This window comes from Mesorhizobium sp. LSJC269B00, assembly GCF_000502815.1.
GTDB lineage: Bacteria > Pseudomonadota > Alphaproteobacteria > Rhizobiales > Rhizobiaceae > Mesorhizobium.
The window spans coordinates 502,855-557,976 of the sequence record NZ_AYVN01000003.1; the positions used below are offsets into that span (position 1 = coordinate 502,855).

General features: G+C 63.6%; 58 protein-coding genes (2 of these 58 cut by a window edge). 37 read left to right on the forward strand and 21 right to left on the reverse strand.

What is annotated here, in order from left to right; translation table 11 throughout:
- A protein-coding gene (acnA, locus tag X771_RS154405) for an aconitate hydratase AcnA (protein ID WP_023687676.1) crosses the window boundary here: on the reverse strand, positions 1-2,647 show its 5' portion. 44 nt of this gene lie to the left of the window's left edge; 2,647 of the gene's 2,691 nt are visible here — the first part of the coding sequence; its start codon is at positions 2,645-2,647; the stop codon falls past the left edge of the window.
- Between the two features lie 285 nt (positions 2,648-2,932).
- Here acnA and ccmA point away from each other — a divergent pair, with 285 nt between their 5' ends.
- The 4 genes from ccmA (at position 2,933) to X771_RS154385 (ending at position 5,328) form a co-directional block, all read left to right on the forward strand.
- A complete protein-coding gene (gene ccmA / locus X771_RS154400) occupies positions 2,933-3,541 on the forward strand; it encodes a heme ABC exporter ATP-binding protein CcmA (RefSeq protein WP_023687677.1) in 609 nt (202 codons plus the stop codon).
- A 229-nt stretch (positions 3,542-3,770) separates the two neighbouring features.
- Positions 3,771-4,436, forward strand: coding sequence for a heme exporter protein CcmB (gene ccmB, locus X771_RS154395; protein ID WP_023687678.1), 666 nt, complete (start codon positions 3,771-3,773; stop codon positions 4,434-4,436).
- 122 nt (positions 4,437-4,558) lie between these two features.
- Positions 4,559-4,750 (forward strand): heme exporter protein CcmD, encoded by a 192-nt coding sequence (gene ccmD, locus X771_RS154390; RefSeq protein ID WP_023671735.1) that lies wholly within the window; start codon positions 4,559-4,561, stop codon positions 4,748-4,750.
- The gene (locus tag X771_RS154385) at positions 4,747-5,328 is read left to right on the forward strand and encodes a DsbE family thiol:disulfide interchange protein (protein WP_023687679.1); all 582 of its coding nucleotides are present in this window, start codon (positions 4,747-4,749) and stop codon (positions 5,326-5,328) included. Before ccmD ends, X771_RS154385 begins: the two co-directional genes overlap by 4 nt.
- A 186-nt stretch (positions 5,329-5,514) precedes the next feature.
- On the opposite strand, the gene X771_RS1000000168765 is transcribed toward X771_RS154385, so the two are convergent.
- Positions 5,515-5,682, reverse strand: a complete 168-nt coding sequence (locus tag X771_RS1000000168765; protein ID WP_023687680.1) for a hypothetical protein — start codon at positions 5,680-5,682, stop codon at positions 5,515-5,517.
- Positions 5,683-5,968: 286 nt separating this feature from the next.
- Here X771_RS1000000168765 and X771_RS154380 point away from each other — a divergent pair, with 286 nt between their 5' ends.
- Complete coding sequence (locus X771_RS154380; protein WP_023671738.1) at positions 5,969-6,889, forward strand: SMP-30/gluconolactonase/LRE family protein; 921 nt, start codon at positions 5,969-5,971, stop codon at positions 6,887-6,889.
- Positions 6,890-7,049: 160 nt separating this feature from the next.
- Positions 7,050-7,256 carry a 4-oxalocrotonate tautomerase family protein gene (locus tag X771_RS1000000169865; protein ID WP_023683852.1) on the forward strand — a complete coding sequence of 69 codons (207 nt, stop codon included), beginning with the start codon at positions 7,050-7,052 and terminating at the stop codon, positions 7,254-7,256.
- An 83-nt stretch (positions 7,257-7,339) separates the two neighbouring features.
- Here X771_RS1000000169865 and X771_RS154370 read toward each other — a convergent pair whose 3' ends face one another.
- From X771_RS154370 to X771_RS154340, 8 genes are all read right to left on the reverse strand, one after another.
- Positions 7,340-7,888, reverse strand: coding sequence for an NADPH-dependent FMN reductase (locus X771_RS154370; RefSeq protein WP_023687681.1), 549 nt, complete (start codon positions 7,886-7,888; stop codon positions 7,340-7,342).
- 59 nt (positions 7,889-7,947) lie between these two features.
- A complete protein-coding gene (locus X771_RS154365; RefSeq protein ID WP_023687682.1) occupies positions 7,948-8,568 on the reverse strand; it encodes a pyridoxamine 5'-phosphate oxidase family protein in 621 nt (206 codons plus the stop codon).
- 67 nt (positions 8,569-8,635) lie between these two features.
- Positions 8,636-9,307, reverse strand: a complete 672-nt coding sequence (locus X771_RS154360) for a septation protein A (RefSeq protein ID WP_023687683.1) — start codon at positions 9,305-9,307, stop codon at positions 8,636-8,638.
- A gap of 61 nt (positions 9,308-9,368) precedes the next feature.
- Positions 9,369-11,066 (reverse strand): signal recognition particle-docking protein FtsY, encoded by a 1,698-nt coding sequence (gene ftsY / locus X771_RS1000000169155; RefSeq protein ID WP_050588923.1) that lies wholly within the window; start codon positions 11,064-11,066, stop codon positions 9,369-9,371.
- Positions 11,067-11,454: 388 nt separating this feature from the next.
- Complete coding sequence (gene mtaB, locus X771_RS154355; protein WP_031202550.1) at positions 11,455-12,774, reverse strand: tRNA (N(6)-L-threonylcarbamoyladenosine(37)-C(2))-methylthiotransferase MtaB; 1,320 nt, start codon at positions 12,772-12,774, stop codon at positions 11,455-11,457.
- Positions 12,774-13,658: a diaminopimelate epimerase gene (gene dapF, locus X771_RS154350; protein ID WP_023687687.1), complete on the reverse strand. Its 885-nt coding sequence runs from the start codon at positions 13,656-13,658 to the stop codon at positions 12,774-12,776. The genes mtaB and dapF overlap by 1 nt, the downstream gene beginning before the upstream one ends.
- Before the next feature lie 73 nt (positions 13,659-13,731).
- Positions 13,732-13,893, reverse strand: coding sequence for a DUF1328 family protein (locus tag X771_RS1000000166625; RefSeq protein WP_023683859.1), 162 nt, complete (start codon positions 13,891-13,893; stop codon positions 13,732-13,734).
- A gap of 98 nt (positions 13,894-13,991) precedes the next feature.
- Positions 13,992-14,615 carry a hypothetical protein gene (locus tag X771_RS154340; RefSeq protein ID WP_245262542.1) on the reverse strand — a complete coding sequence of 208 codons (624 nt, stop codon included), beginning with the start codon at positions 14,613-14,615 and terminating at the stop codon, positions 13,992-13,994.
- A 376-nt stretch (positions 14,616-14,991) separates the two neighbouring features.
- Here X771_RS154340 and X771_RS154335 point away from each other — a divergent pair, with 376 nt between their 5' ends.
- Positions 14,992-15,531, forward strand: coding sequence for a protease inhibitor Inh/omp19 family protein (locus X771_RS154335; RefSeq protein WP_023687689.1), 540 nt, complete (start codon positions 14,992-14,994; stop codon positions 15,529-15,531).
- A 30-nt stretch (positions 15,532-15,561) separates the two neighbouring features.
- Positions 15,562-16,746 (forward strand): cell division protein ZapE, encoded by a 1,185-nt coding sequence (gene zapE / locus X771_RS154330; RefSeq protein WP_023687690.1) that lies wholly within the window; start codon positions 15,562-15,564, stop codon positions 16,744-16,746.
- Positions 16,747-16,955: 209 nt separating this feature from the next.
- Here zapE and X771_RS154325 read toward each other — a convergent pair whose 3' ends face one another.
- Entirely contained in the window at positions 16,956-17,384 is a 429-nt protein-coding gene (locus X771_RS154325; RefSeq protein WP_023687691.1) for a GNAT family N-acetyltransferase, read from the reverse strand.
- Between the two features lie 233 nt (positions 17,385-17,617).
- On the opposite strand from X771_RS154325, the gene mdh reads away from it, so the two are divergent.
- The 11 genes from mdh to lpdA all read left to right on the forward strand — a co-directional run bounded on the left by mdh (position 17,618) and on the right by lpdA (position 29,592).
- Entirely contained in the window at positions 17,618-18,586 is a 969-nt protein-coding gene (gene mdh / locus X771_RS154320; protein WP_023670541.1) for a malate dehydrogenase, read from the forward strand.
- Between the two features lie 33 nt (positions 18,587-18,619).
- The gene (sucC, locus tag X771_RS154315; RefSeq protein ID WP_023687692.1) at positions 18,620-19,813 is read left to right on the forward strand and encodes an ADP-forming succinate--CoA ligase subunit beta; all 1,194 of its coding nucleotides are present in this window, start codon (positions 18,620-18,622) and stop codon (positions 19,811-19,813) included.
- A gap of 6 nt (positions 19,814-19,819) precedes the next feature.
- Positions 19,820-20,191, forward strand: a complete 372-nt coding sequence (locus tag X771_RS154310; protein ID WP_023687693.1) for a cupin domain-containing protein — start codon at positions 19,820-19,822, stop codon at positions 20,189-20,191.
- Positions 20,192-20,193: 2 nt separating this feature from the next.
- Positions 20,194-20,685 (forward strand): DUF1579 family protein, encoded by a 492-nt coding sequence (locus X771_RS154305; RefSeq protein WP_023687694.1) that lies wholly within the window; start codon positions 20,194-20,196, stop codon positions 20,683-20,685.
- Between the two features lie 12 nt (positions 20,686-20,697).
- Positions 20,698-21,603 carry a succinate--CoA ligase subunit alpha gene (sucD, locus tag X771_RS154300; RefSeq protein WP_023687695.1) on the forward strand — a complete coding sequence of 302 codons (906 nt, stop codon included), beginning with the start codon at positions 20,698-20,700 and terminating at the stop codon, positions 21,601-21,603.
- Positions 21,604-21,827: 224 nt separating this feature from the next.
- Entirely contained in the window at positions 21,828-24,815 is a 2,988-nt protein-coding gene (locus tag X771_RS154295) for a 2-oxoglutarate dehydrogenase E1 component (protein WP_023670536.1), read from the forward strand.
- 48 nt (positions 24,816-24,863) lie between these two features.
- Positions 24,864-26,156: a 2-oxoglutarate dehydrogenase complex dihydrolipoyllysine-residue succinyltransferase gene (gene odhB, locus X771_RS154290; protein ID WP_023670535.1), complete on the forward strand. Its 1,293-nt coding sequence runs from the start codon at positions 24,864-24,866 to the stop codon at positions 26,154-26,156.
- 16 nt (positions 26,157-26,172) lie between these two features.
- Entirely contained in the window at positions 26,173-26,910 is a 738-nt protein-coding gene (locus tag X771_RS154285; protein WP_031202553.1) for a DUF4241 domain-containing protein, read from the forward strand.
- Complete coding sequence (locus X771_RS154280) at positions 26,907-27,410, forward strand: hypothetical protein (RefSeq protein ID WP_023687697.1); 504 nt, start codon at positions 26,907-26,909, stop codon at positions 27,408-27,410. Before X771_RS154285 ends, X771_RS154280 begins: the two co-directional genes overlap by 4 nt.
- Positions 27,407-28,162 carry an SDR family oxidoreductase gene (locus X771_RS154275; protein WP_023687698.1) on the forward strand — a complete coding sequence of 252 codons (756 nt, stop codon included), beginning with the start codon at positions 27,407-27,409 and terminating at the stop codon, positions 28,160-28,162. Before X771_RS154280 ends, X771_RS154275 begins: the two co-directional genes overlap by 4 nt.
- A 23-nt stretch (positions 28,163-28,185) precedes the next feature.
- A complete protein-coding gene (gene lpdA / locus X771_RS154270) occupies positions 28,186-29,592 on the forward strand; it encodes a dihydrolipoyl dehydrogenase (protein ID WP_023687699.1) in 1,407 nt (468 codons plus the stop codon).
- 819 nt (positions 29,593-30,411) lie between these two features.
- Here the strand turns inward: lpdA and X771_RS154265 are convergent.
- Together X771_RS154265 and X771_RS154260 are read right to left on the reverse strand one after the other, a co-directional pair.
- A complete protein-coding gene (locus X771_RS154265; RefSeq protein WP_023687700.1) occupies positions 30,412-31,476 on the reverse strand; it encodes a TraB/GumN family protein in 1,065 nt (354 codons plus the stop codon).
- 73 nt (positions 31,477-31,549) lie between these two features.
- Entirely contained in the window at positions 31,550-32,488 is a 939-nt protein-coding gene (locus tag X771_RS154260) for a tyrosine recombinase XerC (RefSeq protein ID WP_023687701.1), read from the reverse strand.
- A gap of 118 nt (positions 32,489-32,606) precedes the next feature.
- On the opposite strand from X771_RS154260, the gene rimM reads away from it, so the two are divergent.
- Both rimM and trmD read left to right on the forward strand, forming a co-directional pair.
- Entirely contained in the window at positions 32,607-33,206 is a 600-nt protein-coding gene (gene rimM / locus X771_RS154255) for a ribosome maturation factor RimM (RefSeq protein WP_023687702.1), read from the forward strand.
- Positions 33,203-33,901 carry a tRNA (guanosine(37)-N1)-methyltransferase TrmD gene (gene trmD, locus X771_RS154250; RefSeq protein WP_023687703.1) on the forward strand — a complete coding sequence of 233 codons (699 nt, stop codon included), beginning with the start codon at positions 33,203-33,205 and terminating at the stop codon, positions 33,899-33,901. The genes rimM and trmD overlap by 4 nt, the downstream gene beginning before the upstream one ends.
- On the opposite strand, the gene X771_RS154245 is transcribed toward trmD, so the two are convergent.
- Entirely contained in the window at positions 33,883-34,635 is a 753-nt protein-coding gene (locus tag X771_RS154245) for a sulfite exporter TauE/SafE family protein (protein WP_023683874.1), read from the reverse strand. The two genes, trmD and X771_RS154245, sit on opposite strands and share 19 nt — an antisense overlap.
- A gap of 325 nt (positions 34,636-34,960) precedes the next feature.
- Here X771_RS154245 and rplS point away from each other — a divergent pair, with 325 nt between their 5' ends.
- The 7 genes from rplS to leuC all read left to right on the forward strand — a co-directional run bounded on the left by rplS (position 34,961) and on the right by leuC (position 41,066).
- The gene (rplS, locus tag X771_RS154240; RefSeq protein WP_023687704.1) at positions 34,961-35,521 is read left to right on the forward strand and encodes a 50S ribosomal protein L19; all 561 of its coding nucleotides are present in this window, start codon (positions 34,961-34,963) and stop codon (positions 35,519-35,521) included.
- A 153-nt stretch (positions 35,522-35,674) separates the two neighbouring features.
- The gene (locus X771_RS154235) at positions 35,675-36,103 is read left to right on the forward strand and encodes an organic hydroperoxide resistance protein (RefSeq protein WP_023670524.1); all 429 of its coding nucleotides are present in this window, start codon (positions 35,675-35,677) and stop codon (positions 36,101-36,103) included.
- Positions 36,100-36,597 (forward strand): MarR family transcriptional regulator, encoded by a 498-nt coding sequence (locus X771_RS154230; RefSeq protein ID WP_023683877.1) that lies wholly within the window; start codon positions 36,100-36,102, stop codon positions 36,595-36,597. Before X771_RS154235 ends, X771_RS154230 begins: the two co-directional genes overlap by 4 nt.
- A gap of 237 nt (positions 36,598-36,834) precedes the next feature.
- Complete coding sequence (locus tag X771_RS154225; RefSeq protein ID WP_023687705.1) at positions 36,835-37,635, forward strand: transporter substrate-binding domain-containing protein; 801 nt, start codon at positions 36,835-36,837, stop codon at positions 37,633-37,635.
- 242 nt (positions 37,636-37,877) lie between these two features.
- Positions 37,878-38,684 (forward strand): amino acid ABC transporter permease, encoded by an 807-nt coding sequence (locus X771_RS154220; protein WP_023683878.1) that lies wholly within the window; start codon positions 37,878-37,880, stop codon positions 38,682-38,684.
- 58 nt (positions 38,685-38,742) lie between these two features.
- Complete coding sequence (locus X771_RS154215; protein WP_023687706.1) at positions 38,743-39,378, forward strand: class I SAM-dependent methyltransferase; 636 nt, start codon at positions 38,743-38,745, stop codon at positions 39,376-39,378.
- A gap of 278 nt (positions 39,379-39,656) precedes the next feature.
- Positions 39,657-41,066, forward strand: coding sequence for a 3-isopropylmalate dehydratase large subunit (gene leuC, locus X771_RS154210; RefSeq protein WP_023687707.1), 1,410 nt, complete (start codon positions 39,657-39,659; stop codon positions 41,064-41,066).
- A 107-nt stretch (positions 41,067-41,173) separates the two neighbouring features.
- Here the strand turns inward: leuC and X771_RS154205 are convergent, their stop codons facing one another.
- Positions 41,174-41,485: a hypothetical protein gene (locus tag X771_RS154205; protein WP_023670517.1), complete on the reverse strand. Its 312-nt coding sequence runs from the start codon at positions 41,483-41,485 to the stop codon at positions 41,174-41,176.
- Between the two features lie 163 nt (positions 41,486-41,648).
- Between X771_RS154205 and X771_RS154200 the strand changes: the two genes are divergently transcribed.
- The gene (locus X771_RS154200) at positions 41,649-42,845 is read left to right on the forward strand and encodes a GGDEF domain-containing protein (RefSeq protein ID WP_023687708.1); all 1,197 of its coding nucleotides are present in this window, start codon (positions 41,649-41,651) and stop codon (positions 42,843-42,845) included.
- Positions 42,846-42,882: 37 nt separating this feature from the next.
- Here X771_RS154200 and X771_RS154195 read toward each other — a convergent pair whose 3' ends face one another.
- Positions 42,883-43,254: a hypothetical protein gene (locus X771_RS154195; protein ID WP_023687709.1), complete on the reverse strand. Its 372-nt coding sequence runs from the start codon at positions 43,252-43,254 to the stop codon at positions 42,883-42,885.
- A 253-nt stretch (positions 43,255-43,507) separates the two neighbouring features.
- Here X771_RS154195 and X771_RS154190 point away from each other — a divergent pair, with 253 nt between their 5' ends.
- From X771_RS154190 to X771_RS154165, 6 genes are all read left to right on the forward strand, one after another.
- Complete coding sequence (locus tag X771_RS154190) at positions 43,508-43,978, forward strand: hypothetical protein (protein WP_023687710.1); 471 nt, start codon at positions 43,508-43,510, stop codon at positions 43,976-43,978.
- A 240-nt stretch (positions 43,979-44,218) separates the two neighbouring features.
- Positions 44,219-44,638, forward strand: a complete 420-nt coding sequence (gene sdhC / locus X771_RS154185) for a succinate dehydrogenase, cytochrome b556 subunit (protein ID WP_023683884.1) — start codon at positions 44,219-44,221, stop codon at positions 44,636-44,638.
- Positions 44,638-45,036, forward strand: a complete 399-nt coding sequence (gene sdhD, locus X771_RS154180; protein ID WP_023683885.1) for a succinate dehydrogenase, hydrophobic membrane anchor protein — start codon at positions 44,638-44,640, stop codon at positions 45,034-45,036. The genes sdhC and sdhD overlap by 1 nt, the downstream gene beginning before the upstream one ends.
- Position 45,037: 1 nt before the next feature.
- On the forward strand, positions 45,038-46,867 hold the full coding sequence (sdhA, locus tag X771_RS154175; RefSeq protein ID WP_023687711.1) for a succinate dehydrogenase flavoprotein subunit: 1,830 nt from the start codon (positions 45,038-45,040) through the stop codon (positions 46,865-46,867).
- Positions 46,868-46,907: 40 nt separating this feature from the next.
- A complete protein-coding gene (locus tag X771_RS154170) occupies positions 46,908-47,687 on the forward strand; it encodes a succinate dehydrogenase iron-sulfur subunit (RefSeq protein ID WP_023670510.1) in 780 nt (259 codons plus the stop codon).
- A 242-nt stretch (positions 47,688-47,929) separates the two neighbouring features.
- Entirely contained in the window at positions 47,930-48,559 is a 630-nt protein-coding gene (locus tag X771_RS154165) for a DUF480 domain-containing protein (RefSeq protein WP_023687712.1), read from the forward strand.
- Positions 48,560-48,768: 209 nt separating this feature from the next.
- Here the strand turns inward: X771_RS154165 and X771_RS154160 are convergent, their stop codons facing one another.
- Entirely contained in the window at positions 48,769-49,194 is a 426-nt protein-coding gene (locus X771_RS154160) for an OsmC family protein (protein WP_023687713.1), read from the reverse strand.
- A gap of 219 nt (positions 49,195-49,413) precedes the next feature.
- Between X771_RS154160 and X771_RS154155 the strand changes: the two genes are divergently transcribed.
- Positions 49,414-49,629, forward strand: coding sequence for a hypothetical protein (locus X771_RS154155; RefSeq protein ID WP_023687714.1), 216 nt, complete (start codon positions 49,414-49,416; stop codon positions 49,627-49,629).
- A complete protein-coding gene (locus X771_RS154150; RefSeq protein WP_023687715.1) occupies positions 49,626-49,982 on the forward strand; it encodes a YciI family protein in 357 nt (118 codons plus the stop codon). The genes X771_RS154155 and X771_RS154150 overlap by 4 nt, the downstream gene beginning before the upstream one ends.
- 16 nt (positions 49,983-49,998) lie before the next feature.
- Here the strand turns inward: X771_RS154150 and X771_RS154145 are convergent, their stop codons facing one another.
- The 4 genes in view from X771_RS154145 to X771_RS154130 are tightly spaced (each overlapping or abutting the next) and all read right to left on the reverse strand, a layout consistent with a single transcriptional unit that may run on beyond the window.
- The gene (locus X771_RS154145) at positions 49,999-51,606 is read right to left on the reverse strand and encodes a GMC family oxidoreductase N-terminal domain-containing protein (protein ID WP_023687716.1); all 1,608 of its coding nucleotides are present in this window, start codon (positions 51,604-51,606) and stop codon (positions 49,999-50,001) included.
- Complete coding sequence (locus X771_RS154140; RefSeq protein WP_023687717.1) at positions 51,603-53,141, reverse strand: FGGY-family carbohydrate kinase; 1,539 nt, start codon at positions 53,139-53,141, stop codon at positions 51,603-51,605. The genes X771_RS154145 and X771_RS154140 overlap by 4 nt, the downstream gene beginning before the upstream one ends.
- Positions 53,134-53,976, reverse strand: a complete 843-nt coding sequence (locus X771_RS154135) for a class I fructose-bisphosphate aldolase (RefSeq protein ID WP_023687718.1) — start codon at positions 53,974-53,976, stop codon at positions 53,134-53,136. Before X771_RS154135 ends, X771_RS154140 begins: the two co-directional genes overlap by 8 nt.
- Positions 53,888-55,122, reverse strand: partial view of a glycerol-3-phosphate dehydrogenase/oxidase gene (locus X771_RS154130; protein ID WP_023687719.1) — the 3' portion only. It continues 574 nt past the right edge of the window; 1,235 of the gene's 1,809 nt are visible here — the last part of the coding sequence; its start codon lies off the right edge, out of view; its stop codon occupies positions 53,888-53,890. The genes X771_RS154135 and X771_RS154130 overlap by 89 nt, the downstream gene beginning before the upstream one ends.

Here is a 55,122-nt window from a genome sequence, read left to right on the forward strand (position 1 = left end):
TCTTGAAGTAGTCGAGTTCGTCCAGCGTATCGATGCGGCAGATGATCGGCACGTTCTTCACGGTGCCGTCGCCATAGGTCACCTTGGCGATCATCGTCTGGCGTGGCTTGATGGTGCTTATGCCGTCGATCTCGACCAGCTCGTCACCCTTGAGGTTGAGCGAGGCCCATGAGGTGCCTTCCTCGAAGACGAAGGGGATGACGCCCATGCCGACCAGGTTGGAGCGATGGATGCGCTCGAAGGACTGGGCGATGACGGCACGGACACCGAGGAGATTCGTTCCTTTAGCTGCCCAGTCGCGGGAGGAGCCGTTGCCGTATTCGACGCCGGCGAAGATGACCAGCGGCACGCCTTCCTTTTTGTACCTCATCGCCGCGTCGTAGATCGATTCCTCTTCCTTCGACGGGTAGTGGATGGTGTAGCCGCCCTCGCGGCCGTTCTCGCCCAGCATATGGTTGCGGATGCGGATGTTGGCGAAGGTGCCGCGCATCATCACCTCATGGTTGCCGCGCCTTGTGCCGTACTGGTTGAAGTCGGCAACGCCGACGCCATGGTCGGTGAGGTATTTGCCGGCCGGGGAAGCGGCCTTGATCGAACCCGCCGGTGAGATGTGATCGGTGGTGATCTTGTCGCCGAACAGGCCGAGCACGCGCGCGCCCTTGATGTCGCCGATCTTGCCGAAACCGGAGGTCATGCCGGCGAAATAGGGCGGGTTCTGCACATAGGTCGAGTTGTCGTCCCAGGCATAGGTCTGGCCTTCCGGCGCCTTGACGTTCTGCCAGTATTCGTCGCCCTTGAAGACGTCGGCATATTTGCGGGCGAACAGCTCACGTGTGACGTTCTTCTCGATGAACTCCTGGATCTCGGCCGAACTCGGCCAGATATCCCTGAGATAGACCGGCTTGCCGTCACGGCCTTCGCCGAGTGGCTCGGTGGTCAGGTCCTTGGTGACGGTGCCGGCCAAAGCATGGGCTACCACCAGCGGCGGCGACGCCAGATAGTTCGCCTGCACGTCAGGCGAAACGCGGCCTTCGAAATTGCGGTTGCCGGAGAGCACCGCGGCGGCGATCAGGCCCTTATCGTTGATGGTCTTGGAGATCGGCGCTGGCAACGGGCCCGAATTGCCGATGCAGGTGGTGCAGCCGAAACCAACCAGGTTGAAGCCGATCTGGTCGAGCTCCTTCTGCAGGCCGGACTTTTCCAGATATTCGGCGACCACCTGGCTGCCCGGCGCCAGCGAGGTCTTCACCCACGGCTTCTGCTTGAGGCCGAGCCGGTTGGCGTTGCGCGCCAAGAGGCCGGCGCCGATCAGCACGCTCGGGTTGGAGGTGTTGGTGCAGGACGTGATGGCGGCAATGACGACATCGCCATGACCGAGATCATGGTCGGTGCCTTCGACGGCATAGCGCTTGTGGATTTCGGCAGCCTTCTTGTACTCGGTTTCCATCGCCTTTGCGAAGCCGGCCGGAATGCCTTCGAGCGGAACGCGGCCTTCGGGGCGCTTGGGACCTGCCATCGACGGCACGACGCTGTCGAGCTCGAGTTCGAGCAGGTCAGTGAAGACAGGGTCGGCCGAGCCGGCGTCACGCCACATGCCTTGCGCCTTGGAATAGGCCTCGACCAGGGCGATGCGGCTTTCCTCGCGGCCCGACATTGTGAGGTAGCGGATGGTCTCGCCGTCGACCGGGAAGAAGCCGCAGGTGGCGCCATATTCGGGCGCCATGTTGCCGATCGTGGCGCGGTCGGCCAGCGTCATGTTGGACAGGCCCGGGCCGAAGAACTCGACGAACTTGCCGACGACGCCCTTCTTGCGCAGCATCTGGGTGACGGTCAGCACCAGGTCAGTGGCGGTGATGCCTTCCCTGAGTTTGCCGGTAAGGCGGAAGCCGATGACTTCGGGCAACAGCATGGAAACCGGCTGGCCGAGCATCGCCGCCTCGGCCTCGATACCGCCGACGCCCCAGCCGAGCACGCCAAGGCCATTGATCATGGTGGTGTGCGAATCGGTGCCGACGCAGGTGTCGGGATAGGCGGTCGTTTCGCCGTCTTCCGTGTTGGTCCAGACGACCTGACCGAGATATTCGAGGTTGACCTGATGGCAGATGCCGGTGCCGGGCGGCACGACGCGAAAATTGCGGAACGCCTGCTGGCCCCATTTCAGGAATTTATAGCGCTCTTCGTTGCGCTCATATTCGAGCTCGACATTCCTGGCAAAGGCCAGTGGCGTGCCGAATTCGTCGACGATGACGGAGTGGTCGATGACGAGGTCGACCGGCACCAGCGGATTGATCTTCTGCGGATCCCCGCCGAGCGCCTTGAGGCCGTCGCGCATGGCGGCAAGGTCGACCACCGCCGGGACGCCGGTGAAATCCTGCATCAGGACACGCGCCGGGCGATAGGCGATCTCGACGCCGGCGGTGCCCTTGTCCGTCAGCCAGCCGGCCACAGCCTGGATAGAGTCCTTGGTGACGGAGCGGCCGTCTTCATTGCGCAAAAGGTTTTCCAGCAGCACCTTCATCGAATAAGGCAGATGGGCAATGCCGGTGAGGCCGTTCCTCTCGGCCTCGACCAGATTGTAATAGACATAGTCCGCGCCACCCACGGTGAGGGTGCGGCGGCAATTGAAACTGTCGAGGGATTTTGACACGTGCGGTCCGTCCTTGTCTGTTCAGCCTGAAAGGGAACGGACGCCGATGGGCATGCAATCACGCGCAAAGGTGCGGGTACGGCCATTTCCGCTGTCCGTTCCCAGCCAACCCGAGCCGTTCAAGGCGGCGCGTGCGCTGGTTCGGCGCAAATTCTGTTCCCGTGCCGACCGCTGGCACGGATGTCCCGCATATAGAGAATTTTCTGGAATAGTTCTAGACAGTTGCGGAGCAAATTTGTGCGATGCGGCAGCTATCGCGCGGTAAAGTTTTCGGGACGGGCAGGCATGCGGCTGATTGCCGAAAATCTGGGCGGCGAACGCGGCGGCGAGACGGTCTTTTCCGGCATCGGTTTTGCGCTCGACAAGGGCCAGGTGCTGGTCGTCACCGGGCCGAACGGTTCGGGCAAATCGACGCTGCTCAGGGTCATCGCCGGGCTGCTGCCGAAGGCGCAAGGCGACGTGCGCATCGAGGGCGGCGGCGAGACGTTTCCGACGATCGCTTCGGCGGTCCACTATCTCGGCCACCTCAATGCAATGAAGACGGCGCTCAGCGTGGCGGAGAATCTGCGCTTCTGGCGCGATTTCAACGGCGATGGGCAGTCGGGTGTCGAAGAGGCGCTGGAGACGGTTGGTCTCGGCGGCATCGGCCATCTGCCTTTCGGCTATCTGTCGACCGGGCAAAGGCGGCGCGCGGCAATTGCGAAATTGCTGGTCAGTCATAAGCCGCTGTGGCTGCTGGATGAGCCGACGGCCGGGCTGGACAAGGCTTCGGAGGCGCGGTTTGCGGGGCTGATGACGAGGCATTGCGCAGAAGGTGGAATCATTGTCGCGGCGACGCATTTGCCGCTCGGATTGGATGGGGCGAAGGAATTGAGGATGGGAGCAACAGGGTGATGTCGGCATTCCCGCCCACCCCCCTCTGCCCTGCCGGGCATCTCCCCCGCAGGGGGGGAGATCAGATGTCATGCCGGCTTTCGCCAATCACCGGCATTGAAAAAGAGGCGTCAGCAGTGGAGCTGCCAATCTCCCCCCTTGCGGGGGAGATGTCCGGGAGGACAGAGGGGGGTGTGAAGGAACGCCACCTTCGGCAAGATGGCGATCAAACCGCAGGCGCGGCTTGGCAATGCTAGCCCTCTTCCTGCGCGACATCCGCCTCTCCGTCCGCGCCGGCGGCGGAGCGCTCACCGGCGTCATCTTCTTCCTCGCCGTCATCGCCACCATCCCCTTCGGTGTCGGACCGGACCTGAAGCTGCTCGCCCGCATCGGTCCGGCGATCCTTTGGATCGGCGCTCTGCTCGCCTGCCTGCTCGGCCTCGACCGGCTGTTTCAGGCCGATCGCGAAGACGGGTCGCTCGATCTTCTGGTGCTGGGCAATGACCGCCACATGCTGGCGTTGACGGTGCTGGTGAAGTGCCTGGCGCATTGGGCGGGCAGCGTTCTGCCGCTGGTGGTTGCGGCACCTCTGCTGAGCCTGTTCATGAACATGGAGCCGCTCAGCATCGGCGCCACCGCGCTCACGCTGCTGGTCGGCACGCCGGCGATCACTTTCATCGGCGCGGTCGGCGCGGCGGTGGCGGTGGCGCTGCCGCGTGGCGGGCTGCTGATCTCGGTGCTGGTGCTGCCGCTGACGATCCCGGTGCTGATCTTCGGGGTGTCGGCGAGCTACGGCGCGGTGGCCGATCCTGATCCGTTCCTGCAGCCCTTCCTCATTCTTGCCGCGCTGACGCTGTTTCTTGCCGTGCTGGGTCCGGTGGCGGCAGCACTGGCGCTGCGGCATGGAACGGATTGATATGACCGCTGCGGCGCGACGATCAATTGCGAAGCCCCAGCCGCAAAGCTAAGAAAGCCGCAAAGCTATGGGAAGGCCATGATCGAGCACGACGAAGTGACGGTGGAAGGGGAGCGAAGCGCATGAGTGCACACGCACTCTATGTCGCGGCCGCCTATGGCATCACGGTGATCGTGCTGGCCGGGCTGATCGGCTGGATCCTGCTCGACCAGCGGACCCGCAAGCGCGAACTGGCAGACCTCGAAGCGGCCGGCGTGCGGCGTCGCTCGGACAAAGCCGGTACTGGGGCCAGCACTGGGGCCAGCAAGCCATGAGCACGGAAAGCGAAACGCCGGCGTCGCCGCGCCGCCGCCTGATCGTGCTGTTGCCGCTGCTGGTTTTTCTCGGCCTCGCCGGATTGTTCCTGTCGCAGCTTTTGTCGGGACGCGATGAGGCGGCAGTGCCGTCGGCGCTGATCGGCCTGCCGGCGCCGCAGACCAACCTGCCGGCGCTGGAAGGGTCAAACCTGCCCGGGCTGGATTCGAAAGCCTTCGCCGGCAAGGTAACGCTGGTCAACGTCTTTGCATCGTGGTGCGCGCCGTGCCGGGAAGAGCATCCGGTGCTCTTGCAGCTGTCGCAGGACAAGCGCTTCGTCATGGCCGCGCTAAACTACAAGGACCAAGCGCAAAACGCGCGCCGGTTCCTTGGTGATCTCGGCAATCCGTTCCAGGCGATAGGTGTCGACGAGGCCGGCCGCACGGCCATCGACTGGGGCGTCTACGGCGTGCCGGAAACCTTCGTCATCGGCAAGGACGGCAAGATTGCCTACAAGCATGTCGGGCCGCTGACAGGGGAGTCGGCGAGGGATGTTCTGTTGCCGCAGATTGAAAAGGCGCTCGCGGCACCGGGCTGACGTTGGCGCCATGCCCCCTCATCGGGCCGCTACGCGGCCCCCTCCTCCCCGTGGGGGAGAAGAGGGAAGCATCGGCACAGGCTAGCTCCTCTCCCCGGGGGGAGAGGTCGGATTGCCCGAATTGCTCATGCAATTCGGTTTGGCAATCCGGGTGAGGGGGCGGTGCCCCGCTGAGGTCTGAAATGCTCAGCCGTAGATCTGCCTGTGGACCTGGTAGAGCATTTCCGAGCGGTCGGCGCGCAGGTCGGCCAGATCGCGGCTCGTCAGGTTTTCGATTTCCGCGACGAGGCGGTTGTAGTGGCGGCGCTTGGCCATCGAGGAGCGCGCGCGGGAGAAGAGGTTGTCAAAAGCCATAGCAAGGGTCCTTTCGTGCCGCATATCAGCGGTGAATTTGTTCCTCCCTTGGTCGTTCGCACCATGACATAGGAATGGTGCGATGCAAAAAGAAGATGTTGCAATGCACCATTGCACAGGGCGCATAGCGGGTTAATACAGCGCTACAGCACCATAAACGGCCGGACAGGCTGGCGGGCCATGCCGGCCGGGCACCTTTTGTCTTACAAATTGCGCCTGCGCCACCTTGCCATCGCGCCCGCAGGCTGGCTTGATCCGCGCGTCACGTGATGCCCGGAGGAAATGCATGGCGACCGCAGACTATTACGAAATTCTGGATCCGCGTTTCGCGCGGCTGTTCAACGGCAACGCCCAGGTGGAAAAGCTGTTTACCGGATGTCAGTGGGCGGAAGGGCCGGCCTGGTTCGCCGCCGGCCGCTATGTCGTCTGGTCCGACATCCCCAACAACCGCATGCTGCGCTATGACGAGACCGACGGCAATGTCAGCGTCTTCCGTCAGCCCTCCGGCAATTCCAACGGCAACACCGTCGACCGCCAGGGCCGACTGGTGACGTGCGAGCATTCCGGCCGCCGCGTCAGCCGCACCGAGCATGACGGTTCCGTCACCACCATCGCGGCCGAATGGAAAGGCAAGCGGCTGAATTCGCCCAATGACGCGGTCGTGAAATCCGACGGCTCGATCTGGTTCACCGATCCGAGCTACGGCATCGACACCGACTATGAGGGCGACAAGGCCGAAAGCGAGATCGGCGCTTGCAATGTCTACCGGGTCGATCCGGATACGGGCGAGGTCGAGGCCGTCATCACCGACATGGTCCGGCCGAACGGGCTTGCCTTTTCACTGGATGAAAGCCAGCTCTATGTCGTCGACACCGGCCGCACCCATGGCGCGCAGAACCCCGCGCATATGCGGGTCTTCAACGTCGGCAAGCACGGCAAGAAGGTCTCGGGCGGGAAGGTGTTCGCTGACTGCACGGCCGGCCTATTCGACGGCTTCCGGCTCGACGAGGCCGGCCGCATCTGGACCAGTGCCGCCGACGGCATCCATTGCTACGATCCCGACGGCACGCTGATCGGCAAGGTCAAGGTGCCGGAAGTGACCGCCAATTGCGTGTTCGGCGGCAACAAGCTGAACTGCCTCTACATCGCCGGCACCACGTCGCTCTACATGGTGCGGCTGATGGTGAACGGGGCGAAGACGTATTGAGGCTGCTGCAAACGCTTCTCTGGCGGCCTTGATGGCGTTTCTGCGCCTGCCGGCGGCGCCTGTTGCGCTGCGGCCGCCGGAACCACCGCCAAGCGGTTCGCCGGAGCGGATTTCGGAGCCGCGGCGCGGCGGTATCAGACACAATTCAAGGGAGGACATCATGCCATTCGTCAACATCCGCATCGTCAAGGAAGTGATCGCCGCTGATCCCGCTGGCAAGAAGGCCGACATTGCCAAAAAGGTCACGGCGGCCATCATGGACGCCACCGGGCTTAGCAATGACGACGTCTGGGTGGTGTTCGAAGAGGTCAACGCGCGCGACTGGTATGTCGGTGTGACCGATGTCGAGACGTTGCGGAAGGGGTAGCACTGCGGCACGTTGGGGTGCGCCGCACCCTTTCGTTCGTCATCCTAGGGTCTGCGCCGCGTCGCTTCGCTCCTTGCTCCGCCCTAGGATGACGAGGCAACGTTTGCGCGTATAAAACTCGCGAAAACCTGCACCGCTTCGCGCATGGCCCGCAGGTTCTCGTCCTCTCCTAGGATCGCTTCTATCTCCGGCGGTTTCTTGCCGAGCAAGGCAATCTCCAGAACCGCATTCTCACAAAGCGCGAACGACATGGTGCGCATGATCTCGGCCAGCGCGGCGCGGGCGTAGAGCGAGCGCGCGGAGGCGTGGGCCAGCATGGCGGGCTTGGCTACTGCGGCGTCGCGCGAGACCAGCCAGTCGAGCGCGTTTTTCATGCCGCCGGGCACGCCATGGGCATATTCGGGGCAGGAGAGGATGATGCCGTCGGCGCTGGTGACGGCCTCGATCAGCCGCATGGCCTCAGCCGGTGTGCGCTCGCCTTCGTCATCCGGGTTGAAGATCGGCAGCAGGCCGAGCCCGTCATAGACAGTTACGCGGCAATCCGAAGGCGCGTTCGCGGACAGCGCCGCCAGCAGCGCCGAATTGGTCGAGGCGGCGCGCAGGCTGCCGGAGATGGCGAGGAGTTCGATCAAGGGCAAACAGGGCTAGCGAAAACCGGCAAAGGACCGCAATGGCGAATCGTACCCGAAATCTACCACAGGGTCTTGCTGTAGGCTTCGTCCAGCGAGCGGTCGAAATCGTCGGCAGTTTCGGCATGCGCCATCTGATCGGACAGGATCTGACCGAGCGTCGGCAACGTCGCGCGGTCGTGCCAGCTGTCCGGCTTCCACAATTCGGAGCGCATGAAGGCCTTGGCGCAGTGCATGTAAGCGGCCTTGACGCTCACCACGACGACGCTTTGCGGTTGCTTGCCGTCGACGGCGAGGCGCTCGCGCAAACCGGCATCGACGGTTATGCGGGCGTCGCCATTGATGCGCAGCGTCTCGTTCATGCCGGGGATGAGAAAAAGCAGCCCGACCGAAGGGTTGAGCAGGATGTTTTCCAGCGTGTCCAGCCGGTTGTTGCCGGGCCGGTCGGGAATGGCGATGGTCCTGTCGTCGAGGACAAGGGCAAAGCCCGGCCTGTCGCCTTTCGGCGTCACGTCGGCATTGCCGGCGCCGTCGGAAGAACCGATCAGCACGAAAGGGCTCTTGCCGATGAAGGAGCGGCAGTGGCCGTCAAGCGCCCGGAGTTCCTTGCGCATTGAGGCGTCGGTCGGCCGCGGGGTCTTGTAGATCGTCCTCAGCTCGTCGCGCGTGGTGACGAATTCCATGGCCGTCTCCGTTTATTCGGACGCAATTCCGGACGGAAAACCGCTTCACACTTTTCCTGGAATTGCTCTACTTGCCGGCTTCTTCCACCTTCTCGGCCTTATCCTCGATCGAATGGTGCAGGATCAGCGGCATCTGGCTGAAGGTGAACAACAGGGTGATCGGCATGATGCCCCAGACCTTGAAGGTAACCCAGAAGTCGGTGGAAAAATTCCGCCACACCACTTCATTGGCAAGAGCCAGGAACAGGAAGAACAGGCCCCAGCGGAAAGTCAGCTTGCGCCAGCCTTCGGCATCGAGGCGAAAGGCCGAATCGAAGACATAGCCGAGCAGCGATCGGCCGAAATACAGACCGCCGAGCAGCACGCCGCCGAACAGGGTGTTGACGATGGTCGGCTTCATCTTGATGAACACGTCGTCCTGCAGATAGAGCGTCAGCGCGCCGAAGATGAAGACGACGACGCCCGAGACCATCGGCATGATCGGCAAGGTGCGCAGCAGCAGCCAGGAGGCGATCAGCGCGATCGCCGTCGCCGCCATGAACAGGCCGGTGGCGACGAAGATCGGCCCGCCGAATTCGGCCAGGACAGGAAATTTCTGCACCAGCCAGGCGCCGCGTGCATTGGCGAAGAAGAACACCATCAGCGGCCCGAGTTCCAGCACCAGCTTGAGCAGCGGATTGACGCTTTCTTTCTTCTTTCGCGGGTCGGACGGGTCGCGTTCGAGGATGGGAGGGTTCATGACTTCCTTCTGACGCATGATCTTGTCCAAAAAAGCCTGCAGCTCTTCGGGATCGTGCTTTTTACGCTACGCCCGCGATCGCCCTGGCGAATTCGCTGGCCGAGAATGGTTCGAGGTCGTCGACCTGTTCGCCGACGCCGATGAAGTAGACCGGCAGTTTGTGCTTTGCCGCGATCGCGACCAGAATACCGCCGCGCGCCGTGCCGTCCAGCTTGGTCATCACCAGGCCGTTGACGCCGGCGACATTGCGGAAGATCTCGACCTGATTGAGCGCATTCTGGCCGGTGGTGGCGTCGACCGTCTGCAGCACGGTATGCGGCGCTTCCGGATCGAGCTTGCCCAGCACGCGCACGATCTTTTCCAGCTCCGCCATCAGTTCGGTCTTGTTTTGCAGCCGGCCGGCGGTGTCGATGATCAGCACGTCGGAGCCGGCCTCCTTGGCGCGTTCGAAAGCGTCGTAGGCGAGGCCGGCGGCATCCGCGCCTATCTTCGAGGCGATGACCGGCGACTTCGTCCTCTCGCCCCAGATCTTCAGCTGCTCGATGGCTGCAGCGCGAAACGTGTCGCCGGCGGCCAGCATCACCGACAGGCCACCATCGGTCAGTTTGGCGGCGAGCTTGCCGATGGTCGTGGTCTTGCCGGTGCCGTTGACGCCGACCACCAGAATGACATGCGGCTTGTGCGACAGGTCGAGCTCCAGCGGCATGGCGACATGGGCCAGCACCTTCTCCACCTCGGCCGCCATGATGGTGCGGACATCCGCGTCGGAGACATCCTTGCCATAGCGGCTGGCGGCGAGCGCATCGGTGACGCGCAAGGCTGTTTCCATGCCGAGATCGGCGCGGATCAGCACGTCTTCGAGGTCCTGTAGCGTCTCTTCGTCGAGCTTTCGCTTGGTGAAGACGCCGGCAATGTTGCCGGTGAGTTCTTTCGAGGAGCGGGCAAGCCCGTCGCGCATGCGCTGGAACCAGGAGCGTCGCGGCGCCGGTTCGGGCGCCTTTTGCGGCTCGGCTTTCTGCTCGACCTTTTTGGTGACGGTGACTTTGCCGGGAGCTGGTTTTGACTGTGGCGAAGGTTGCGGGGCCGGCGCGGGCGCTAGCTCGGCAACGATGGTCTTGGCTTCGACCGGCGCGGGTACAGCTTCAACCGACGTGCGCTTTACCTCCCCCTTGATGGGGGAGGTCCCAAGCGAAGCTTGGGGGTGGGGGTGATTTGCGCTGGCGTCGGCGCCATCACCCCACCCCGCCGCTTCGCGTCGACCCTCCCCATCGAGGGGAGGGTGGGGCGCCTCGTCCTTCTCCCCGTGGCTATACGGGGAGAAGGTGCCGGCAGGCGGATGAGGGGCGGCGCTGACCTCTGAGGTAGGCTGTGCGGGAGGCGCGGACGGTTGCGGCACTTCGATCGGGGCGGCCGGTTCTGCTGGAGTCTCGGCAGGCGTCGGCACTTCGACGGGAGCGGGCTCCAGCTGCGGTTCCGGACGCGATGGTTCGATCTCCGGCTCGGCCGGCGCCGGCGGCACTTCTTGGGGCTGCGGCTCGGGAGCCGGCTCCGGAACGGCTGGCGGCGCAGGAACTTCTTCCGGTGCAGGCGGCTCGGGTATCTCCGGCTCAGGCTGCGGTTCTTCTACCGGCGCGGGCTCCGGCAACGGTTCCGGCTCGGATGGGACGACCGGTTCCGGCGCGGGCGGGATGGTCGGCGCGGGTTCGGGCTTCGGTTCTTCTGGCGCCGACTGCGGCGCAGGCTTTACCTCCCCCTCGATGGGGGAGGTCCCAAGCGAAGCTTGGGGGTGGGGGTGAGTGGCGCCGGCGTCGGCGCTNCTGCGGCGCAGGCTTTACCTCCCCCTCGATGGGGGAGGTCCCAAGCGAAGCTTGGGGGTGGGGGTGAGTGGCGCCGGCGTCGGCGCTCTCACCCCTCCCCGCCACTTCGTGGCGACCCTCCCCATCGAGGGGAGGGTGGGGCGTCGGCGGCTCGGGCTCCTCGCGCTTCAAGAACTCCGGAACGACCTGCTCGGCCGCCGGCTTCAGCGCCTCAAGCGCATCCCATTTGATCGGCGGCAGGGGAGCGGTTTCGTCGATGCGCTCCTCGACGACTTCCTTCTTGCCGAACGAAAATATGTTCTTGAAAAAACCGGCCATGCTTCAATCGTCTCAGGCGGCGCGGGCAGTGAGCGGGGCTGCTATCAGGCGCGCGCCGTCATGGCCGGTGATGTCTGCCTCGACGATCTCGCCCGGCGCGCCCGTGTCGAGCGCCGCAAGCGTGAACCCTTCGGTGCGGCCGAGGCCGTCGCGCTCGACCAGGATCGACTGGCGCGTTCCCGGGAGTGATGACAAATGGCGGCGATAGGCGGCCTCGCCGACGGCGCGCAGCCGGGCCGCCCGCTGCTTGACCAGTTCGCGGCGGACTTGCGGCATGCGCGCGGCGGGCGTGCCTTCGCGCGGTGAAAACGGAAATACATGCAGATGAGTCAGCCCGCACTCCTCGACAATTTTTGTCGAATTCTCGAACATTTCCTCGGTCTCGGTCGGGAAGCCGGCGATGATGTCGGCGCCGAAGACGATTTCGGGGCGCAGCTTGCGCACATCCTCGCAGAAGCGGATCGACTGGTCGCGCAAATGCCTGCGCTTCATGCGCTTCAGGATCATGTCGTCACCTGATTGCAGCGACAGATGCAGATGCGGCATCAGCCTGGGTTCGGTGGCGATGGCGTCGAGCAGATCATCATCCGCCTCGATCGAATCGATTGAGGACAGCCGCAGCCGCTTCACATCAGGCACCTGCTTCAGGATGGTCTTCACCAGCTTTCCCAGCTTCGGCGCGCCCGGCAGGCCGGCGCCGAAGCTGGTCATGTCGACGCCGGTCAGCACGATCTCGGCATAGCCGTTGCCGGCCAGACGCTTGACCTGCTCGACCACGGCGCCCATCGGCACCGAGCGTGAGTTGCCGCGGCCATAGGGGATGATGCAGAAGGTGCAGCGATGGTCGCAGCCGTTCTGCACCTGGACGAAAGCACGTGCCCGGCCCTCAATGGCGTCGACCATGTGGCCGGCGGTCTCGCGCACCGAGAAAATGTCGTTGACGCGCGCCTTCTCGCTGTCGTTGACGCCGAAATCCGGCAGCGCGCGGTAGGAGTTGGCCTTCAGCTTCTCTTCGTTGCCAAGCACGAGGTCGACCTCGTCCATGGCGGCAAAATTCTGCGGTTCGGTTTGCGCGGCGCAGCCGGTGACGATGATGCGCGCCGCCGGATTTTCGCGGCGGGCCTTTCTGATCGACTGCCTGGCCTGGCGCACCGCTTCGGCGGTGACGGCGCAGGTGTTGAAGATAATGGCGCCGCCTTTGAGCGCGCCGAGACCTGCGCTTTCGGCCTCGCGGCGCATCACTTCGGATTCATAGGTGTTGAGACGGCAGCCAAAGGTGACGACGTCTATGCCTTGGGAGTTGGGGCCCTTGGTATCGGCAAGTGCAGACATCAGGCCGCGCTTTCGGTGTCGCGGGCCCAGGTGCCGGTCGACGGATCGAAATTGCCGGAAAACTCCCATTCGGCAGCGCCGGTCAGGATGACGTGGTCGTCGTCGCGCCATTCCACATGCAGCGAGCCGCCGCCGGGCGTCATCAGCGTAACGCTGCGGCCGGTGCGCCGGGTGCGGGCAGCGGCGACGACGGAAGCGCAAGCGGCCGAGCCGCAAGCCCTGGTCAGGCCGGCGCCGCGCTCCCAGGTGCGGATGATCATCGTCTCCGGCGACGTTACCTGGGCGATGGTGATGTTGGCGCGCTCGGGGAAGATCGGATGGTTTTCGAGCAGCGGGCCGAAACGCTCGAGTTCGTAGGACCAGACATCGTTGTCGACCCAGAAGATAGCGTGAGGGTTGCCCATCGAGAGAGCCGAAGGCGAATGCAGCACCGGCGCGTCGATGGGGCCGATCTGCAACTCGATCATGCGGGTGTCGCGGAATTCCTCGGCCAGCGGAATGTCCTGCCAGCCAAAGCGCGGAGTGCCCATGTCGACCGAGATGGTGCCGTCGGCATGTTCGACGGCGTTGAGGATGCCGGCGCGGGTCTCGAAGGTGAAAGTCTTCTGGCCGGTTTCGGCGGCCAGCGCCTGGACGACACAGCGCATGCCGTTCCCGCAGGCCTGCGCGCCCGAGCCGTCGGAATTCAAAATGTCGATGTAAAAGGCGGTGCCCGGCGTGCGCGAATCGTGAATCGCCATGATCTGGTCGAACCTGGTCGCCGCATCGGCGTTCAGCGCGACAGCCGACGCCGCCGTGACCCTATCGGCACGGCCGCGCATGTCGGCGACGATGATTTCGTTGCCGATGCCGTTCATCTTGGCGAAGGGGGCAGTGCCTGCCATGATCTGAGGTAATTCCTGTACGTTTCGCCGCTATATGGCGGAAACGGGCGGGAATTACCAGTGTGGGCTGCGTCTAGGTTACCGCGAAAACGCCGAGCACGATCAGCAGGAAGATGACGAGAACGATGCCGATCAGCACGCGCGCGCCGGTGGCGGCGGCACCGGCCAGCGCCGGCATGCCGAGCAGGCTGGCGGCGGCAGCAACGATGAGAAGAATGATGATCCATTTGATCATGGACAATGCCTCGCAAATTGACTGGCCTGCAGCCGGCTTAAGAACGCATCTGTGGCGCTCTGGTTCCGTTGCCGCGAGGCTCTTTCCGACTGGGCGCGCTATTCGGCAATCTCGAAGTCGGTCGTGAAAGGCGCCGTCTTTGGCGAGTTCTCGTCGTGCATGAGGAAATCCGCGCGGTATTTGCCGGGGGGAACGCCATCCAGGGAGACGTTTAATTTGAAGAACATCTCTCGGTTATGCGAGCGCGAGGCGAGCTGGACCCGACCAAGCTTTTCGACGGTTCCCAGCTTCTCGCCCGACTGGGAAAGCACGGTAAGGTCAACGTAAAGCGCGATCTGGTTGTTGCCGAGCCCATCCGAGCCGTAGCCGTAACCGACCGGCTCCATATAAAGCACAATCTCTTCGCCCGGCTTGTAGACATGGTTCGGGCGCTCGGCGTAGGCGCCGAACCCGCTGGCCGACAGGATATGCTTCACATTTTGCACGCCAAGCGGCATCGCTTGCCACAGAGCGTCCTCGGCGCTGCGGAATTTGTCCAGCGCGCCGACGCCATCACCCGCCTGCAGTGCCTTTTCGGCTTCAGCGGCGCGATCGGAGATTTCGCCCGCGAAAGCGGCCGGCGTCGAAATTACCAGCGCGATCAAAACTGCCAAGATTGATTTCATCTGTTCCCCCTGTTGCGATAGACCATCGGCTAAAACGGCAGTGCCGTAAACGGCCAAATGCAGACTTCAGCCGCGCTCGATCTCGGGAACGTCCCAAAGCTCGCCCGGACGGAAGGCGCGAAACCGCTCACGCGCCAGGCCTTGCGCCTCAAGCGCTTCAGTCAGTTTTGCGCCGGCAGTTGCGCTCGACCGCCGATGCGCCGACCTGCTGCGGGCTCCGGTGCCGCTTTCGCAACCAATGTACCGGTTGGAACCGCGCTAGAGCGAAGACATGCCTTTTGTCCGCCAGCCATTTTGCGACAAATTTACAACAATTCGTGGTGCAAACCCTATTTTAACCATATCGGGTTGAAATTTCGCCACCTTCTCCATCTTGGTGAGGGGTGAGATTGTGCGGACGGCTTCCCCCCAGCCGGATCCGACGGAGGTTGGAATGATTTTTTCGAGAAGCGGGCTGATGGCCGTATCGCTGGCAGCGCTCGTTGCGAGCGGCTGTTCGACCTCGCGTTTTTCATCGATGGATGACCAGCAGCCCGCCCCGCTGCAGCCCGCGCCCGCCGGCACGGTGAGCGGAAGCCAACTGCCGCCCCCGGCAGCGCCGGGCACCACCGACCCATCGCAATTCCCGACCGCGCCGGCAGGCGCGCAGGTCGCCTCGCTGCCGCCGGACGGATCGGCGCCGGCCGGAGCCTCCGACCTTACCGCTGCGAGCGTTGCCGGCGTCTGGAACGCCAGCGTGTCCGGACAGAGCTGCAAGGTGGCGACGCCGCAGACCAAATTCGGCGCCGGCTTCCGCGCCGGGCCGCTGCATTGCCCGCCGCCCATCGACGGCATCAAATCGTGGAACGTCGCCGGCAAGCAGCTGACGCTCTATGACGAGAATGGCGGCACGCTGGCGCGGCTCTATTCCTCGGGCGGTTCGAAATTCGACGGCCAGACTACCAACGGGCTGCCGATTTCGCTTACAAGGTAGGCTGCCTATCCCTAGACAGCGACGTGACCGATGCATCTGCGTGACGGCCTCCAGACCCATGCGACCGTCAGGCAGCGCTACGACCATCTGGTCGCAACCGGCGCCATCGAGCGCGATCCTGCGCAGGAGCGCATCGCCGCCGCGCTCGACCGGCTGACCGACGAGATCTCGGTCAAGCGGCTGGCGCACAAGTCGAGCGCGCTCGGCTGGCTGTTTGCCCGCAAGCGCGAGACGCGCGAGGTCGTCAAGGGCCTCTACATTCATGGCGGCGTCGGTCGCGGCAAGACCATGCTGATGGATATGTTTTTCGAGTTGTTGCCGGTCAGGCGCAAGCGCCGCGTTCATTTCAACGACTTCATGGCCGATGTGCAGGACCGCATCCAGAAGCACCGGCAGGCGCGCAAGAACGGCGACGTCAAGGAGGACGACCCGATCCCGCCGGTCGCGCTTCAGCTTGCCGAACAGGCCTGGGTGCTGTGCTTCGATGAGTTTTCGGTCACCGACATTGCCGATGCGATGGTCCTGTCGCGGCTGTTTTCGGCGCTGTTCGCCAATGGCGTGGTTCTGGTCGCCACCTCGAATGTCGCGCCGCAAGACCTTTATCGCGACGGGCTGAACCGCCAACTCTTCCTGCCCTTCATCAGCATTCTCGAGCGCCACGCCCATGTGCTGACGCTCGATGCCGACAAGGACTACCGGCTGGAAAAGCTCGCCCGCACGCCTGTCTATGTCACGCCGGGGGATGCCGAAGCCGATCGTATGCTCGACGAAGCCTGGCAGGCGATGACGCACGGGGCGGCAACGGCCGAGACCGCGCTGACGCTCAAGGGGCGGCAGGTGAGAATACCGGCTGCTTCCGGCAATGCGGCGCGGTTTTCCTTCGCCGATCTCTGCGAAAAGCCGCTCGGCGCACGCGATTTCCTGGCCATTGCCGGCCGCTTCTCGACCGTCTTCATCGATCACGTGCCGGTGCTGGGCGAAGGCAAGCGCAACGAGGCCAAGCGCTTCATCCTGTTGATCGACACGCTCTACGATCATCACACGCGGCTGGTGGTGAGCGCTGAGGCTCCCCCGCCTGAGCTTTACACGGCCAGGCGCGGCGTCGAGGTGTTCGAATTCGAACGCACCGCCTCGCGGCTGATCGAGATGCAAAGCCGCGACTGGCTGGAGGACTGGGCGGAACGGCAGAAGGACAACGCGGAAGCGCAGGTCTGAGGGTTCCAAGAGGTCATTATGTAGTGATCCTTCGCGCCCCCCTCTGTCCTGCCGGACATCTCCCCCACACGGGGGGAGATTGGCGGTTTCGGCGCTCCGCTCATTCCTGCGGCCATTGGAGATTGGCGAAAGGTCGCGTGACGTCCGATCTCCCCCCTCGTGGGGGAGATGCCTGGCAAGGCAGAGGGGGGGCGCTGTCCCGCCGACGCCTAAAGCTCGTACACATACATCACAAACGACTCCGCCGGCCCATGCACCTCCTTGCGCGATTCATAAAGCGCGCGCGCTGGCACATTGTCCGGTTCGGTGCCGACCCAGGCTTCGCCGCATCCCTGCTCGCGGCCGAGCGCGAACATGGCGTCGAGCATCTTTCGCGCGATGCCATGGCGCTGGTAGGCGGGTGAGACGCCGACCTCGTCGATGTAGAGTTCGCTGACCTTGTCCAGGTGGCGGTGGATGACGGCAGCACACTGGCCGACGACGACGCCATCGGCCAGTGCCACAATCATCATATGACCTGAGGAGGCGAGGTAGGCGGACAGTCTGTCGGCCCGTACCGGTTCATCGAACACGTCTTCGGCGATGCGCTTCACAAGGGCGTCATCGCCTGGATATAGTCTTCTGATTTCCACGTTCATTGTGTAAAATCTCTCAAGTCGGCTTACAAACTTTGACGTTTACGTAAATCCCAATGTTTCTAACCGATTGAAATTATTCACTCGAAAATAATCGATTGAATATATTTTCCACCAGGGCTACTGGATGCGGCGAAATCCGCTGACACCACAGCATTCCGGCCTCTTCCTCGACGCCGTCAACCAGATCGCCAGAGATTTGGGCGTCGTCACAGACAAAGGGAAAATTTCCTCACATGGCACGCAACAAGATAGCGCTCATCGGCTCCGGCATGATCGGCGGCACGCTCGCTCACATGATCGGCCTCAAGGACCTCGGCGACGTGGTGCTGTTCGATATTGCCGAGGGCATCCCGCAAGGCAAGGGGCTCGATATCGCGCAGTCTTCGCCGGTCGATGGTTTTGACTCCCGGCTGACCGGGGTCAATGATTATGCCGGGATCGAGGGCGCCGATGTCTGCATCGTCACTGCCGGCGTGCCGCGCAAGCCGGGTATGAGCCGCGACGATCTGCTCGGCATCAACCTCAAGGTCATGGAACAGGTCGGCGCCGGGCTGAAGAAATACGCGCCCAAGGCCTTCGTCATCTGCATCACCAACCCGCTCGACGCCATGGTCTGGGCGCTGCAGAAGTTTTCGGGCCTGCCCAAGACCCATGTCGTCGGCATGGCCGGCGTGCTCGACAGCGCGCGCTTCCGCTATTTCCTCGCCGAGGAGTTCAAGGTCTCGGTCGAGGACGTCACCGCCTTCGTGCTCGGTGGCCATGGCGATTCCATGGTGCCGATGATCCGCTATTCCACGGTGTCGGGCATTCCGCTGCCGGACCTCATCAAGATGGGCTGGACCTCGAAGGAAAAGCTCGACCAGATCGTCCAGCGCACCCGTGACGGCGGCGCCGAGATCGTTGGCCTCTTGAAGACCGGCTCGGCCTTCTACGCGCCGGCGGCTTCCGCAATTTCGATGGCCGAATCCTATCTCAAGGACAAGAAGCGCGTGCTGCCTTGTGCGGCGCATCTCTCGGGCCAGTATGGCGTCAAGGGCACCTATGTCGGCGTTCCCGTTGTCATCGGCGCCGGCGGCGTCGAGCGCATCATCGAGATCGACCTCAACAAGGCCGAGCAGAAGATGTTCGACGCTTCGGTGGCGACAGTGCAGGGCCTGACCGAGGCTTGCGTCAAGATCGCCCCGCACCTCGCCTCGAAGTAATCCCCCAAAGCAGCCGATCCGGAGACCATCCAGATGAACATCCATGAATATCAAGGCAAGGCGCTGCTGAAGTCGTTTGGTGCGCCGGTGGCCGAGGGCGTGCCGGTGTTCAAGGCAAGCGAGGCGGAAGCCGCGGCACAAGCGCTGCCCGGTCCGCTCTATGTGGTGAAGAGCCAGATCCATGCCGGCGGCCGCGGCAAGGGCAAGTTCAAGGAACTGTCGCCCGACGCCAAGGGGGGCGTGCGGCTGGCGAAGTCGGTGGCCGAAGTCGTTGCCAACGCCAATGAGATGCTCGGCCACACGCTGGTCACCAAGCAGACCGGCCCGGCCGGCAAGCAGGTCAACCGCCTTTATATCGAGGACGGCGCCGACATCGATCGCGAGCTTTATCTGTCGATTTTGGTCGACCGCTCGGTCGGCCGCATCGCTTTCGTCGTCTCGACCGAGGGCGGCATGGACATTGAAGGCGTCGCCCACGACACGCCGGAAAAGATCATCACCCGCGCCATCGACCCGCTGGCCGGCGTGACGACCATCGACGTCGACATATTGGTGGAAGCGCTGGGCCTCACCGGCGATGCCGCCAAGGATGCCGGCACGCTGTTCCCGATCCTCTACAAGGCCTTTGTCGAGAAGGACATGAGCCTGCTCGAGGTCAACCCGCTGATCGTGATGAAAAACGGCCGCCTGCGCGTGCTGGACGCCAAGGTGTCGTTCGACAACAACGCGCTGTTTCGCCACCCCGAACTGATGGAATTGCGCGACACCACCGAAGAGGACGAGAAGGAGATCGAGGCGTCGAAATACGACCTCGCCTATGTCGCGCTCGACGGCAATATCGGCTGCATGGTCAATGGCGCCGGCCTCGCGATGGCGACGATGGACATCATCAAGCTCTACGGCGCCGAGCCCGCCAACTTCCTCGATGTCGGCGGCGGCGCGTCGAAGGAGAAGGTGACGGCGGCGTTCAAGATCATCACTCGGGATCCGGCGGTCAAAGGCATCTTGATCAACATCTTCGGCGGCATCATGAAGTGCGACATCATTGCCGAGGGCGTGATTGCCGCGGTCAAGGAAGTCGGCCTGGAAGTGCCGCTGGTGGTGCGCCTCGAAGGCACCAATGCCGAACTCGGCAAGAAGATCATCAACGACAGCGGCCTCAACGTGGTGTCGGCGGACGATCTCGACGACGCAGCCAAGAAGATCGTGGCGGCGGTGAAGGGCTGAAGGCGAATGCCTCCGCGCAAGATAAACCTGGTCGAGGCGGCGGATCGAACGATCACCAAGGTCTTCGATCCGCATATTGCCGGCGACGTCAATGACAGCCAGGCGAAGGTCGCCAAGTTCGGCGGGACCTTCGACTGGCACGCGCATGAGCATGAGGACGAAGCCTTCCTCGTCCTGCGGGGCAAGATCGCCATCGATTTCCGTGACGGTCCGGTCGAACTCGGCGAGGGTGATTTCATCGTCGTGCCGAAGGGCGTCGAGCATCGGCCGCGGTCGCTGACCGCCGAGCCGGTGGTGCTGATGTTCGAGCCGGCAACGACGCTCAACACCGGCAACGCCAAGAGCGACCTCACCGTCTCCGACCTGAAGCGGCTCTGACCATGAACGCCTTCTCCTCGCTCTCGGCCGATCACCAACGCCTGCAGGCGCTGGTCGGCGCGTGGCGCGGCGAGGAAGAGGTGGCGGAAACACAATGGGCCGATGGTGGACCGGCGACGTCGGAAGTGCTGGCGGAGCCACAGTTCGGCGGCCTGTTCGTGGTGCAGCGCTATCGCCAGCGCCGCGACGGCACGGTCTCGTTCGGCTCGCACTCAGTGTTCGGCTTCGACCAGCCAAACAGGCTCTTCACGATGCACCAGTTCGATTCCATGGGTTTTATGCCGGCCTTGCCGGCCACAGGTGCATGGAACGGCGCAGAACTGATTCTGGAGCGGTCATCGCCGCGCGGCTCAGCGCGCGTGACGTATATTTTCGACACTCCCGATGCCTACCGGATGCGACTGCATTTCAAACCTGCCGGCAGCGACAGCTGGCAAGACATGGTGAGCGGCGTCTACCGGCGCGTTTCGCCTTCCTCGATCAACGGTTTTTAGAAAAGGGCTCCGATGTCCATTCTCATCGACAAGAACACCAAGGTGCTGGTTCAGGGCCTGACCGGCAAGACCGGCACGTTCCACACCGAGCAGGCCTTGGCCTATCACGGCACCAGGATGGTCGGCGGTATCCATCCCAAGAAGGGTGGCGAGACCTGGACCGGCGCCAAGGGCGAAAACCTGCCGATCTTCGGTTCCGTTGCCGAGGGCAAGGAAAAGACCGGCGCCAATGCCTCGGTGGTCTATGTGCCGCCGGCGGGCGCCGCCGAAGCCATCCTCGAAGCCATCGAAGCCGAGATCCCGCTGATCGTCTGCATCACCGAAGGCATTCCGGTGATGGACATGGTTAGGGTCAAGGCGCGGCTCGACCGCTCGACCTCGCGGCTGATCGGCCCGAACTGCCCCGGCGTGCTCACCCCCGACGAATGCAAGATCGGTATCATGCCCGGCAACATCTTCCGCAAGGGCTCGGTCGGCGTTGTTTCGCGCTCGGGAACGCTTACCTATGAGGCAGTGTTCCAGACCACCAATGTCGGCCTCGGCCAGACCACCGCCGTCGGTATCGGCGGCGACCCCGTCAAAGGCACCGAGTTCATCGACATGCTCGAAATGTTCCTCGCCGACGACGAGACCAAGTCGATCATCATGATCGGCGAGATCGGCGGTTCGGCCGAGGAAGACGCCGCGCAGTTCCTCAAGGACGAGGCCAAGCGCGGCCGCAGGAAACCGATGGCCGGCTTCATCGCCGGGCGCACCGCGCCGGCCGGTCGCACCATGGGCCATGCGGGCGCGGTCATATCCGGCGGCAAGGGCGGCGCGGAAGACAAGATCGCGGCGATGGAATCGGCCGGCATTAAAGTATCGCCATCGCCGGCGCGTCTGGGCACGACGCTGGTCGAGGCGATCAAGGCCAAGTGAGTAGCGAGTAGTGAATAGCGAATAGGGAAAAGAGAGTAACGGCGCGACCCGGGAAAAATCCCTACTCGCTATTCGCTACTCACTATTCGCTTTTGAAAAGGAGACGGAGCCAGGCTCCGCGGACAAAAATGGCAAGAGATCGGAAGAGCGTCGTGTAGNACTCGCTATTCGCTACTCACTATTCGCTTTTGAAAAGGAGACGGAGCCAGGCTCCGCGGACAAAAATGGCAAGACAAGATCAGGCCAACGACCAATTTTCGCTCACCTCTTTCCTGTATGGCGGCAATGCCGACTATATCGACGCGCTGTACGCCTCCTATGAGGATGATCCAGAGTCGGTAAACCCCGAATGGCAGGACTTCTTCGCCGGGCTGAAGGACGACGCCGGCGATGTGCGCAAGAACGCCAAGGGCGCTTCCTGGGCAAAGCCGTCCTGGCCGCTGCAGGCCAATGGCGAACTGGTGTCGGCGCTGGACGGCAATTGGGGCATCGTCGAGAAGCATCTGGAAAAGAAGGTCAAGGACAAGGCGGTCACCAATGGCGTCGTGCTGTCGGATGCCGACGTGCATCAGGCGACGCGCGATTCGGTGCGCGCCATCATGATGATCCGCGCCTTCCGCATGCGCGGCCATCTGCACGCCAATCTCGACCCGCTCGGCATCGCCAAGCCGCTTGAGGACTATAACGAGCTGTCGCCGGAAAATTACGGTTTTACCGCAGCCGACTACGACCGGCCGATCTTCCTCGACAATGTGCTCGGCCTCGAATTCGGCACCATCCGGCAGATGCTGGAGATCCTGACCCGCACCTATTGCTCGACGCTCGGTGTCGAGTTCATGCACATTTCCGATCCCGAGGAGAAGGCCTGGATCCAGGCGCGCATCGAGGGTGCCGACAAGGAGATTTCCTTCACCGCTACGGGAAAAAAAGCGATCCTGCAGAAGCTGGTCGAGGCCGAAGGCTTCGAGCAGTTCATCGATGTCAAGTACAAGGGTACCAAGCGCTTCGGCCTCGATGGCAGCGAAGGCCTGATCCCGGCGCTGGAGCAGATCATCAAGCGCGGCGGCCAGCTCGGCATGAAGGAGATCGTGCTCGGCATGGCGCATCGCGGCCGGCTGAACGTGCTGTCCCAGGTGATGGCCAAACCGCATCGCGCCATCTTCCACGAATTCAAGGGCGGCTCGGCCGCTCCTGACGAGGTCGAGGGCTCGGGCGACGTCAAGTACCATCTCGGCGCCTCGTCGGACCGCGAATTCGACGGCAACAAGGTGCATCTGTCGCTGACCGCCAATCCTTCGCATCTGGAAATCGTCGATCCGGTTGTGATGGGCAAGGCGCGCGCCAAGCAGGACTATCTGTTCGGCCGCAGCCGCGAGGAGATCGTGCCGCTGGAAGAGCGCGCCAAGGTGCTGCCGCTGCTTCTGCATGGCGACGCCGCCTTTGCTGGCCAGGGCGTAATCGCCGAAATCCTCGGCCTGTCGGGCCTGCGCGGCCACCGCGTCGCCGGCACGCTGCATTTCATCATCAACAACCAGATCGGCTTCACCACCAATCCGCGCTTCTCGCGCTCGTCGCCCTATCCGTCCGACGTCGCCAAGATGATCGAGGCGCCGATCTTCCACGTCAATGGCGACGACCCGGAAGCGGTGGTGCATGCCACCAAGGTGGCGATCGAATTTCGCATGAAGTTCCACAAGCCGGTGGTGGTGGACATGTTCTGCTATCGCCGCTTCGGCCACAATGAGGGCGACGAACCGGCCTTCACGCAGCCGATCATGTACGCCAACATCCGCAACCACAAGACGACGGTGCAGATCTATGGCGACCGGCTGATCGCCGAGGGCCATATCAGCCAGGCCGAACTCGACAAGATGAAGGCCGACTGGCGCGCCCATCTGGAGTCCGAATGGGAAGTCGGCCAGCACTACAAGCCCAACAAGGCCGACTGGCTGGACGGCGCCTGGTCTGGTTTGCGCACCGCCGACAACCAGGACGAACAGCGCCGCGGCAAGACCGCCGTGCCGGTCAAGGTGCTGAAGGACATCGGCAAGAAACTGACCGAGGTGCCGAAAGGTTTCGAGGCGCACAAGACCATCATCCGCTTCCTCGAAAACCGCCGCCAGGCGATCGACTCCGGCGAAGGCATCGACTGGTCGACGGCCGAGGCGCTGGCCTTCGGCGCCATCCTGCTCGACGGCAATCCGATCCGGCTCTCCGGCCAGGATTCAGAACGCGGCACCTTCTCGCAGCGCCATTCCGTGCTCTACGACCAGCGCGACGAGACCCGCTACATCCCGCTCAACAATCTCTCGGCCGCACAGGCCGGCTACGAAGTCATCAACTCGATGCTGTCGGAAGAGGCGGTGCTCGGCTTCGAGTATGGCTACAGCCTGGCCGAGCCTAAGGCGCTGACGCTCTGGGAAGCGCAGTTCGGCGATTTCGCCAACGGCGCCCAGGTGGTGTTCGACCAGTTTATCTCGTCGGGCGAGCGCAAGTGGCTGCGCATGTCGGGCCTGGTCTGCCTGCTGCCGCATGGCTATGAGGGCCAGGGGCCGGAACATTCCTCGGCCCGGCTCGAGCGTTTCCTGCAGCTCTGCGCCGAAGACAATATGCAAGTCGCCAACTGCACCACGCCGGCAAACTACTTCCACATATTGCGCCGGCAACTGAAGCGCGACTTCCGCAAGCCGCTGATCCTGATGACGCCGAAGTCGCTGCTGCGCCACAAGCGGGCAGTGTCGACGCTGCCGGAGATTTCGGGCGAAAGCTCGTTCCACCGGCTGTTGTGGGACGACGCCCAGCTGTTGCAGAACCAGGCGATCAAGCTCACCAAGGATTCCAAAATCCGCCGCGTCGTGCTGTGCTCGGGCAAGGTCTATTACGACCTGTACGAGGAACGCGAGAAGCGCGGCATCAACGACATCTATCTCTTGCGCGTCGAACAGCTCTATCCGTTCCCGGCCAAGGCGCTGATCACCGAACTGTCGCGCTTCCGCAATGCCGAGATGGTGTGGTGCCAGGAGGAACCCAAGAATATGGGCGCCTGGTCGTTCATCGATCCGTATCTGGAATGGGTGCTGGCTCATATCGACGCCAAGCACCAGCGGGTGCGCTATACCGGACGTCCTGCGGCGGCATCGCCGGCGACCGGCTTGATGTCGAAGCATTTGGCGCAGCTCGCCGCCCTGCTCGAAGACGCGCTCGGCGAATAGAACAAACCCGGCGAATAGAACAGACAGAGAAGAAACGGAACAGGCACAATGGCTACCGAAATCCGCGTTCCCACTCTCGGCGAATCCGTCACCGAGGCGACCATCGGCAAGTGGTTCAAGAAGGTCGGCGATGCCATTGCCGTCGACGAGCCGCTGGTCGAGCTCGAAACCGACAAGGTGACGGTGGAGGTGCCTGCCGCCGCCGCCGGCACGCTGGGCGAGATCACCGCTAAGGAAGGCGAGACCGTCGGCGTCGGCGCGTTGCTGGGTTCGATCTCGGCAGGCGTCGCCACGGCCGCCCCGGCGTCCAAGCAGGAGACCAAGCCGCAAGCGGTGTCGCAGGCTTCGAGCCCGGACGCAGCGCACACGACCAGGCAGGCTGCGGCTGAGACCGCCAAGATAGCCGGCGACGCCGGGCCGGTCGAGCCGCGCACCATGCCGCCGGCGCCAGCTGCCGCGAAGCTGATCGCCGAGAACAATCTGTCGGTCGACCAGGTTTCCGGGTCGGGCAAGCGCGGCCAGGTGCTGAAGGGCGATGTGCTCGACGCGATTTCCAAGGGCGCGCCGTCGCAGCCGGCCGAAATTCCGAAGGCCGCACCGGCTCCGGTCGCCGTGCGTGCGCCGTCTTCGGGCGACGATGCGTCGCGCGAGGAGCGCGTGCGCATGACCAAGCTGCGCCAGACCATTGCGCGCCGGCTGAAGGAAGCGCAGTCGACCGCCGCCATGCTGACCACCTTCAACGAGGTCGACATGTCGGCGGTGATGGCGCTCAGGACCAAGTACAAGGACATCTTCGAGAAGAAGCATGGCGTGAAGCTCGGCTTCATGGGCTTCTTCACCAAGGCGGTTACGCACGCATTGAAGGAAATCCCCTCGGTCAATGCCGAGATCGACGGCACCGACATCATCTTCAAGAACTATGCCCATATCGGCGTTGCCGTCGGCACCGAAAAGGGTCTCGTCGTGCCGGTGGTGCGCAATGCCGACCAAATGTCGATTGCCGAGATCGAGAAGGATATCGGCCGGCTGGGCATCGCCGCGCGGGACGGCAAGCTGTCGGTCGCCGACATGCAGGGTGGTACGTTCACCATCTCCAATGGCGGCGTTTACGGCTCACTGATGTCGACGCCGATCCTCAATGCGCCGCAGTCCGGCATTTTGGGCATGCACAAGATCCAGGACCGGCCGGTCGTGGTCGGCGGCCAGATCGTGATCCGGCCGATGATGTACTTGGCGCTGAGCTACGATCACCGTATCGTCGACGGCAAGGAAGCCGTGACCTTCCTGGTCCGCGTCAAGGACAGCCTGGAAGATCCGGAACGGCTGGTGCTTGATTTGTGATCGGAGCTGATCCGTCATGAGCGGCTGGCTGGCGCGGTTTGGGTTCAAGCTGGGTCGAGTAGCGGGTAGCGTATTGAGGCGTTCCCGGCCGGCGGCTTCCGCCGCCATCTCTCCGCCGGCGACATCGACTGAATGGGATTCGGCGCCGGCGAGCAGCAATCTCGGTGTCTTCGCTCTCAGCGAAGCCGAAATGGCGGAGCGGAAGATCATCGTCACCGCGATCGGTGAGCTTGAGCTACCGACCGGCGAAATCATCGCTTGCGATCCACTGATTACCGGGCTGGAACGGCCTGTGTTTAGCCGTAAGGTCAGGCCGGGATGCTATCCAGTCACGTTGCTTGAGGCGCAAGGCCGTGTTGCTGCAGCGGTATTGCGGTTTGGCACTGGCTTGCCGGTGCGGTGGGAGTTGGCTGCCTTCGTCCGCGACGTCGGCACATCGTCCTGGAAGTCTGGATTTATTGTCGATGATAATGTTGCTTCGTTCATGGACAAGTCGGTTCTGACGCTGATGTCCGACCAGGAGGAACTCGACAGCTATCTTGCTGACGTTGCATGCTCGTTCGACAAGTTCCGCATGGATAATCCGGTTGATGGAAATCCGCTTAATATAGCCATGTTCGACACTGGCTTCGGTGATGGGAACTATTATTCCTTCCGGGGACTGGATGCGGCCGGCGAGCCGCTGGTCTTGATGACCGATTTCGAGGTGCTCGAAAACGCCGACGGCCGCGAGAGCAGCCAGAGCAATTCATGACAAACATCGCTTCGCCAATGATCGGATTTATGGCCGGGCTGGCTGTTCTCGCAGCGGGTTACGAGGCGCATGCCGCCTGCCCGCTGGCGCTTGCTGTCTATGGCGATGCCGAAAGCGAGGCCGGCATTGATTTCCGGCCGACGACGGATGCGGTCACCGTCACCAACTCGTTCAAGATGGTGCTCGACAAGGGCATCGTTCTCGACGGCATTGTCATGTGGACATCCGGTGTTTCGCGACCGCAAGGGTCGCTGATGTACAAATGTCCGACCGGCGACGTCACCGGTGACGAGCTTGCCGCCTGCACGGTCTGGCAGGGCGTCATCTACAGCGCCGACGATAAGGGCAATATCGCGCTCCTGGCGGCGGAAGGCACGGACGCGCCGCAGAGCCTGATCTTCCCCGATCTCGGGCCGTCGCTGCAGATGTCGGCCTTCGGCCCGAACGGTTTCTCGAAACTGCCATGGGACGTGTTTCTGCTGAAAGGTTGCCAGGAATGAGCGCGTCCAAGAAGGTGCTTCTGGTCACCGGCGGCAGTCGTGGCATTGGCGCGGCCACCTGCCGGCTTGCGGCAAAGGCGCGCTACCGGGTCGCGGTCAACTATGCCTCGAACGAGGCTGCCGCCAAGGCGCTGGTCGACGAAATCGAGGCGGCGGGTCGCGAGGCATTTGCCGTCAAGGGCGACGTCGGCGTCGAAGCCGACATCGTGGCAATGTTCGAAGCGGTCGACCGCCGCTTCGGTCGGCTCGACGCCCTGGTCAACAATGCCGGAATCGTCGACGTCAAGGCGCGCGTCGACGAGATGAGCCTGGCGCGGCTGGAGCGCATGATGCGCATCAACGTCATCGGCTCGTTCCTGTGCGCCCGCGAGGCGGTGAGGCGCATGTCGAGCAAGAATGGCGGCCAGGGCGGCGCCATCGTCAACATCTCGTCGGCTGCGTCGCTACACGGCTCGCCCGGCGAATATGTCGACTATGCAGCGTCCAAGGCGGCGATCGACACCTTCACGCTCGGACTGGCGCGCGAAGTCGCGACCGAAGGCGTGCGGGTCAATGCGATACGGCCGGGCATCATCGACACCGAGATCCACGCTTCGGGCGGCCAGCCGGACCGGGTCGAGCGGTTCCGCGACATGCTGCCGATGAAACGAGCCGGCACGGCGGATGAAGTCGCGCATGCCGTTCTCTATCTTTTGTCGGATGAAGCGTCCTACACGACGGGCGCAATCCTGAATGTAAGCGGCGGCCGCTGAGCGCCAAGCTAAGGGAAACGAACATGGCTTATGATGTCGTTATCATCGGGTCGGGACCGGGCGGCTATGTCTGTGCCATCAAGGCGGCACAGCTCGGGCTCAAGGTCGCGGTGGTGGAGAAGAACGCCACTTTCGGTGGGACCTGCCTCAACATCGGCTGTATCCCGTCCAAGGCGCTGCTTTACGCCTCGGAGATGTTTGCCGAGGCCGGCCATTCCTTCGATGCGCTGGGCGTCGAGATACCGGCGCCGAAACTCAATCTGAACAAGATGATGGCGCACAAGGACGCGACCGTTTCGGCCAACGTCAGTGGCGTCGCCTTCCTGTTCAAGAAAAACAAGATCGATAGTTTCCGCGGCACCGGGAAGGTGGTCGCGGCCGGCAAGGTGTCGGTGTCGGCTGAGGATGGCAAGGTCGAGGAGATCGAGACGAAAAATATCGTTATTGCCACGGGCTCCGATGTCGCCGGCATTCCCGGCGTCAAGGTCGACATCGACGAGAAGGTGATCGTATCGTCGACCGGCGCGCTGTCGCTGGAGAAAGTGCCGGGACATCTGGTGGTGGTCGGCGGTGGGGTCATCGGTCTGGAGCTCGGCTCGGTCTGGGCACGGCTCGGCGCCAAGGTCACCGTGGTCGAATTCCTCGACACCATCCTGGGCGGCATGGACGGCGAGGTCTCCAAGCAGTTCCAGCGCCTGCTTTCCAAGCAGGGTTTCGAGTTCAAGCTCGGCGCCAAGGTGACAGGGGTGACCAAGGCCAAAAAGGGCGCCGCCGTTACCTTCGCGCCGGTCAAGGGTGGTGCGGCCGAGACCATCGAGGCCGACGCGGTGCTGATCTCGACCGGACGCCGGGCCTATTCCGACAGCCTCGGGTTGAAAGAAGCCGGCGTCGAGGTCGACGAGCGCGGCCGGGTCAAGACCGACGGGCATCTCAGGACCAACGTGGCCGGCATCTACGCCATTGGCGACGTCATCGCCGGGCCGATGCTGGCGCACAAGGCCGAGGATGAAGGCGTGGCGGTGGCCGAGACCATTGCCGGCCAGGCCGGCCACGTGAATTACGACGTCATTCCGAGCGTCGTCTACACCAGCCCGGAAATCGCTTCGGTCGGCAAGACAGAGGAAGAGCTGAGGAAGGCCGGCATCGACTACAAGATGGGCAAATTCCCGTTCACCGCCAACGGCCGCGCGCGCGCCATGCTGCACACGGACGGCTTCGTGAAGATCCTCGCCGACAAAGCCAGCGACCGCGTGCTCGGCGTCCACATTGTCGGCTTCGGCGCAGGCGAGATGATCCATGAGGCGGCGGTGCTGATGGAGTTCGGCGGCTCTTCCGAAGACCTCGCCCGCACCTGCCACGCGCATCCGACAATGTCGGAAGCGATGAAGGAAGCAGCGCTGGCGACGTTCTTCAAGCCGATCCATATTTGATTCCGGCAGGAAGTTGCGACACGCCGACTGGACAGCACCACCCTCTGGCCGGCACCCACGCTCCGCCAACCTTCGAGATTATGCGTTCCCATTGGGCGCTGTTCGTGAACTGCCGATCTCCCCTCTCGAGGGGGAGATGTCCGGCAGGACAGAGGGGGCGGTGAAGAATCGCGACGCTCGCGACAGGGGCCCAAAATAAAACGGCCCGCTTTTCAGCGGGCCGTTCTTGGTTGGAATCAAGATGCCAGATCAGTTGGCCAGATTACGGGCTCGGCGCCGGAGCAGGCGCCGGGGCTGGCGCAGGAGCCGGTGCGGGCGCAGGGGCTGGTGCGGGAGCCGGTTCGGCGGGCTTCATCGGCTCAGCCGGTGCAGGTGCGGGCGCCGGTGTGCTGGCTGCCGGCGGCTCTGCGGGCGCAGGATGTTCGCCGCTTCTGCCGAAAACATAGTACGCGACAATCGCAAGGATGACGACGACCAGCGCAATCAGCCAGCCGCTGCCACCACCCGACCTGGGCGCTGGATCGTTAGGGTTCGCCATAAAAGTGTCCTCCGTGGATGAAAAGCATCAATCAACACCCCTCAACGCGCAACCGTTGAACGGGTTCATACTAGGCCTTCAAATTGACGAACGCAGGAAAATTCTGATTCGCAACCGCTTGTTGGCCTGTATTTCCCCCGCAAAATCAATCACGAACGAGGTAGAACGAGCTTAGCTGGCCTTTTCCGCCAAAAATAGGGCCAACCGCCTCCGCTTTGCGAATCAGTTGCGCACCGCACAGAGCCGGGCTTACGTGATTCGGTATTCAAGACGGGCGCTGCTCAGTCGACGGCGGTGACGGTATAGCCGGCCTTGCGAAAATCCTCGACCAGGCCTTCGGGGCCGGGAAGATGCATGGCGCCGACGGCCATGAAGGCATTGCCCTTGGCCAGGATCGGTGCGGCATGGTCGGCCATGACCTTGTTGCGGCCGGTGATCATCGTCCGGTCGAATTCGGCGTAACCTGCGTCGTCGTCTTCGTCGGGCGAGATCGAACGCAACAGCGGCCAGAAGGTGCCGGTGTCGCCGCGCTGATAAAGCACGATCATGGTTTCGTTGATGTCGTTTATCTTGTCGCCGAGCTTCAGGGTCTCGACCAGCCCTTTGATGTGGAACGCAATCGGCAGCGAGGCCATGGCGTGCAGCTGGCTGGCAGCGGTCTCCAACCCTTCCACCGGCTTCCCCAAGGCCTTGGCGTCCTGCGCCAGCTTGACGTCCAGAACCGGTGCGCCGCCTGCCTGACGGGCGACCTCACAGACCGGCAGCGCGACCATGGCCGACAGCAGCCACGGCTTCATCTTGGAGACGCTCGCCGGCGGAATGCCGCGCGCATCGAGCCCTTTGTTCACCACCGCCGCATCCTCCGGCGACAACAGCGACGACAATGTCGTGTTGTCGGTGAACATCATCAGCTCGGGTTCCTTGAGCATGGCCTCCATCATCTTCTGCTTGTCGAGCACGTCGGTGGTCTCGATGATGATGGTGCCCGCAGCGTCATAGGCTTTCCTGGCTGCCGGCGGCAGAGTGGTCACGCGCGGGTCGGTCATGTGCATGGTGCCGAACAGGAAGGACGGCTTTTCGCCTGATTTCTCCAACTTCCACAACAGGCCCTTGCCGTTCAGCGTCGCTGCTGCTTCCGTCTCGATCCTGGCATAGGCGGCGGGGTCTTCCTTCTGCAGGGCCGATAGCAGATCGGCGCCGGCGCAGGCCGGGGCTTCGGCATGCGCCTTGCCCATGGCAAGCAGCAACGCGACGAGAAAAGACAGGAAAAACAGGGCGTTGATCGCGACGAGCAGCTTCAGCGACACAAGGGCCGCGCGGTCGGCGATGGCAAGGGCGCTTTTCATGGTGCGGTTCTAGGACTGAAAAGCGGCGAAACGGTTAACCGGCGTGGGGAAATTGTCCTGGACTTATACAGTGTCACGCGCGGGGATGGGCAGATTCGTAGATCTCGAGCAGCCTTGCCGTGTCGACGCCGGTATAGACCTGCGTCGTCGACAGACTCACGTGGCCGAGCAGTTCCTGGATGGTGCGCAGGTCGCCGCCGCGCCCGAGCAGATGGGTGGCGAAGGAATGGCGCAACGCGTGCGGCGTCGCGGTGTCGGGCAGGTTCAGCGCCGAGCGCAGCCTGGCCATGTCGCGCTGGACGATGGCCGGGTTGAGCGGCCCGCCCCGGGCGCCGCGAAACAGCAGGCCCTTGGGATCGAGATGGTAGGGACACAGTTTTCGGTATTCGGCGATTGCCCTGAGCGCCACCGGCAGCACCGGCACCAGCCGTGTCTTGCCACCCTTGCCGGTGACGCGCAGCACGGTGTCGGCTTCCGATGCCAGGTCGGCGGCGCTGAGGCCCAGCGCTTCGGAAATGCGCAGGCCCGATCCATAAAGCAGCGTCAGCACGGCGGCGTTGCGGGCGGCGATCCAGGGCTCTTCAGCCAGCTGGCCTTCCACCGACACGACATGTTTGGCATCGCTGGCGGTCAGCGGCTTGGGCAGCGATTTCGGCTGGCGCGGCGCGCGCAACGCAGCGGCACCGGCGGCATTGGCGAGACCGCGCCGTTCGAGGAAGCGCAGCAGCGAGCGGATGCCGGCGAGGCCGCGTCCGAGCGTGCGGGCGCCGGCGCCGGCGTTGCGCCGCGCGGCAAGAAAGCCGCGCAGATCGGCCGGGCGCAGAGTGGCGATGTCGGAAAGACCAGGCGAGCCGCCGCAATGCCCTGTGAGGAAATGCAGGAACTGGCGCGTGTCGCGCTCATAGGCTTCGACGGTCGCCGGCGCCAGCCGGCGCTCGCGCGCCAGCATCTTCAGCCAGCTTTCGCGCGCTGCCTGGAGGTCGGGTTTTGCCGGGATGAGAAATTCCTGCATGCCGCCATTGTCAGGCAGCCGGGTTAGGAAGCGGTGAAGAACCTGTCATTGAAATGGCCACGGGCGATCATTGAAATGACGCCGGTAGGGCGTTAGAGCAGGGCAAAGGATATCAGCCATGTCGAAGCCCCAGAACCCCGTGCAAATGGCCGTGATCGGCGCCGCCCACGGCATCAAGGGCGAATTGCGGGTGAAGACTTTCACTGGCGAGCCGATGGCGCTGGCCGATTATGGGCCGCTCTATGCCAAGGACGGCCGCGCCTTCCAGATCATCGACATCAGGCCCGCCAACACCGTCGTGGTGGTGCGCTTCAAGGGCATTGCCGACCGCAACGCCGCCGAGGCGCTGGCCGGAACCGAGCTGTTCGTCGACCGCTCGATGCTCCCCGACGATGGCGAGGAGGACGAATTCTACCACGCCGATCTCGTCGGACTTGAAGTCCGCGACGATAAGGACGCGGTCATCGGCAAGGTGGTGGCGGTGCATAATTTCGGCGGCGGCGACATTCTCGACGTCACGCTCGGCGGGCGCAAGGGCGTGCTGATCCCGTTCACCCAGGTCGCCGTGCCTCAGGTTTCGATCGCCGAAGGTTTTCTCCGCGTCGACCCGGCAGCCGCCGGCCTTGTCGAAGATGAGGATGGCGACGCGCCGCGCGAAGAAGATTTCGACACGAAGGGCCGACCGCGCGGGCCGAGCGAAGCCGGAGGCAACCGGTGACGTTCAAGGCGTCGGTGCTGACGCTCTATCCCGAGATGTTTCCGGGCGGGCTAGGCCTGTCGCTGGCCGGACGGGCGCTCGAAGTCGGGACATGGTCGCTGGAAGCTATCCAGATCCGCGACTTCGCCAGCGATCGCCATCACACCGTCGACGACACGCCGGCCGGCGGTGGCGCCGGCATGGTGATGCGCGCCGATGTACTGGCCAAGGCGATCGACCACACCTCGCCGTCCGGCGATCCGCGGCCAAAATTGCTGATGAGCCCGCGTGGAAAGCCGCTGACGCAGGCGCACGTGCGCGAACTGGCTGGCGGGCCAGGCGCCGTCATCGTTTGCGGCCGGTTCGAGGGCGTCGACCAGCGGCTGATCGAGGCGCGTGGACTGGAAGAGGTCTCCATCGGCGATTTCATCCTGTCGGGCGGCGAGCCGGCGGCGCTCGTACTGCTCGACGCCGTTGTGCGGCTGTTGCCCGGCGTCATGGGCAATGCGGTGTCGGGCGAGGAAGAAAGTTTCGAGAACGGCCTGCTCGAACACCCGCATTACACGCGGCCACAGGAGTTCGAAGGCCGCCCCATCCCCGACGTGCTGGTCTCCGGTAATCACAAGAAGATCGCCGCGTGGCGGCGCGCCGAGTCCGAGAAGCTGACCAGGGAGCGCCGGCCGGATTTGCTCGCCGCTCAGCCCTTGGCAAAATAGTAGACGGCGAGAAACAGGCCGACGGCGATGACGAAGCCGCGTACTGCGTTTTGCGGCACGCGCTTGGCGATCCAGACGCCGGCATAGCCGCCGAGCGCGCCGCCGGGGATCATGACGATTGCCTGAGGCCAGGCAACAACGCCGCCGGAAACGAAGACCAGTATGGCAACGGCGGCGATGACCACGGCCAGCATGTTCTTCAGCGCGTTCAGCCGGTGATAGTCGCCGGATTGCGTCAGGCCGAGCGTCGCCAGCATCATGACGCCCATGCCGGCGCCGAAGAAGCCGCCATAGATGGCGGTAGCGAACTGCGCCAGCGAACCGGCCAGAGAGCCGACCGTGGCTTCATGCCCAGGCTTCGGCGTTGGTTTCAGCCACGGCCCGGCGGCGAACAAGGCGGTTGCGGCCAGCAGCAGCCACGGCACGAGGGCGCGGAACGACGGATTTGAGAGCGCCAGCAGGATGAGCGCACCAGCCAGCGCGCCCAAAGCCGAGATCAGGCAAAGCAGCAGCGCGCCGCGCCAGAAATGCTTGATGTCGGTCCAGTAAGCCAGCGTCGAGGTGATGTAACCGGGAAACTGCGTTACCGAGGACGTGGCGTTGGCGACGATCGGCGGCAGGCCGGCCAGCGTCATGGCGCCGAAGGTTATGAAGGTGCCGCCGCCGGCAACCGCGTTGACGGCGCCTGACAGAAAACCCGCGAGGAAGAGCAGGACTGCGTCGAAAACAGACATTGTGAGGCCGCCGGACAAGTGTGCTGCTCCCGGATTAGGAAGCTTGAAGGGCCGGCGCAACCCTGCACTGGACGATTGCGTGGTGGCATGCGACCAAAAAAGACAGGGCCAAGGCGTGACAAGTCAGTGAAATAGCTGTATGTGCCCGCCCGTACTGGCGAGAAAAATCTCCCGGACCCGTCAACAATGACGGTGTAGTCGCCCCTGCCCAATGTTTCGAAGACAAGATGTCTCGGGGACAAAGGGCATAGCCGAGCGGTCATGGAACTGCAAGGCGAGTGTCGGACGCTCTGACTGTCGGAAGAACAAGAAGTGGACTATTGAGATGGATATCATCCGTCAGCTCGAGGCCGAACAGGCCGCCAAGATCGAAGCCAAGCGCAAGCTTCCCGAGTTTCAGCCCGGCGACACCGTGCGCGTCCAGGTCCGCGTGACCGAAGGCACCCGCACCCGCGTCCAGGCCTATGAGGGCGTCGTCATCGCCCGCGCCGGCGCCGGCTTCCAGGAAAATTTCACCGTCCGCAAGATCTCCTACGGCGAAGGCGTCGAGCGCGTTTTCCCGGTCTACTCGCCGATGGTCGAAGGCGTCGAGATCGTGCGCCGCGGCAAGGTGCGCCGCGCCAAGCTCTATTATTTGCGCGACCGTCGCGGCAAGTCGGCCCGTATTTCGGAAAACACCGGCGTGCGCGCCCGCAAGCTCAACGATGAGGAACGCGACGCGCTGAACGCCGAGAAGGCCCGCATAGAAGCCGAGAAGGTTGCCGCTGCCCAGGCGCTGGCCGCCGAGACGGCCGCCAAGGAAGCTGCCGAGAAGAAGGCCGTCGACGAAGCCGCCAAGGCCGCCGACGAGGCTGCAAAGGCGGCGGAAGCGACCCCGGCCGAATAAACCTGGTCCAAGGATTTTGAAAAGGCGGCTTCGGCCGCCTTTTTTCGTTTCACCAGACTGTGAACGATTGCCGGCCGAGAGTTTGGTCATGGCTGTTGACTCGAATTATCTTGTACACTAAATGATAGTGTACAAATAAAATGGAGAACTGACATGGCACTCTACACCACACAGGCTCGCGTCACCGGAGGCCGCGCCGGCCACGGCGAGACCAGCGACGGCCTGCTGAAGGTCGACCTCGCTTTGCCGAAGGAGCTCGGCGGACAGGGTGGCGCCACCAATCCCGAGCAGCTGTTCGCGGTCGGCTATGCCGCCTGCTTCGAAAGCGCCATCCGCTTCGTCGCACGCAAGCAGAAGCTGCCGCTGGACGACGCGGCGGTGAGCGCCACCGTCAGCCTGCTTCCCAATGGTGAAGGCTTCAAACTTGGTGTCGCACTGGCCGCCGAGACCAAAGGCCTTGATCAGGCGGCGGCGGAAGCGCTTGTATCGGCCGCGCATCAGATTTGCCCCTATTCCAATGCGATCAAAGGCAATGTCGAGGTGGCGCTTTCGACCGTGGCGCTTCCGGCAAAGGCAGCATGACGACGAAGACCGAAACCAGGGCCAGCGAAGTCCCGGCGGACACCGCCGGGAGGATCGCCGTTCCGCGCCTCGACCAGCAGCTCTGCTTCGCGCTCTATTCGGCGAGCGGGCTGATGACCAAGCTCTATCGGCCGCTGCTTGACCCGCTCGGCCTGACCTATCCGCAATATTTGGCGATGCTGGCGCTGTGGCAGCATGCGCCGAGCACGGTCGGCGAACTCGGCGAGGCGCTGGGGCTGGATTCGGCGACATTGACGCCTCTGCTCAAGCGGATGGAAGCGGCTGGTCTCGTCACCCGCCGTCGCGATCCGGCCGACGAGCGCCGCGTGCTGGTCGAACCGACTGCCAAGGGCCAGGCGCTGCGCGCCCGCATCAAGGACGTATCCGCAGGCCTTGCCTGCGCCATGCCGCTGGAAGTCGAGGAGCTGAAGTCGCTGCACCGGACCTTGACCGGATTTGTCGCCAAGCTGCGTGAGGCTACGTCACCATCCTGATCCGTCATCTGACGGGTTCCCGTGTCCAGGAGGGGCCTGGTTTGCCGGCGGCGCAATCACGGAATAAATTCCGACCACGGGGCGTTCTAAAACCGCGTTGGTTGAAGGCATTGGAATCCGCTTTCACCGGACGCTGAGCACCGGACCGGCTTGCAAGCCGTCTGCGGACGGCTAAAGTCGCGCCTGGATTTTCATGCGAGCCCGGCTGCAAGCGGGCTTCTCATCCTGGAGCGTGTCATGACCAAATCGAAGCTGCTGCTGGCCGCCCTCGCGGCCTGTTTCCTCGCGCCCGTCGCTGCATGGGCGGCCGATGCGCTGCCCGATCTCGGCGGCAAGAAGGTCGTGGTGGTGACGGAAAACGCCTATCCGCCGCTGCAGTTCATCGACGCCAAGACCGGCAAGCAGATCGGCTGGGAGTATGACGCGATGGACGAAATCGCCAAGCGGCTGAACTTCAAGGTGGAGTACCAGAACACCTCCTGGGACGCGATGATCCAGGCGGTTTCCGACAACCAGTACAACATTGGCATGACCGGCATCACCATCAAGGACGACCGAAAGGAGAAGGTCGATTTCTCCGACCCCTATATGCGTTCGGAGCAGTTCATGCTGGTGCGCGCCGATGAAAGCCGCTTCACCGACGCCAAGACCTTCGCCGCCTTCAAGGACGGGTTGATCGGCGCGCAGGCCGGAACGACGCCGTTCTACACCGCCGTCTACAGCGTGCTCGACGGCAATGAGCAGAACCCGCGCATCAAGCAGTTCGAGACCTTCGGCGCTTCGGTGCAGGCACTGAAATCCGGCGACGTCGATGTCGTCCTGACCGACGGCACCGCCGGCAAAGGCTATGTCGATGCCTCCGGCGGCAAGCTCAAGCTGATCGGCGGCCCGCTCGGCACCGAGGATTTTGGCTTCATCTTCCCGAAGGGCTCGGACCTGGTGAAGCCGGTCAACGCGGCGATCGCGGCGCTGAAGGCCGACGGCACGATCGAGGCGCTGAACAAGAAGTGGTTTCTCGACTACAAGATGGGGCAGTAGGCCGTCTTGGCGCGACGGCCGCTGACCCCCCTTGCGGGGGAGATGCCCGGCAGGGCAGAGGGGGGTGTGAAGGATCGCCTCCCTTTTGTTTTGAGCTTTTCCAAAGAGGCCAAAGGTTGTGACTGTAACCGTTTGACAGGTTGGAGGGACAGCACCCCCCTCTGTCCTGCCGGACATCTCCCCCGCAAGGGGGGAGATCGGCAGATCTTGCGAGCGCAGCTGTTCACCAGCGTTGGGCATTGATGCTCGCCTCAACCTCAAAACCCGATTTTCCCTGGTGGCTTGCCGCCGCGATCGCGCTCGCCGTCGTCGCTGCGCTCTCCATTGCCGCCAGCGATCTCTACGCCCAGGTTTTTGCCACCGTCGCCAAAGGCATCGGCATCACCATTCTTGTCACCGTGGTCGCCTTCGCGCTGGCTTCCGCCGTCGGGCTCGGCATTGCGCTGATGGGGCTGTCGGGGTCGCGTTGGCTCAAGCAGATCGCTCGTTTCTATGTCGAGATCATCCGCGGCGTGCCGATCCTGGTGCTGTTGTTCTGGATCGCCTTCGCCGGCGCGCCGGCCTTCGTGGCTGCGTGGAATGCGCTGACCGCGCCGCTGCAAAACGCCGGCTATCTCGGCGAGCTTTTGGTGCGCGACGTGTCGCTGTTGTGGCGTGCGATCATGGCGCTGACCATCGGTTATTCCGCCTTCATCTCCGAGGTCTTCCGCGCCGGCATCCAGTCAGTCGAGAAAGGCCAGATCGAGGCTGCCAAGGCGCTCGGGCTGACGCGCACGCAGCGCTTCCGGCTGATCGTGTTCCCACAGGCGATCCGCACCATCCTGCCGCCGCTCGGCAATGACTTCGTTGCCATGGTCAAGGATTCCTCGCTGGTCTCGGTGCTCGGCGTCGCCGACATCACGCAGATGGGCAAGATCTACGCCGCCGGCTCGTTCCGCTTCTTCGAGACCTATTCGATCGTCGCCTATATCTATCTCATCCTCACTGTCAGCCTGTCGCTGGCACTGCGGGGGCTGGAGCAACGACTGCGGCGGGCGCAGCAGGAATAGAAGTCCGACGCGGGCACGGCTACGATCGCGGAGGACAGGATTCCGGAGGATGCAGGCGATGACGATCGACAAGGCCAATGCGGCGCTGGGCACCGTCTATTCGGCCGACACGCCGGAAGGGCTGGCCAAGGCCTATGCGGACTGGGCCGCGACCTATGACGGCGAGACCGCTTCGCTCGGCTATCTGCTGCCGTTCCTGATCACCGCCTGGGTGGCGCGCCATGTGAAGGTGGGTGAAGGCCCGCTGCTCGACGCCGGCTGCGGCACCGGCCTGTCGGGCCCGTCATTGAAGGCGCTGGGTTATCACGACATTGCCGGGCTCGACCTCTCCGACGACATGCTGAAGATCGCCGGCAGCCGCAATGCCTATGGCGATCTGAAGCAGGCAATGCTCGGCGGGCCGCTGCCCTGGCCGGACGGGCATTTCCGCGCCTTCTTCTCGACTGGCGTGTTCACCATCAGCCATGCGCCGGCGTCCGGCCTGCACGAGCTTGTCCGCATCACCAGAAAAGGCGGCCACGCCATCTTCACCGTGCGCGACCAGGTGTTTGACAGCGGCGGCTTCCAGGACGTGTTCGATGAGTTGGAACGGGCCGGGAAATGGCGGCCGGTCGAGCAAAGCCCATGGTTCCGCTGCTATGCGATCGCCGAGCCGGATGCGTTGGTAAAGACTTTTGTGTTCGAGGTGCTTTGAGCGCCGCCCCTTCCCCTTCTCTTACAAGGGGAGAAGGGAAAACACGCCGCAATTGCCGAAAAGCCAAAACATTGGTATGAGCCACGCCATGGAAGAGCTTTTTGGCGATCCGGCCTATAAGGGTTTCGTGCTGCAGGACAGAAAACGCCTGCCGTCGCGTTTCTCTTCGCGCATTTCCGGCGCGCTCACCAGCCGACTTAGCTAAGCCGCTTTCGCTGGGCCGAAGGCTTAGGCGCGTCTGCCCCTCCCCTTTTTTGCAAATCGACGGATTTACGCACATGAGCGCACCGCGCACCCTCTACGACAAGATATTCGACGACCACGTCGTCGACCGCCAGGACGATGGCACCTGCCTGCTCTACATCGATCGCCATCTCGTTCACGAAGTGACCAGCCCGCAGGCCTTCGAAGGCCTGCGCATGACCGGCAGAAAAGTCCGGCATCCGGAAAAGACGCTGGCCGTGGTCGATCACAATGTCTCGACCTCGCCCGAGCGCAAGTTCGGCATCAAGAACGAGGAAAGCCGCATCCAGGTCGAGGCCTTGGCCAAGAACGCTAGGGATTTCGGCGTCGAATATTACTCCGAAAACGATATCCGCCAGGGCATCGTCCACATCATCGGGCCGGAGCAGGGCTTCACGCTGCCCGGCATGACCATCGTCTGCGGCGACAGCCACACCTCGACGCATGGCGCCTTCGGCGCATTGGCACATGGCATCGGCACCTCCGAGGTCGAGCATGTGCTGGCGACCCAGACGCTGATCCAGCGCAAGGCCAAGAACATGCTGGTGCGTGTCGATGGCCAGTTACCGGAAGGCGTCACCGCCAAGGACATCATCCTGGCCATCATCGGCGAGATCGGCACTGCCGGCGGCACCGGCTATGTCATCGAATATGCCGGCGAGGCGATCCGCGCGCTGTCGATGGAAGGCCGCATGACGATCTGCAACATGTCGATCGAGGGCGGCGCGCGCGCCGGCCTGATCGCGGCCGACGAAACCACCTTCGCCTATGTCAAAGACAAGCCGCGCGCGCCGAAGGGCGCGTCGTGGGACGCCGCGCTCGAATACTGGAAGACGCTGCAGTCCGACGAGGGCGCGCATTTCGACAAGGTGATCGTGCTCGACGCGGCCAAGCTGCCGCCGATCGTCTCCTGGGGTTCCTCGCCCGAGGACGTCGTTTCGGTGCAGGGCGTCGTTCCCGATCCGGAAGAGATCACGGACGAGAACAAGCGGACGTCAAAGATCCGCGCGCTCGACTATATGGGCCTGACGCCGGGCACCAAGATCACCGACATTTCGCTCGACCGCGTCTTCATCGGCTCCTGCACCAATGGCCGCATCGAGGATCTGCGTGCGGTGGCCAAGGTGGTCGAAGGCAAGACGGTGAGTGCGCATGTCGATGCGATGATCGTGCCGGGCTCCGGTCTGGTCAAAGAACAGGCGGAGGCCGAGGGTCTCGACAAGATCTTCATTGCCGCCGGTTTCGACTGGCGCGAGCCGGGCTGCTCGATGTGCCTGGCCATGAACGACGACCGGCTGAAGCCGCATGAGCGCTGCGCCTCGACCTCGAACCGCAATTTCGAAGGCCGGCAGGGCTTCAAGGGCCGCACCCATCTGGTGTCGCCGGCCATGGCGGCGGCGGCGGCGATCGCCGGCCATTTCGTCGACATCCGCGACTGGAAATAGCGCAGACTGGTTCAAGCCTGATCTGAGCGTATGCAAAACCCCGAACGGCAAAACCGTTCGGGGTTTTGTTTAAAGCGCGCCGCTCTAAGACCCTTGGGGTATATGCCCTAGCCGGCACGCCGGATGATTTCATGAAATTCCTCCCGGCTGCCGGGTTCGTCGGCCGCGACCACCAGCGCCAGTTCGCGCTCGTCGAAGATCTTGAACCACTCGTCCCATTCGACCAGCTCGTAGCCGCCTGCGTTGACCGGGCGTTCAGGTTGATCCTGGTCCTGATAGGCGTGCTGGCCGAAGACGAGCCTCAGCAACGGCTGCGTTCCGGTTTCGGGCGATACATCGACGATCGCCGGAAATCCGGCGCGCCCTGCGGCCCATGAGCGAATTGCTTCGTGGTCGGTCAGCGTGATCGTGTCGGCCATGAATAACTTCTCCTTGATTGCTGTCACGAAACGCCTGCCTCAGGTCCCGGTTCCGTGCAGCAGCTTCATCAGTGGCGACTTGCATATTCGTCCCGGCTTAACCGCTTGTTGGGGCTTGCGCTCTAAGGTCTTCCCTGACGTCAAGCGGGGAAGTCACCGTCCTTTGGACACCGGCCTGTTCATAGCGCTGCTCAATCCGACGATCGCGCTGGCGCTCGGCGCGGCGTTCCTCGTGCTGTGGTTCTACCAGCGCCACCGGCCCTATCTGGCTGTGCTCGGCACGAGCTATTGCGTGTCCGCGCCCGGCTTCCTGCTACAGTATTTCACGCTGCCCGGCGGCATGGTGCTGACCAAGCTGGTCTCCAACCTCTGCTTCACGCTCGCCGCCTGCTGCCTCGTCGGTGCGATCATCTCGCGCTACGGCAGGCGCGTGCCCTATATCGCGATCGGCATTCTGGCGGGTGGCGGGATGGTCGCATTCTCCTGGTTCCTGTTCGTCCAGCCGGACCTAACTTGGCGCATCCTGTCGATCAATTTCGGCTTTGGTGGCCTCAGCCTGCTGGTCGCCGCCGAGCTGCGCGCCGTGCGCAAGAACGGCCCGACGGAAAAAATCCTGTTCGTATTGTCGCTGCTGTCCGGGCTGAACTTCATCGGCCGCACGCTGCTCGTCGTCATCTCGCACGGGCCGTTCACCAGCTATGACGGGTTTTATGGCTCGTCCTACTGGACGACGGCGCTTTTGACGCACGCGCTGCTGTCGTTGCTGATCGCGCTCTGCCTGTTCTCGGCAGCAGCGCTCGACGTGATGAAGGCGCTGAAGACCGAGACGCACACCGATCCGCTGTCTGGCCTGCTCAACCGCAGGGGTTTCGAGGAGCGCGCCTTGCTGGTGCTGCAGCATTGCGCTGTTACCAAGGTGCCGGTCGCGCTGGTGCTGGCCGATCTCGATCACTTCAAGGCGCTCAACGACAAATACGGACATGCCGCGGGCGACCAGGTGATCGCCGACTTCGCCGCCAAGCTTCGCGCGGCCGCCGGCACGCGTGCGGTTGCCGGCCGCATCGGCGGCGAGGAGTTCGCCGTGCTTCTGTCGCTGAGCGATCTTGCCACGGCGCGGCTGTTTGCCGAAGCCGTGCGCACGCACTATTCGGCCGGCAGTGTCGACGGGTTGCCGCCGGGCACCAGGGTGACCGCGAGCTTCGGCGTCGCGGCGCGCACCGGCGACGAAGGGCTGGAGCCGCTGATGCGGCGCGCCGACGAAGCGCTCTACAAGGCCAAGAAGAACGGCCGCGACAGCGTGCGATTGTCCTATGAGCGGGCGGAAACGGTGTTCATCCCGGATACAGGCAGCGCCGGTTAGCGTCTCGCTTAAACGGCCTCTCGGCCGTGCCGGATCATCAGCGGCAAGGGCTGAGGTTGGGCATTTCGCCGTCGGAGAGGCCGTACATATAGGAGCGGCCCTTCACGAACACCGGCGGCTGATAGCAGCCACGCCTGGAGATGTGATCCGCCTCGTCTTCATAAAGGACTTCCGGTTCCGCTTCCGGCTGCCCGGCGCTGGTGTAGTCGGACAATTTCTTGGCCAGCCTGCCTTGGCCGACAATGATGCGCTTGTAGCCGGCGGCGCTGTCGATGACGAGATTGCCCAGGGAATCGGCATAGACGCGGTCATGATGGCGCGACCAGGCCATTGCCGGGGCGGCGAAGCCGAGACTGGCTGTCGCCAGCACAAGCGCCGCAAGGCGCGCTCTTCCTGAATTCGAAAGCATGGTGTCCTCTCTGCTGTGGACCCGATCGAATCGGAAATTAACCTTTTCTTAACCTTTGTTAAGAGGGCAGGCGTATCCGGCGGCGATCTCTCGCCAAACATGGTTAATATCCGACGGGATGGAAAACCCGGGCGTCATCATTCGGCCATGCTTGCCCGCACCATCGGCCGCGACGCACACAACTACGCTGACGTTGGGTGAGCTTGATCTTGGTGGAACACCGCGGCTAGTTAGCCGCGCAGGAGGACAGCATATGGCGTTACGCCGGACGTTTCGGGTGACGCTGTTGTCGATCCCCTTGCTGACTGCCGCAGCCTGCGTGCCGCAGAACGGCGCGCCGACGGCGGTGAATACCGTACCACCCACTGTCGCGCCCGCGCCGGCTCAGCAGTCCGCCGCACCTGTGGCGCCCCCGGCTTCCGCAACGGCTCCGACAGCACCTGCCGCACCTTCAGCCAAGATCGTCACCGATCTTACCGCGCCGCGGTCTGCTGTCGGCACGGCAACTTACAGATGCGGCAATGGCGGCATGATCACCATCCAGAACCTCGGCACGGCGTTGCGCGTTGTCAGGCCCGATGGCACGACCGAGGAGTTTGCCGCATCACCCGCCAACCAGTCCAGCCGCTACCAGGAAGCCGCGTCGCATGACGCAATCGTGATCGACGCGCGCGAGGCGCTGGTGATGAAGAGGGGCTCGACACCACAGACCTGCAAACGATAGCCTGGCGTCGATTGCAAAGGAAATGCCGCACTGCAGCGAACGGTGCGCCCGCTTTCGACGGTGGCCAAATCGATTGAAGCGAAACAGCAGCCTTTTGTCAGACTAAATGACGTTTTCAAAACGATTTTCCGGCTTTGACGCGGTGCAAAAAGAGCATTAGAAACCGGCTGTCTGAAGTCATATATCGAGGCGGTAAGTGCCGCTTTCCACCGCGGCTCCGGACATCGAACTGGGGCAGCCATGAGCAAATCACCAGCCACCCGAACCGCCAGACGTGAACGGCCGCTCTCGCCGCACCTGACGATTTACCGCCCACCGATCACCATGACGATGTCGATCATTCATCGCATCACCGGCGGGGCGCTGTATTTCGGCACGCTGCTGGTCGCCGCGTGGCTGATGGCGGCGGCGAGTTCGCAAGGCGCTTTCGATTGGATCAACTGGGCCTTCGGCACCTGGCTCGGCCGGCTCATCCTGTTCGGCTACACCTGGGCGCTGATGCACCACATGCTGGGCGGCGTGCGCCATCTCGTCTGGGACACCGGCGCCGGGCTGGAGAAACACACGGCATCGAAGATCGCCTGGGCGACGCTCGCCGGTTCCATCCTGCTCACGCTGCTGATCTGGGTCGCCGGTTACATGGCGCGGGGAACCTTGTGATGAGCGGCACGAACAACAACGATATGCGCACGCCGCTGGCCAAGGTCCGCGGTCTGGGCTCGGCCCGCGAAGGCACCGGGCATTTCTGGCGACAGCGGCTGACGGCCATTGCCAACATCCCCCTGATACTGTTCTTCGTCGGGTTCCTGATCGCGCTCAATGGCGCCGGCTTCGCCGAGGTGCGGGCGGCGCTCGCCAGTCCGTTCGTGGCGCTGGTGTTGGCGCTGGTGCTCGTTTCCGGTCTCACCCATATGCGTGTCGGCATGCAGGTCATTATCGAGGATTACGTGCATGCCGAAGGCATGAAGCTGGCGCTGATCGCACTCAGCACGTTTTTCACCATAGCGGTCGGCGTCGCCTCGATCTTCGCCCTGCTCAAACTGGCATTCGGAGGCTGATTTGGCCAAGGACGCGAAATCGGCCACCGGCTATACCTTTGTCGACCACAAGTTCGACGTGGTGGTCGTCGGCGCCGGCGGCGCCGGCCTGCGCGCCACGCTCGGCATGGCCGAGCAGGGCCTGCGCACGGCCTGCATCACCAAAGTGTTCCCGACCCGCTCGCACACGGTGGCGGCACAAGGCGGCATTGCCGCGTCGCTGTCCAACATGGGTCCGGACTCCTGGCAGTGGCACATGTACGACACCGTCAAGGGTTCGGACTGGCTGGGCGACGTCGACGCCATGGAATATCTGGTGCGCGAGGCACCGGCGGCGGTCTACGAGCTCGAGCATTACGGCGTGCCGTTCTCGCGCACCGAAGAGGGCAAGATCTACCAGCGGCCGTTCGGCGGACACATGATGAATTATGGCGACGGCCCGCCGGTGCAGCGCACCTGTGCTGCCGCCGACCGCACCGGTCACGCCATCCTGCACACGCTCTACGGCCAGTCGCTGAAGAACAATGCACAGTTCTTCATCGAGTATTTTGCGCTCGACCTGATCATGGAACCGGACGGCACCTGCACCGGCGTCGTCGCCTGGAACCTCGACGACGGCACCATCCATCGCTTCTCCGCCAAGATGGTGGTGCTGGCGACCGGCGGATATGGCCGCGCCTATTTCTCGGCGACGTCGGCGCACACCTGTACAGGCGACGGCGGCGGCATGGCGGCACGGGCCGGCTTCCCGTTGCAGGATATGGAGTTCGTGCAGTTTCATCCGACAGGCATATACGGCGCCGGCTGCCTGATCACCGAAGGCGCGCGCGGCGAGGGCGGCTATCTCGTCAATTCCGAGGGCGAGCGCTTCATGGAACGCTACGCGCCGTCGGCCAAGGACCTGGCCTCGCGCGACGTCGTCTCGCGTTGCATGACGCTGGAGATCCGCGAAGGCCGCGGGGTCGGCAAGAACAAGGACCATATTTTCCTGCATCTCGACCATCTCGATCCGGCCGTGCTGCATGAGCGGCTGCCGGGCATTTCGGAATCGGCCAGGATTTTCGCCGGCGTCGACCTGACCAAGGAGCCGATCCCCGTGCTGCCGACGGTGCACTACAATATGGGCGGCGTGCCGACCAATTACTGGGGCGAGGTGCTGAACCCGACTGTCGAGAATCCTGACCGGGTGTCACCCGGGCTGATGGCGGTCGGCGAGGCCGGCTGTGCCTCCGTGCACGGCGCCAACCGGCTGGGCTCGAACTCGCTGATCGATCTGGTGGTGTTCGGCCGCGCCGCCGCAATCCGCGCCGGCCAGGTCATCGACCGCAATTCGGCGATCCCTTCGCCCAACGAAGCCTCGGTCGAAAACATCATGGACCGCTTCGACCGGCTGCGCCACGCCAATGGCTCGACGCCAACCGCCGTTCTGCGTGAGAAAATGCAGAAGGCGATGCAGGAAGACGCCGCCGTGTTCCGCACACAGGAGTCGCTCGAAAACGGCTGCAAGCGCATTTCGCAGATATGGACCGAGCTCAAGGACCTGAAAGTCTCCGACCGCTCGATGATCTGGAATTCCGACCTGGTCGAGACGCTGGAGCTGGAAAATCTGATGGCCAACGCCATCACCACGGTCTACGGCGCCGAGGCGCGCAAGGAGAGCCGCGGCGCGCATGCGCGCGAAGATTTTTCGGCCCGAGACGACATTATCTGGCGCAAGCATACGCTGGCCCGGCTAAGCGAGGACGGCCAGGTGAGCCTCAGCTATCGTCCCGTGCACACCGAGCCGCTGGTGGCGGAAAAGGACGGCGGCATCAGTCTTGCCAAGATCGCGCCGAAGGCCAGGGTATACTGACCATGGTGCCGAAGCCCGTCATCCGAAAGGATCTGAGGTAATGGTCGAACTCACGCTTCCCAAGAACTCCAAGGTGCAGCCGGGCAAGACCTGGCCGAAGCCGGAGGGCGCCACCAACCTGCGGGAATACCGCATCTACCGCTGGTCGCCCGACGATGACGAGAACCCGCGCATCGACACCTATTTCGTCGACATGGACGATTGCGGGCCGATGGTGCTCGATGCGCTGCTCTGGATCAAGAACAAGATCGACCCGACGCTGGCGTTGCGCCGCTCCTGCCGCGAAGGCATTTGCGGCTCCTGCGCCATGAACATCGATGGCTCCAACACGCTGGCCTGCACCAAGGGCTGCGACGACATTTCCGGCGCCGTCAAAGTCTACCCGCTGCCGCATATGCAGGTGGTCAAGGATCTGGTGCCCGACCTCACCAATTTCTACGCCCAGCACGCCTCGATCCAGCCATGGCTGAAGACAGTGTCGCCAGAGCCAGCCAAGGAATGGCTGCAGAGCCATGAGGACCGCGAAAAGCTCGACGGGCTCTACGAGTGCATCCTATGCGCCTGCTGCTCGACCTCGTGCCCGAGCTATTGGTGGAACGGCGACCGCTATCTCGGCCCGGCGACGCTGCTGCAGGCCTATCGCTGGCTGATCGACAGCCGCGACGAAGCCACGGGCGAACGGCTCGACGATCTCGAAGACCCGTTCCGGCTCTACCGCTGCCACACCATCATGAACTGCGCCCAGACCTGCCCGAAGGGGCTCAACCCGGCCAAGGCGATTGCCGAGATCAAGAAGATGATGGTGGAGCGGCGGGTTTAGTTGAGGCGAGTTCGCTCGCGGCAATCTCGGACGCGGCGATTCCTTCGCGCCCCCCTCTGTCCTGCCGGACATCTCCCCCACGGGTGGGGAGATTGGCCGTCATCGCGGCTTTCGCCAATCTCCAAGGTTGAAGGATGGCGCGCTGTCGGCGAAGCTGCCGATCTCCCCCCGCGTGGGGAGATATCCGGTAGGACAGAGAGGGGGGCGCTGTCTCGCCGGCGCTAGAAAGGATACTCAACCCAATGAGCGAAGAGCTTCCAATCCTTAATCCGGTCGAAGCCCGTGTGCTCGGCTGCCTGATCGAGAAGAAGGAGCTGACGCCGGATGTCTATCCGCTGACGCTGAATGCAGCACTTGCAGCCGCCAACCAGAAGACGGCGCGCGAGCCTGTGATGGCGCTCGAGCCGACAGAGGTGCATCGGACGCTGAAGCTGCTCGAGCAGAAGGGGCTGGTGCGTCAGATGTTCGGCTCGCGCGTCGAGCGCTATGAGCATCAGATGGCGCAGCGCTTCTCGCTGACGAGGCCGCAGACTGCGGTGATCGGCCTGCTTTTGCTGCGCCGGGCGCAGACGGCGCATGAGTTGCTGGCGCGAGCTGAGCGCATGGCGCGGTTTTCGTCGATCGAAGACCTGCGCGCTGAACTCGACATGCTGATCGGCCGCCGACCGCCGCTGATCCAGGAAATACCGCGCGGGCCAGGCCAGCGCGAGGACCGCTACGTGCATCTGCTCGCAGGACCGGTGGACGTCGCGGCGTTATCGGTGCAGCGGAGCGCGCCGGCCTTGCCTGCTTCCGACCTGGAAGCGAGATTGGAGGCTCTGGAGCAGGAAGTCGCAGCCCTTCGCGCCCGGCTTGATGCGCTGGGCGCTTAATAGTTATCCGAGACGTTGGTGGGACAGCACCCCCCTCTGGCCTGCCGGCCATCTCCCCCTCAAGTGGGGAGATCAGATGTCACGCCGGCCTTCGCCAATCACGAACGTCGAAAGAAAGTGCCAGCTACCGGGCTTCCAATCTCCCCGGGAGATGCCCGGCAGGGCAGAGGGGGGCGCGAAGGATCGCTACCCCGGGCAAAATCGGCGGATCACCCCAGTTTCGCGTCGAGCGACACTTTGATGGCGCCGAGTGCCTTCGAAACCGGGCACTCCGCCTTGGCCTTCTCGGCCAGTTCCTTGAACTTCGCCACATCAATGCCCGGCACCTTGCCGATCAGGGTGATGGCGCTGCCGGTGATGCCGGTGCCGGGCACCAGCGTCACCACCGCCTTGGCGTCGAGCTCGGTGGCGGGCGTGCCGTTCTCGGCCAGGAAATGCGACAGCTGCATGGCGTAGCAGCCGGCGTGTGCCGCCGCGATCAACTCTTCGGGATTGGTGCCGGATTTGCCGCTCTCGTCCTCGAAGCGAGCCTTGAACGAATAGGGCGTGCCCTTCAAGGTGCCGCTCTGGCTGTCGAGCGTGCCCGTGCCCTCCTTCAGATTGCCTTTCCAGACGGCGTTTGCGGTGCGGTCCATAAGATTCTCCTTGATTACAGCGACAGCGCCGGCCACGCGGCGTTCCCTCCAACTATAGCGCGGCGGCAGGGGAAGACCACCGCGCTGTTTCGGCCGGATGCGACGCCGGCGTGCCCTGCAAATTTTCTGGAAAAAATGTGCGTGCAAAAATGTCGACTTGCATCGGCGCCGGCCGTCCTGCGAGCGTCCACGGATTCTCGTGGCGGATGGAGATCCAAGATGAACAATCTGTTTTCTGCCCATTGGAACGACGCCGACAAAAGCGCGCGTCTACACGAGATCGACTGCTCGCGACCTTCCGGCTTCGGCCGGCTGCTTGCTGCGGTCGCTGTGATCGGCATTGCGGTCTGCGTGCTCGACCACGCTGCTGCCGGCAGGGATGCCGCCGGCGCCGTGATCGCATATGCTTCGTCACAGCAAGGGAGCTGGAAATGAAATATGTCTGTCTGGTCTACGGCGAGGAAAAGGACCTCCATGCCATGACGCCGGAGCGTCTGGCCAAGCTCGACGCCGATTCGATGGCCTATGACCGGTCATTGGACCAGCAAGGCAAGCTGATCATCGCGCAGGCGCTGCAATCGGTGAAGACGTCGAAGACGGTGCGGCGGCGCCAGGGCAAGCGGCTGATCACGGACGGTCCGTTTGCCGAAACCAAGGAGCAATTGCTCGGTTTCGTCATGATCGAGGCCGACGGTCTCGAACAGGCGCTGGCGATCGCAGGCGAGATTCCGCTGGCCGAAATCGGCACGATCGAGGTCAGGGCGATCTACGACGTGCCGGGGTCGTAAGGCAGCAGCGGCGACGTCATGCAGGCCGGCGGATCATATCCGCCGCCTTCTCGGCGATCATCACCACTGGCGAGGCGGTGTTGCCGGAGACGATGCGCGGCATGATCGAGGCGTCGACGACGCGCAGGCCCTCGACACCGGTCACGCGCAGGTCCGGGCTGACGACGGCGCGGTCGTCGACACCCATCCTACAGGTGCCGACCGGGTGGAAGATGGTCGTCGCGATCGAGCCGATCTGGTGCAGCAGGTCCTCGTCCGACTGGTGGGCGAGACCAGGCAGGATTTCTTCCGGATGGAAGCCGGCAAGAGCCTTGGCGGTCATGATACCGCGCGCCTGGCGCACCGAACGCAGCGCGATCTCGCGGTCGCGCACCGTCGAGAGATAGTTCAGCCGGATTTCCGGCTGCACGGCCAGCTCGCGGGTTGTGGCGTGCACCGAGCCGACGCTCTCGGGCCGCAGATTGCAGACCGACATGGTGATTGCCGGGAACGGGTGCAGCGGGTCGCCCAGCCGGTCGGTAGACAAGGGCTGGACGTGGTACTCCAGGTCCGGCGTCGCCATCGACGGACCGGATTTCGAGAACATGCCGAACTGGCTCGGCGCCATCGACATCGGTCCCGAGCGGCCAAAGGCATATTGCAGCGCGATCTTCGCCTTGCCGCTCAGGCTGTTGGCAAGCGTGTTGAGTGTCAGCGCCGCCGACACTTTATAGACGGTACGGATCTGCAGATGGTCCTGAAGGTTCTCGCCGACGTTGGGGCTGGCGTGAACCACATCGATGCCGAGCGCGGCGAGGCGATCCGGCTCGCCGACCCCGGAAAGCTCGAGCAGTTTCGGCGTGTTGATCGAGCCGGCGGTCAGCAGCACCTCGCTCCTGGCCTTTGCCTCTATGGCTTGGCCGCCGGCGCGGTAGCGGACGCCGATAGCACGCTTGCCCTCGAACAGCACTGTCTCGACATGCGCGTTGACGACCAGCCGAAGGTTGGGCCGTCGCAGCGCCGGGCGCAAGAATGCCTTGGCTGTGTTCCAGCGCACGCCCTTGCTCTGGTTGACTTCGAAGAAGCCGGACCCCTCATTGTCGCCGTCGTTAAAATCCTCGCGCGGCATGATGCCGAATTCCTTGGCCGCCTCCTGCACGGTGTTCAGGATCGGCCAGGACAGGCGTTGCCGCGCCACTTTCCATTCGCCGCCGGAGCCATGCAGCTTAGTCTTGCCGCCATGATGGTCCTCGGATTTGAGGAAATAGGGCAGCACATCGTCCCAGCCCCAGCCGACATTGCCCATCTGCCGCCAGCCATCGTAGTCCGCCGCCTGGCCGCGCATGTAGATCATGCCGTTGACCGAGGTGCAGCCGCCCAGCACCTTGCCGCGGGGATAGACCAGCGAGCGGCCGTTCAGGCCGGCTTCGGGGGCAGTCTTCATCATCCAGTCGGTGCGCGGATTGCCGATGCAATAGAGATAGCCGACCGGGATATGCACCCAGTGATAATTGTCGCTGCCGCCGGCCTCGAGCAGCAGCACGCGCGTCGCCGGGTTTTCGCTCAGCCGATTGGCCAGCACGCAGCCAGCGGTGCCTGCGCCGACGATGATGTAGTCGTAGTCGCCATCGAGCCGTTGGGTCATTGCGGTGGTTTACTCGGCGGTGTTCTACTCGGTTCTGCCGCCTGTTCGGCCCAGAACGATCGCAGCGTATCGGCAAGGCCGCAATAGGCGCGATAACGCCTGTTGTAATGGTCCTGCATGGCCGGATTCGGACAATAGGCGGCGCTTGACCGGGTCATGGCGTCGACGCCGGCCTCATAGTCGGCGAACAGGCCGGCCGCGACCCCGGCGCCGATTGCCGCGCCAAGCGCGCCGGTCTCGCGCGCTTCGGGGACGGTGATCGGCACGCCAAGCCCGTCGGCGAAGATCTGCGGCCAGTGCTCGCTGCGCGAACCGCCGCCGGACAGCACCGCTTTGTCGAAGCTGACACCGGCGTCCTTCAGGACATTGATGTGGCGCCGGTGCTCGAACATCACGCCCTCGAACAGCGCGCGCAGCATATGGCCTTCCCTATGCCAGCCGGCGAGGCCGTAGAAGCCGGCGCGGAACTCCGCCCCTTGTCCCGACCCGTAGAGAAACGGGTGGAACATCGGATCGTCCCAGGTTGGCGTCACCGCGCCGACAGCCGCGTTGCAGTGGCCGAACGGATCGTCATAATGGGCACCGCGCTCGACGAGTTCGCGTACATACCATTCCAGATTGGCGGCCGATGTAGCGCTGGATTCGATGTTGACGAAACGGCCGGGACCGAAGCGCGCCACCATGAAAACATCTGGGTCGGCAACCGGCGCGATGGAGAAGACCTGATTGACGGACCATGTGCCGGCGATAACAGAGGCTTCGCCGGGGCGCACGACGCCCGCCCCCATGGCGCTGGCGACGACGTCGAAATAGCCGGCGATGACCGGCGTGCCTTCCGCCAGTCCGGTCTCTTCAGCCGCTTGCGCGGCGACCGCGCCGGCGATGTCGGCGCTGTCGAGCAATCGAGGCAGTTTGGCCTGCGCATCCTCAATGCCGTAGAGCGCGAGAAGCTCGGCATCATAGACGCCTTCGGGCATGCGAACGAGGCCGCAACCGGACATGTCGGAGACATCGCTGACCCGCTCGCCCGTCAGGCGGTAGGCGATGAAATCCTTGCACAGCATCGCCGTGCCGGTTGCGGCATAAAGGTCGGGCGCATGCTGCTTGACCCAGGCCAGCAAGGTCGGCGTCTGCGCCGGCCACGGCTTTTGCAGGCAGATCGCATGCAGCGCTTCGGCATTGCGCGAGGCCAGCGTCGACGCCATGCCGGCGGCGCGGGTGTCGAGCGACTGGATGCCGATCAGCGGTTCGCCGGCACGGTCGACCAGATAAAGGCCGTTGCCATGGCCGGCGCAACCGATGGCGGCGATTCCGCGGGCATCGATGCCGGCCTGCGCGATGCAGGCGCGGATAGCGTCGCGCGCATCGGCCCACATGCCGCCGAGGTCGCGCTCGACATAGCCGGGTTGCGGCGTCTGCGAACGGCCGGCGACCGCATGCATGGCGAGCTGCCGCCCGGCATAATCGAACAGCACCGCCTTGATGATGGTGTTGCCGGCGTCGAGGCCGAGCAGATAGGCGGCTTGATCAGCCATTGTTGTAGATGTCCCAAGCCTCTTCGCCGCCGGCGTCGTTGTGGATCATCGCCATCAACGCACTCACTACCGCCTTCGGATTGGCATGCTGATAGATGTTGCGGCCATAGACCAGCCCCTTGGCGCCTTGTCTGAGCAGGGCTGACGATTTTGCCAGCACCGTCTTGAGATCGTCCTTGCCGCCGCCACGCACCAGCACCGGCACGCGTGCCGCCTCGACGACGCGGTGGAAATCTTCCGCGTGCTCGGTGGGGTCGGCCTTGATGATGTCGGCGCCCATTTCGGCGGCGAGCCGCACCAGCGTCACGATCTTTTCCGCATCGCCGTCGACCTGATAGCCGCCTCTGATATCGTTGGGCAGCATAACCAGCGGCTCGATCATCAAGGGCATGCCGTATCGCTGGCAGGCGGCGCGGACCTTGGCGATGTTTTCGACGCATTGGCGAAACAGTTCCGGCTCGTCGGGCAGCATGAACAGATTGACGACGACGCAGGCCGCATCCATCTCCAGCGCGCCGATGATCGGCTCGTCATAATTCTGCAGCATCGACCACATCACCCGGTGGCGCTGGGCATTGTAGGGGTTGCCCATGTCGATGCGCATGACCAGCGCCGGCTTGTCCTTGTCTTTCCGCGACTGCAAGAGGTCGGCCTGGCCATAGGTCAGCTGCAACGCGTCGGGCCCTGCCGCGATCAGTGTGTCGATGACCTTCGCCATGTCCTCCAGGCCAACGAGAAACCCCGGTTCATTGCAGACGCCGTGATCGAGCGCCACGTCGAGGCAATTGCCGTTGGTGAACATCCGGTTCATCCGGGCCTTGGTGCTGACTTTCATGTTCTGCTCCTGGGATCGTGCGTTGGTCGAGCATCTCTTGCGAGACGCCGTGATAGGTGTCGAGTTCGGCGATGAGACTTTTTATCTCCTCGTCGCGGTGCGGATCGCTCCAGCCGCGCTCGGCGGCCAGCGCATCGGCGATCCCTTCGATTGATACCATCGAGATGTCGCCGGCAATGGCAAGCGACGTGCGGCGCAAGACAACATCCGAGAGGCAGGTCACGAACTCATGCCGGGCGAGATAGACGATCTCGGCCGCCGTGGTCTCGGTCCTGTCATCGAGCCTGATATCGTCGGGACGCCCGAGGCAGAACAGGATGATGGCGCGCGCGCGGTTGCCGTAGCGATCGGCGAGATAGGCGGCGCGGTTGGCGCTGATCGCGAACTCACCCGCCAGCTCGGCCGCCAACGATGCCGGGGCCGTGGGGAATCCAAGGCCGCCGCCGATCGGTAGCGCCAGCGTGCCGCGGATGCGCTCGCGGCCAAGCTCGGCCAGCACGTCATCGGCCGCCTGTTCGGCGAAGGCGCGGAAGGTCGTCCACTTGCCGCCGATCATGCAGAATTGCGGGATGTCGCCGGCAATGCGGTGTACGGAATGGCCGCGCGATATTCGGCCAGTGAAGGCATGGTCGCTCTTCGGCAGTGGCCGGATGCCGCTATAGGTGAAGACGACGTCGGCGGCATGGACCGGAATGGACGGGAATACCAACCGCGCCGCCGCCAATATGTAGTCGGTCTCGGCCGGTTCGCAGCGCACGCGCCCGGCCTCGCTGACGCGGATGTCCGTCGAGCCGACCAGCACCTTGCCGAGATAGGGAAACATGATGCAGACGCGGCCGTCGGCATTCTCGAAGAAAATCATGTGGCCACTGAGCGCCTGGTACAGCGGCTCGTTGTCGAGGATGAGGTGCGAGCCCTTGGTGCCCTCGACCAGGGGCGCCGCGGGCTTTTCGGAGGCGTCGAGCCGGGCGATCGCCGAATCCAGCCATGCGCCGGTCGCATTGACGATCGCCTTGGCGGTCACGGTGAAGCCTTCACCACCCACCGTATCGGTGAGCTCGAAGGAGGAGCCCGCGCGCGCGATCTCGGCGCGATTGAGCGCGAGGCTGTCGGGCGCCAGGCGTGCGGTATCGAGCAGCAATTCGA

Excerpts from the sequence above, each read along its gene's own strand:
- X771_RS1000000169865 (WP_023683852.1), top strand. The coding sequence starts at position 7,050 with ATGCCATTCGTCAACATCCGCATCGTCAAGGAAGTGATCGCCGCTGAT.
- X771_RS154225 (WP_023687705.1), top strand. The coding sequence starts at position 36,835 with ATGACCAAATCGAAGCTGCTGCTGGCCGCCCTCGCGGCCTGTTTCCTC.
- X771_RS154280 (WP_023687697.1), top strand. The coding sequence starts at position 26,907 with ATGACAAACATCGCTTCGCCAATGATCGGATTTATGGCCGGGCTGGCT.
- ccmA (WP_023687677.1), top strand. The coding sequence starts at position 2,933 with ATGCGGCTGATTGCCGAAAATCTGGGCGGCGAACGCGGCGGCGAGACG.
- X771_RS154195 (WP_023687709.1), bottom strand. The coding sequence starts at position 43,254 with ATGCTTTCGAATTCAGGAAGAGCGCGCCTTGCGGCGCTTGTGCTGGCG.
- X771_RS154295 (WP_023670536.1), top strand. The coding sequence starts at position 21,828 with ATGGCAAGACAAGATCAGGCCAACGACCAATTTTCGCTCACCTCTTTC.
- X771_RS154245 (WP_023683874.1), bottom strand. The coding sequence starts at position 34,635 with ATGTCTGTTTTCGACGCAGTCCTGCTCTTCCTCGCGGGTTTTCTGTCA.
- dapF (WP_023687687.1), bottom strand. The coding sequence starts at position 13,658 with ATGGCAGGCACTGCCCCCTTCGCCAAGATGAACGGCATCGGCAACGAA.
- X771_RS154145 (WP_023687716.1), bottom strand. The coding sequence starts at position 51,606 with ATGACCCAACGGCTCGATGGCGACTACGACTACATCATCGTCGGCGCA.
- X771_RS154305 (WP_023687694.1), top strand. The coding sequence starts at position 20,194 with ATGAACGCCTTCTCCTCGCTCTCGGCCGATCACCAACGCCTGCAGGCG.
- X771_RS154170 (WP_023670510.1), top strand. The coding sequence starts at position 46,908 with ATGGTCGAACTCACGCTTCCCAAGAACTCCAAGGTGCAGCCGGGCAAG.
- X771_RS154385 (WP_023687679.1), top strand. The coding sequence starts at position 4,747 with ATGAGCACGGAAAGCGAAACGCCGGCGTCGCCGCGCCGCCGCCTGATC.
- sdhD (WP_023683885.1), top strand. The coding sequence starts at position 44,638 with ATGAGCGGCACGAACAACAACGATATGCGCACGCCGCTGGCCAAGGTC.
- X771_RS154335 (WP_023687689.1), top strand. The coding sequence starts at position 14,992 with ATGATTTTTTCGAGAAGCGGGCTGATGGCCGTATCGCTGGCAGCGCTC.
- X771_RS154190 (WP_023687710.1), top strand. The coding sequence starts at position 43,508 with ATGGCGTTACGCCGGACGTTTCGGGTGACGCTGTTGTCGATCCCCTTG.
- X771_RS154160 (WP_023687713.1), bottom strand. The coding sequence starts at position 49,194 with ATGGACCGCACCGCAAACGCCGTCTGGAAAGGCAATCTGAAGGAGGGC.
- X771_RS154220 (WP_023683878.1), top strand. The coding sequence starts at position 37,878 with ATGCTCGCCTCAACCTCAAAACCCGATTTTCCCTGGTGGCTTGCCGCC.
- X771_RS154230 (WP_023683877.1), top strand. The coding sequence starts at position 36,100 with ATGACGACGAAGACCGAAACCAGGGCCAGCGAAGTCCCGGCGGACACC.
- X771_RS154285 (WP_031202553.1), top strand. The coding sequence starts at position 26,173 with ATGAGCGGCTGGCTGGCGCGGTTTGGGTTCAAGCTGGGTCGAGTAGCG.
- odhB (WP_023670535.1), top strand. The coding sequence starts at position 24,864 with ATGGCTACCGAAATCCGCGTTCCCACTCTCGGCGAATCCGTCACCGAG.
- X771_RS154260 (WP_023687701.1), bottom strand. The coding sequence starts at position 32,488 with ATGCAGGAATTTCTCATCCCGGCAAAACCCGACCTCCAGGCAGCGCGC.
- X771_RS1000000168765 (WP_023687680.1), bottom strand. The coding sequence starts at position 5,682 with ATGGCTTTTGACAACCTCTTCTCCCGCGCGCGCTCCTCGATGGCCAAG.
- ccmD (WP_023671735.1), top strand. The coding sequence starts at position 4,559 with ATGAGTGCACACGCACTCTATGTCGCGGCCGCCTATGGCATCACGGTG.
- X771_RS154205 (WP_023670517.1), bottom strand. The coding sequence starts at position 41,485 with ATGGCCGACACGATCACGCTGACCGACCACGAAGCAATTCGCTCATGG.
- zapE (WP_023687690.1), top strand. The coding sequence starts at position 15,562 with ATGCATCTGCGTGACGGCCTCCAGACCCATGCGACCGTCAGGCAGCGC.
- X771_RS154380 (WP_023671738.1), top strand. The coding sequence starts at position 5,969 with ATGGCGACCGCAGACTATTACGAAATTCTGGATCCGCGTTTCGCGCGG.
- X771_RS154310 (WP_023687693.1), top strand. The coding sequence starts at position 19,820 with ATGCCTCCGCGCAAGATAAACCTGGTCGAGGCGGCGGATCGAACGATC.
- ccmB (WP_023687678.1), top strand. The coding sequence starts at position 3,771 with ATGCTAGCCCTCTTCCTGCGCGACATCCGCCTCTCCGTCCGCGCCGGC.
- rplS (WP_023687704.1), top strand. The coding sequence starts at position 34,961 with ATGGATATCATCCGTCAGCTCGAGGCCGAACAGGCCGCCAAGATCGAA.
- mdh (WP_023670541.1), top strand. The coding sequence starts at position 17,618 with ATGGCACGCAACAAGATAGCGCTCATCGGCTCCGGCATGATCGGCGGC.
- X771_RS154155 (WP_023687714.1), top strand. The coding sequence starts at position 49,414 with ATGAACAATCTGTTTTCTGCCCATTGGAACGACGCCGACAAAAGCGCG.
- X771_RS154150 (WP_023687715.1), top strand. The coding sequence starts at position 49,626 with ATGAAATATGTCTGTCTGGTCTACGGCGAGGAAAAGGACCTCCATGCC.
- lpdA (WP_023687699.1), top strand. The coding sequence starts at position 28,186 with ATGGCTTATGATGTCGTTATCATCGGGTCGGGACCGGGCGGCTATGTC.
- sucD (WP_023687695.1), top strand. The coding sequence starts at position 20,698 with ATGTCCATTCTCATCGACAAGAACACCAAGGTGCTGGTTCAGGGCCTG.
- sucC (WP_023687692.1), top strand. The coding sequence starts at position 18,620 with ATGAACATCCATGAATATCAAGGCAAGGCGCTGCTGAAGTCGTTTGGT.
- rimM (WP_023687702.1), top strand. The coding sequence starts at position 32,607 with ATGTCGAAGCCCCAGAACCCCGTGCAAATGGCCGTGATCGGCGCCGCC.
- X771_RS154215 (WP_023687706.1), top strand. The coding sequence starts at position 38,743 with ATGACGATCGACAAGGCCAATGCGGCGCTGGGCACCGTCTATTCGGCC.
- X771_RS154325 (WP_023687691.1), bottom strand. The coding sequence starts at position 17,384 with ATGAACGTGGAAATCAGAAGACTATATCCAGGCGATGACGCCCTTGTG.
- X771_RS154275 (WP_023687698.1), top strand. The coding sequence starts at position 27,407 with ATGAGCGCGTCCAAGAAGGTGCTTCTGGTCACCGGCGGCAGTCGTGGC.
- sdhC (WP_023683884.1), top strand. The coding sequence starts at position 44,219 with ATGAGCAAATCACCAGCCACCCGAACCGCCAGACGTGAACGGCCGCTC.
- X771_RS1000000166625 (WP_023683859.1), bottom strand. The coding sequence starts at position 13,893 with ATGATCAAATGGATCATCATTCTTCTCATCGTTGCTGCCGCCGCCAGC.
- leuC (WP_023687707.1), top strand. The coding sequence starts at position 39,657 with ATGAGCGCACCGCGCACCCTCTACGACAAGATATTCGACGACCACGTC.
- X771_RS154265 (WP_023687700.1), bottom strand. The coding sequence starts at position 31,476 with ATGAAAAGCGCCCTTGCCATCGCCGACCGCGCGGCCCTTGTGTCGCTG.
- X771_RS154135 (WP_023687718.1), bottom strand. The coding sequence starts at position 53,976 with ATGAAAGTCAGCACCAAGGCCCGGATGAACCGGATGTTCACCAACGGC.
- X771_RS154360 (WP_023687683.1), bottom strand. The coding sequence starts at position 9,307 with ATGAACCCTCCCATCCTCGAACGCGACCCGTCCGACCCGCGAAAGAAG.
- X771_RS154235 (WP_023670524.1), top strand. The coding sequence starts at position 35,675 with ATGGCACTCTACACCACACAGGCTCGCGTCACCGGAGGCCGCGCCGGC.
- mtaB (WP_031202550.1), bottom strand. The coding sequence starts at position 12,774 with ATGTCTGCACTTGCCGATACCAAGGGCCCCAACTCCCAAGGCATAGAC.
- X771_RS154165 (WP_023687712.1), top strand. The coding sequence starts at position 47,930 with ATGAGCGAAGAGCTTCCAATCCTTAATCCGGTCGAAGCCCGTGTGCTC.
- X771_RS154365 (WP_023687682.1), bottom strand. The coding sequence starts at position 8,568 with ATGGAATTCGTCACCACGCGCGACGAGCTGAGGACGATCTACAAGACC.
- X771_RS154140 (WP_023687717.1), bottom strand. The coding sequence starts at position 53,141 with ATGGCTGATCAAGCCGCCTATCTGCTCGGCCTCGACGCCGGCAACACC.